This window comes from Halococcus hamelinensis 100A6 (assembly GCF_000336675.1).
Taxonomy (GTDB): domain Archaea; phylum Halobacteriota; class Halobacteria; order Halobacteriales; family Halococcaceae; genus Halococcus; species Halococcus hamelinensis.
In genome coordinates this window covers 1-55,776 of sequence record NZ_AOMB01000025.1, presented here as the reverse complement: position 1 = coordinate 55,776, position 55,776 = coordinate 1, and the positions used below count along the sequence as shown (strand labels likewise).

The 55,776-nt window shown below is 65.7% G+C and carries 55 protein-coding genes, 1 tRNA gene and 1 pseudogene (1 of these 57 only partly in view); 29 read left to right on the top strand and 28 right to left on the bottom strand.

Annotation, left to right across the window (positions count from 1 at the left end; all coding sequences use genetic code 11):
- The 3 genes from C447_RS08980 to C447_RS08970 all read right to left on the bottom strand — a co-directional run.
- A protein-coding gene (locus C447_RS08980) for a hypothetical protein (RefSeq protein WP_007693097.1) crosses the window boundary here: on the bottom strand, window positions 1-550 show its 5' portion. Its footprint begins 404 nt before the window's first position; 550 of the gene's 954 nt are visible here — the first part of the coding sequence; its start codon is at window positions 548-550; its stop codon lies off the left edge, out of view.
- Between the two features lie 9 nt (window positions 551-559).
- The gene (locus C447_RS08975) at window positions 560-1,315 is read right to left on the bottom strand and encodes a hypothetical protein (RefSeq protein WP_237713461.1); all 756 of its coding nucleotides are present in this window, start codon (window positions 1,313-1,315) and stop codon (window positions 560-562) included.
- A 208-nt stretch (window positions 1,316-1,523) separates the two neighbouring features.
- Complete coding sequence (locus C447_RS08970) at window positions 1,524-2,075, bottom strand: metal-dependent hydrolase (RefSeq protein WP_029601989.1); 552 nt, start codon at window positions 2,073-2,075, stop codon at window positions 1,524-1,526.
- Window positions 2,076-2,328: 253 nt separating this feature from the next.
- Here C447_RS08970 and C447_RS08965 point away from each other — a divergent pair, with 253 nt between their 5' ends.
- Window positions 2,329-3,612 (top strand): metallophosphoesterase, encoded by a 1,284-nt coding sequence (locus tag C447_RS08965; RefSeq protein WP_007693092.1) that lies wholly within the window; start codon window positions 2,329-2,331, stop codon window positions 3,610-3,612.
- 394 nt (window positions 3,613-4,006) lie between these two features.
- On the opposite strand, the gene C447_RS08960 is transcribed toward C447_RS08965, so the two are convergent.
- On the bottom strand, window positions 4,007-4,333 hold the full coding sequence (locus C447_RS08960; RefSeq protein WP_237713460.1) for a hypothetical protein: 327 nt from the start codon (window positions 4,331-4,333) through the stop codon (window positions 4,007-4,009).
- Window positions 4,334-4,513: 180 nt separating this feature from the next.
- Here C447_RS08960 and C447_RS08955 point away from each other — a divergent pair, with 180 nt between their 5' ends.
- From C447_RS08955 to C447_RS08945, 4 genes and pseudogenes are all read left to right on the top strand, one after another.
- Window positions 4,514-4,816, top strand: a complete 303-nt coding sequence (locus C447_RS08955) for a hypothetical protein (RefSeq protein WP_237713459.1) — start codon at window positions 4,514-4,516, stop codon at window positions 4,814-4,816.
- 132 nt (window positions 4,817-4,948) lie between these two features.
- Window positions 4,949-5,074, top strand: coding sequence for a hypothetical protein (locus tag C447_RS18775; RefSeq protein ID WP_275039441.1), 126 nt, complete (start codon window positions 4,949-4,951; stop codon window positions 5,072-5,074).
- Between the two features lie 364 nt (window positions 5,075-5,438).
- Complete coding sequence (locus C447_RS08950; protein ID WP_007693087.1) at window positions 5,439-5,678, top strand: hypothetical protein; 240 nt, start codon at window positions 5,439-5,441, stop codon at window positions 5,676-5,678.
- Window positions 5,679-5,748: 70 nt separating this feature from the next.
- Window positions 5,749-6,345, top strand: a pseudogene (locus C447_RS08945) (MFS transporter); the annotation flags it as partial.
- A gap of 47 nt (window positions 6,346-6,392) precedes the next feature.
- On the opposite strand, the gene C447_RS08940 reads toward C447_RS08945, so the two are convergent.
- The 3 genes from C447_RS08940 to C447_RS08930 form a co-directional block, all read right to left on the bottom strand.
- Window positions 6,393-6,722, bottom strand: a complete 330-nt coding sequence (locus C447_RS08940) for a 2Fe-2S iron-sulfur cluster-binding protein (protein WP_007693084.1) — start codon at window positions 6,720-6,722, stop codon at window positions 6,393-6,395.
- Window positions 6,709-8,103 (bottom strand): selenium-binding family protein, encoded by a 1,395-nt coding sequence (locus C447_RS08935; protein ID WP_007693083.1) that lies wholly within the window; start codon window positions 8,101-8,103, stop codon window positions 6,709-6,711. Before C447_RS08935 ends, C447_RS08940 begins: the two co-directional genes overlap by 14 nt.
- 224 nt (window positions 8,104-8,327) lie before the next feature.
- On the bottom strand, window positions 8,328-9,164 hold the full coding sequence (locus tag C447_RS08930; RefSeq protein WP_007693082.1) for an NAD-dependent epimerase/dehydratase family protein: 837 nt from the start codon (window positions 9,162-9,164) through the stop codon (window positions 8,328-8,330).
- A gap of 75 nt (window positions 9,165-9,239) precedes the next feature.
- Between C447_RS08930 and C447_RS08925 the strand changes: the two genes are divergently transcribed.
- From C447_RS08925 to C447_RS08915, 3 genes are read left to right on the top strand one after another with little or no spacing between them, the layout of a single operon-like run.
- Window positions 9,240-10,496, top strand: coding sequence for a four-carbon acid sugar kinase family protein (locus C447_RS08925; protein WP_007693081.1), 1,257 nt, complete (start codon window positions 9,240-9,242; stop codon window positions 10,494-10,496).
- Window positions 10,489-11,517: a 4-hydroxythreonine-4-phosphate dehydrogenase PdxA gene (gene pdxA, locus C447_RS08920; protein WP_029601988.1), complete on the top strand. Its 1,029-nt coding sequence runs from the start codon at window positions 10,489-10,491 to the stop codon at window positions 11,515-11,517. Before C447_RS08925 ends, pdxA begins: the two co-directional genes overlap by 8 nt.
- On the top strand, window positions 11,514-12,809 hold the full coding sequence (locus tag C447_RS08915) for a hypothetical protein (protein WP_007693079.1): 1,296 nt from the start codon (window positions 11,514-11,516) through the stop codon (window positions 12,807-12,809). Before pdxA ends, C447_RS08915 begins: the two co-directional genes overlap by 4 nt.
- 210 nt (window positions 12,810-13,019) lie before the next feature.
- Here C447_RS08915 and C447_RS08910 read toward each other — a convergent pair whose 3' ends face one another.
- The 3 genes from C447_RS08910 to C447_RS08900 form a co-directional block, all read right to left on the bottom strand.
- Window positions 13,020-13,622 (bottom strand): arsenate reductase/protein-tyrosine-phosphatase family protein, encoded by a 603-nt coding sequence (locus C447_RS08910; RefSeq protein WP_007693072.1) that lies wholly within the window; start codon window positions 13,620-13,622, stop codon window positions 13,020-13,022.
- A gap of 57 nt (window positions 13,623-13,679) precedes the next feature.
- Entirely contained in the window at window positions 13,680-14,831 is a 1,152-nt protein-coding gene (locus tag C447_RS08905) for a carboxylate--amine ligase (RefSeq protein ID WP_237713458.1), read from the bottom strand.
- A 70-nt stretch (window positions 14,832-14,901) separates the two neighbouring features.
- Window positions 14,902-15,906 (bottom strand): ABC transporter substrate-binding protein, encoded by a 1,005-nt coding sequence (locus C447_RS08900; protein WP_007693069.1) that lies wholly within the window; start codon window positions 15,904-15,906, stop codon window positions 14,902-14,904.
- A 655-nt stretch (window positions 15,907-16,561) separates the two neighbouring features.
- On the opposite strand from C447_RS08900, the gene C447_RS08895 reads away from it, so the two are divergent.
- The gene (locus tag C447_RS08895) at window positions 16,562-17,413 is read left to right on the top strand and encodes a formate/nitrite transporter family protein (RefSeq protein WP_007693067.1); all 852 of its coding nucleotides are present in this window, start codon (window positions 16,562-16,564) and stop codon (window positions 17,411-17,413) included.
- Window positions 17,414-17,427: 14 nt separating this feature from the next.
- Here C447_RS08895 and C447_RS08890 read toward each other — a convergent pair whose 3' ends face one another.
- Together C447_RS08890 and C447_RS08885 are read right to left on the bottom strand one after the other, a co-directional pair.
- Window positions 17,428-17,937 carry an HPP family protein gene (locus C447_RS08890; RefSeq protein WP_007693065.1) on the bottom strand — a complete coding sequence of 170 codons (510 nt, stop codon included), beginning with the start codon at window positions 17,935-17,937 and terminating at the stop codon, window positions 17,428-17,430.
- A 19-nt stretch (window positions 17,938-17,956) separates the two neighbouring features.
- On the bottom strand, window positions 17,957-18,427 hold the full coding sequence (locus C447_RS08885) for a universal stress protein (protein WP_237713457.1): 471 nt from the start codon (window positions 18,425-18,427) through the stop codon (window positions 17,957-17,959).
- 491 nt (window positions 18,428-18,918) lie between these two features.
- Between C447_RS08885 and C447_RS08880 the strand changes: the two genes are divergently transcribed.
- The 4 genes from C447_RS08880 to hmgB all read left to right on the top strand — a co-directional run bounded on the left by C447_RS08880 (window position 18,919) and on the right by hmgB (window position 24,404).
- Entirely contained in the window at window positions 18,919-20,013 is a 1,095-nt protein-coding gene (locus C447_RS08880; protein WP_007693056.1) for an MFS transporter, read from the top strand.
- Between the two features lie 673 nt (window positions 20,014-20,686).
- Window positions 20,687-21,718: a glycoside hydrolase family 26 protein gene (locus C447_RS08870; RefSeq protein WP_007693052.1), complete on the top strand. Its 1,032-nt coding sequence runs from the start codon at window positions 20,687-20,689 to the stop codon at window positions 21,716-21,718.
- A 251-nt stretch (window positions 21,719-21,969) separates the two neighbouring features.
- Window positions 21,970-22,992, top strand: a complete 1,023-nt coding sequence (locus tag C447_RS08865; protein ID WP_007693051.1) for a formate/nitrite transporter family protein — start codon at window positions 21,970-21,972, stop codon at window positions 22,990-22,992.
- A gap of 74 nt (window positions 22,993-23,066) precedes the next feature.
- Window positions 23,067-24,404 carry a hydroxymethylglutaryl-CoA synthase gene (hmgB, locus tag C447_RS08860; RefSeq protein ID WP_007693049.1) on the top strand — a complete coding sequence of 446 codons (1,338 nt, stop codon included), beginning with the start codon at window positions 23,067-23,069 and terminating at the stop codon, window positions 24,402-24,404.
- 33 nt (window positions 24,405-24,437) lie between these two features.
- On the opposite strand, the gene C447_RS08855 is transcribed toward hmgB, so the two are convergent.
- The 4 genes from C447_RS08855 to C447_RS08840 form a co-directional block, all read right to left on the bottom strand.
- Complete coding sequence (locus C447_RS08855) at window positions 24,438-24,806, bottom strand: hypothetical protein (RefSeq protein WP_007693047.1); 369 nt, start codon at window positions 24,804-24,806, stop codon at window positions 24,438-24,440.
- A gap of 94 nt (window positions 24,807-24,900) precedes the next feature.
- On the bottom strand, window positions 24,901-25,644 hold the full coding sequence (locus C447_RS08850) for a proteasome assembly chaperone family protein (protein WP_007693045.1): 744 nt from the start codon (window positions 25,642-25,644) through the stop codon (window positions 24,901-24,903).
- 77 nt (window positions 25,645-25,721) lie between these two features.
- Window positions 25,722-26,432 (bottom strand): helix-turn-helix domain-containing protein, encoded by a 711-nt coding sequence (locus tag C447_RS08845; RefSeq protein WP_007693043.1) that lies wholly within the window; start codon window positions 26,430-26,432, stop codon window positions 25,722-25,724.
- Window positions 26,433-26,501: 69 nt separating this feature from the next.
- Window positions 26,502-26,912, bottom strand: a complete 411-nt coding sequence (locus C447_RS08840; RefSeq protein ID WP_007693041.1) for a hypothetical protein — start codon at window positions 26,910-26,912, stop codon at window positions 26,502-26,504.
- 79 nt (window positions 26,913-26,991) lie between these two features.
- Between C447_RS08840 and C447_RS08835 the strand changes: the two genes are divergently transcribed.
- From C447_RS08835 to C447_RS08825, 3 genes are all read left to right on the top strand, one after another.
- Window positions 26,992-27,486, top strand: coding sequence for a GNAT family N-acetyltransferase (locus C447_RS08835; protein ID WP_007693039.1), 495 nt, complete (start codon window positions 26,992-26,994; stop codon window positions 27,484-27,486).
- Window positions 27,487-28,262: 776 nt separating this feature from the next.
- Window positions 28,263-28,949 (top strand): PHP domain-containing protein, encoded by a 687-nt coding sequence (locus C447_RS08830; protein WP_007693038.1) that lies wholly within the window; start codon window positions 28,263-28,265, stop codon window positions 28,947-28,949.
- A 145-nt stretch (window positions 28,950-29,094) separates the two neighbouring features.
- The gene (locus C447_RS08825; RefSeq protein ID WP_007693036.1) at window positions 29,095-30,144 is read left to right on the top strand and encodes a phytoene/squalene synthase family protein; all 1,050 of its coding nucleotides are present in this window, start codon (window positions 29,095-29,097) and stop codon (window positions 30,142-30,144) included.
- Window positions 30,145-30,198: 54 nt separating this feature from the next.
- On the opposite strand, the gene C447_RS08820 is transcribed toward C447_RS08825, so the two are convergent.
- The 6 genes from C447_RS08820 to C447_RS08795 all read right to left on the bottom strand — a co-directional run bounded on the left by C447_RS08820 (window position 30,199) and on the right by C447_RS08795 (window position 37,192).
- A complete protein-coding gene (locus C447_RS08820) occupies window positions 30,199-30,702 on the bottom strand; it encodes an NUDIX hydrolase (protein WP_007693031.1) in 504 nt (167 codons plus the stop codon).
- A gap of 85 nt (window positions 30,703-30,787) precedes the next feature.
- The gene (locus C447_RS08815) at window positions 30,788-32,101 is read right to left on the bottom strand and encodes an ABC transporter ATP-binding protein (protein ID WP_007693030.1); all 1,314 of its coding nucleotides are present in this window, start codon (window positions 32,099-32,101) and stop codon (window positions 30,788-30,790) included.
- Window positions 32,098-33,150 carry an ABC transporter ATP-binding protein gene (locus C447_RS08810; protein ID WP_007693029.1) on the bottom strand — a complete coding sequence of 351 codons (1,053 nt, stop codon included), beginning with the start codon at window positions 33,148-33,150 and terminating at the stop codon, window positions 32,098-32,100. Before C447_RS08810 ends, C447_RS08815 begins: the two co-directional genes overlap by 4 nt.
- Window positions 33,147-34,328 (bottom strand): ABC transporter permease, encoded by a 1,182-nt coding sequence (locus C447_RS08805; protein WP_007693028.1) that lies wholly within the window; start codon window positions 34,326-34,328, stop codon window positions 33,147-33,149. The genes C447_RS08810 and C447_RS08805 overlap by 4 nt, the downstream gene beginning before the upstream one ends.
- Complete coding sequence (locus C447_RS08800; RefSeq protein ID WP_007693027.1) at window positions 34,328-35,296, bottom strand: ABC transporter permease; 969 nt, start codon at window positions 35,294-35,296, stop codon at window positions 34,328-34,330. The genes C447_RS08805 and C447_RS08800 overlap by 1 nt, the downstream gene beginning before the upstream one ends.
- A gap of 57 nt (window positions 35,297-35,353) precedes the next feature.
- On the bottom strand, window positions 35,354-37,192 hold the full coding sequence (locus C447_RS08795) for an ABC transporter substrate-binding protein (protein ID WP_007693026.1): 1,839 nt from the start codon (window positions 37,190-37,192) through the stop codon (window positions 35,354-35,356).
- A 343-nt stretch (window positions 37,193-37,535) separates the two neighbouring features.
- Between C447_RS08795 and gatC the strand changes: the two genes are divergently transcribed.
- The 5 genes from gatC to C447_RS08770 all read left to right on the top strand — a co-directional run bounded on the left by gatC (window position 37,536) and on the right by C447_RS08770 (window position 40,950).
- A complete protein-coding gene (gene gatC / locus C447_RS08790) occupies window positions 37,536-37,814 on the top strand; it encodes an Asp-tRNA(Asn)/Glu-tRNA(Gln) amidotransferase subunit GatC (protein WP_007693024.1) in 279 nt (92 codons plus the stop codon).
- On the top strand, window positions 37,811-39,094 hold the full coding sequence (gene gatA / locus C447_RS08785; protein ID WP_007693022.1) for an Asp-tRNA(Asn)/Glu-tRNA(Gln) amidotransferase subunit GatA: 1,284 nt from the start codon (window positions 37,811-37,813) through the stop codon (window positions 39,092-39,094). Before gatC ends, gatA begins: the two co-directional genes overlap by 4 nt.
- 100 nt (window positions 39,095-39,194) lie before the next feature.
- Window positions 39,195-39,482: a hypothetical protein gene (locus C447_RS08780; protein WP_007693021.1), complete on the top strand. Its 288-nt coding sequence runs from the start codon at window positions 39,195-39,197 to the stop codon at window positions 39,480-39,482.
- 326 nt (window positions 39,483-39,808) lie between these two features.
- Window positions 39,809-40,216, top strand: a complete 408-nt coding sequence (locus C447_RS08775) for a nascent polypeptide-associated complex protein (RefSeq protein WP_079254989.1) — start codon at window positions 39,809-39,811, stop codon at window positions 40,214-40,216.
- On the top strand, window positions 40,213-40,950 hold the full coding sequence (locus tag C447_RS08770) for a 50S ribosomal protein L11 methyltransferase (protein WP_007693017.1): 738 nt from the start codon (window positions 40,213-40,215) through the stop codon (window positions 40,948-40,950). The genes C447_RS08775 and C447_RS08770 overlap by 4 nt, the downstream gene beginning before the upstream one ends.
- A 2-nt stretch (window positions 40,951-40,952) precedes the next feature.
- Here C447_RS08770 and C447_RS08765 read toward each other — a convergent pair whose 3' ends face one another.
- A complete protein-coding gene (locus C447_RS08765; RefSeq protein WP_007693014.1) occupies window positions 40,953-41,570 on the bottom strand; it encodes a hypothetical protein in 618 nt (205 codons plus the stop codon).
- A gap of 81 nt (window positions 41,571-41,651) precedes the next feature.
- On the bottom strand, window positions 41,652-42,713 hold the full coding sequence (locus C447_RS08760) for a zinc-dependent alcohol dehydrogenase family protein (RefSeq protein ID WP_007693012.1): 1,062 nt from the start codon (window positions 42,711-42,713) through the stop codon (window positions 41,652-41,654).
- 133 nt (window positions 42,714-42,846) lie between these two features.
- Here C447_RS08760 and C447_RS08755 point away from each other — a divergent pair, with 133 nt between their 5' ends.
- Genes C447_RS08755 through C447_RS08740 form a run of 4 tightly spaced genes read left to right on the top strand, consistent with a single transcriptional unit; the run spans window position 42,847 to window position 47,102 of the window.
- Window positions 42,847-43,983, top strand: a complete 1,137-nt coding sequence (locus tag C447_RS08755; RefSeq protein ID WP_007693010.1) for an acyl-CoA dehydrogenase family protein — start codon at window positions 42,847-42,849, stop codon at window positions 43,981-43,983.
- Window positions 43,980-44,825, top strand: a complete 846-nt coding sequence (locus C447_RS08750; protein WP_007693008.1) for an alpha/beta fold hydrolase — start codon at window positions 43,980-43,982, stop codon at window positions 44,823-44,825. The genes C447_RS08755 and C447_RS08750 overlap by 4 nt, the downstream gene beginning before the upstream one ends.
- A gap of 3 nt (window positions 44,826-44,828) precedes the next feature.
- Entirely contained in the window at window positions 44,829-45,338 is a 510-nt protein-coding gene (locus C447_RS08745) for an Lrp/AsnC family transcriptional regulator (RefSeq protein ID WP_007693002.1), read from the top strand.
- 51 nt (window positions 45,339-45,389) lie between these two features.
- On the top strand, window positions 45,390-47,102 hold the full coding sequence (locus C447_RS08740) for a YcaO-like family protein (protein WP_007693001.1): 1,713 nt from the start codon (window positions 45,390-45,392) through the stop codon (window positions 47,100-47,102).
- Between the two features lie 540 nt (window positions 47,103-47,642).
- Here C447_RS08740 and C447_RS08735 read toward each other — a convergent pair.
- Together C447_RS08735 and C447_RS08730 are read right to left on the bottom strand one after the other, a co-directional pair.
- Window positions 47,643-48,785, bottom strand: coding sequence for a DUF63 family protein (locus tag C447_RS08735; protein ID WP_007693000.1), 1,143 nt, complete (start codon window positions 48,783-48,785; stop codon window positions 47,643-47,645).
- Window positions 48,786-48,940: 155 nt separating this feature from the next.
- Window positions 48,941-49,024 (bottom strand) — tRNA-Leu (locus C447_RS08730).
- A 113-nt stretch (window positions 49,025-49,137) separates the two neighbouring features.
- Between C447_RS08730 and C447_RS08725 the strand changes: the two genes are divergently transcribed.
- The gene (locus C447_RS08725; protein WP_007692999.1) at window positions 49,138-49,962 is read left to right on the top strand and encodes a M14 family metallopeptidase; all 825 of its coding nucleotides are present in this window, start codon (window positions 49,138-49,140) and stop codon (window positions 49,960-49,962) included.
- Between the two features lie 18 nt (window positions 49,963-49,980).
- Here the strand turns inward: C447_RS08725 and C447_RS08720 are convergent, their stop codons facing one another.
- Both C447_RS08720 and C447_RS08715 read right to left on the bottom strand, forming a co-directional pair.
- The gene (locus tag C447_RS08720; protein WP_007692998.1) at window positions 49,981-50,430 is read right to left on the bottom strand and encodes a UPF0179 family protein; all 450 of its coding nucleotides are present in this window, start codon (window positions 50,428-50,430) and stop codon (window positions 49,981-49,983) included.
- Between the two features lie 49 nt (window positions 50,431-50,479).
- Window positions 50,480-50,869 (bottom strand): DUF5820 family protein, encoded by a 390-nt coding sequence (locus tag C447_RS08715; protein WP_007692996.1) that lies wholly within the window; start codon window positions 50,867-50,869, stop codon window positions 50,480-50,482.
- A gap of 329 nt (window positions 50,870-51,198) precedes the next feature.
- Between C447_RS08715 and C447_RS08710 the strand changes: the two genes are divergently transcribed.
- The 3 genes from C447_RS08710 to C447_RS08700 all read left to right on the top strand — a co-directional run.
- Complete coding sequence (locus C447_RS08710) at window positions 51,199-53,271, top strand: PrkA family serine protein kinase (protein WP_007692995.1); 2,073 nt, start codon at window positions 51,199-51,201, stop codon at window positions 53,269-53,271.
- Window positions 53,271-55,565, top strand: a complete 2,295-nt coding sequence (locus C447_RS08705) for a PrkA family serine protein kinase (protein ID WP_007692994.1) — start codon at window positions 53,271-53,273, stop codon at window positions 55,563-55,565. The genes C447_RS08710 and C447_RS08705 overlap by 1 nt, the downstream gene beginning before the upstream one ends.
- Window positions 55,556-55,776, top strand: a 221-nt coding sequence (locus C447_RS08700; RefSeq protein ID WP_007692993.1) for a DUF444 family protein, incomplete at its 3' end; no start/stop codon positions are given. The genes C447_RS08705 and C447_RS08700, both read left to right, overlap by 10 nt.

Genomic DNA, 55,776 nt, shown 5'->3' with positions numbered 1-55,776 from the left:
CGACGAGGTCGTACTTCAGTGCGGTCATCGGGTAGGAAGCGCCCTCGAAAGCGGGGGACCGAGGGATGGCCGTTTCAGGTGACGAACGACGTTCGCCAGCGGTGTCGTGAGTCAGCCGCCGTCGGAGCGCTCGCCAGAGGACGTCCGCCGTGAGTACGTCCTGGTCGCGATACAGTCCGAAGAGGACCAGGAAGTAGACGCTGAAGAACAGCGCCGTCGTCCCGCCCGAGGTGTTCACCGTATAGCGGACCGCACCGAGGTGGCCGACGAGCAACGCGCTCAGAAACGTCGTGAGGCCGAGTCGATAGCCGACGAGGACCAGGACCAGGAGACCGATCAGCACCCACTTTTCGACGACGAGGACCGCCGGCGAGGCGGGAACGAGAAACGTGTAGGTGTCCGCGACGGTGAAGGGCGTCGCGAGCAGCCGAGGCCAATCGTACCAGACCGTCTTCCAGACCAGGTAGCTGGCGAGGATCATCCGAGCCGCCGCGAGGTTCAGCGGCGTCGAACGGGTCTCGTCGCGGACGTAGTTGATGAAGAGCGCCATCGGCCGCGATCAGGCTCCCGCTCCGTCGGTCGTCGGCGGCGGTGTCGAGGTGGGGGCGGAAGGAGTCGAGGGAGCGAAAGATGTGGAGATAACGAAAGAAGCCGAAGTGGTAGAAGAAGTCGAAGGAGTGGAAGCGTCGAACGCACACGGGGCGGTGGAGAAGTGAGCGGCCGCCTGGGTGCCCTCACAGCCGGGATAGAACCCCTTGAGGAGGGTCTCGGAGCGCGAGCGGACCTCGGTCCCGTCGGGAGAGGTGGTCAGGTTCGTTCGATACAATCGGAGCCCGACGAGGGGGACGTCCGATCGGATCGTCGCTTCGTCCCACGAGCCGAGAAAGCCGTGTGGGGGAAAGCGGAGGTACTGCAATGCCGAGCGATGGCGCGCCGCTTGGCGATGGTCGCGCGCCCGAACGAGGAGGTATCGGGTCAAGCGACGGTTCTGCGCCGGCGAGTACTCCGTTCGCATCTTCCGTGTGACCGCGGAGAAGGAGATGGAATCGGCCGAAAGCGTCGCCTCGGTCGGATACGACAGCTCCTCGCCCTCGGCGGTGACGAGACGGACCGAATGGTGTGTCTGTGATTCCGGGCGCGGCTCGGAGAACTTGTGCCAGTGCATCATCGGGAGCACGGCCAGTCCCGTGAGATTGACGACCAGAAACACGACCAGAAAGCCCGCGATGTAACTCCGCTTGACGTATCGGTGCCGGTGAAACGCGAGTGCGAACGCCGTCCCGACGAAGAACGCGACGAAACATATCTGGAGCAAGGACGAGAGGGACGGCAGCGAGGTAGAAAGAATATCTCCGCTCGATTGGAAGAGAGCGAGTGGCACTGTCCGTACTGGCACCCTTCCGGGATAAATAATCTACTATCGAATCGAGAACGCCACTGCCGTCGAAAGCGGCATCTCCCCTCTACGAAACGAGTCGACAGCAAGCGAATCGAGCGGGGAAAGGGGTCGTTCGGATACCGTCTCAGGACGAGGATCGGATCCGTTCGAGAACCGCGCCGAAAGCCGCCCGTCCGGGAGCTCCGTCCTCGATCCAGACCACGTACACGACCACCGCCATGACGAGTTGGAGGGCGAATCCGGGCGAGAGGGTGATGTTCTGTAAGTGGGTGAGGAAGGTGCCCTCGTCGCCGAACGGTGGCGGCGGCAGGAGTGGCCAGCCGAGATACGAGAGGTAGACGTACTCACCCGTGAAGAGGTAGGTGTAGCCGTCGGCGACGAGGTGGGAGACGTAGCCGATCGCGAACGCCGCTCCGAGGTCGGAGCGACCTCGCCTTCGACAGTATGCCCAGACGACCACACTCGCGAGAACGGCGGCGAACACCGAGTGTGCGAGCGAGCGACCGCTCGGCAACACGTGGAAGGTCCACGCGAGCGGTTTGTCGACGAGGTCGGGGAGCTGGGTGCCGAGGACGATGGCGAGAACCGCGATCCCATCCGGAGGTTTCCGATAGACGAGTCGGGAATACATCGAACAGAGAACATAACCGAACGCGAGATGTCCCCATGGCCACATACGGATCGATCGACACCGAGACTCCGCATAGGTCTTTTCGTCCAAGTCCGAACCGTGTCATGGTCTCGGACGACGAACTCCCACGGACGACTACGCCCGCTAATTTCGCCAACGGCAAGCCCCATCGCTATGCCGAAGGTCCCAGAGGGAAGGAAATTTGGTTCACGGACACGTAGTCCGTTCCTCGACGCGAAGTCGTCCTTAGGAAACGACTTTTACTGCTTGTCCCCTCCTTCCGACGTGAACAGGGAGGATGACCACTGCTTACTACTTCATCAGCGACCTCCACATCGGTGGGGACGAACAGCTTCAGGACGTCGAGTTCGAGGACGAACTCCTCGGCTTCCTCCGGGAACTCGAAACGGGCGACGAGGACGCGGAACTCATCGTCAACGGTGACGCGTTCGGGCTGTGGGAGTTCACCGAACTCGACGGGATGGAGAAGTTCGACGCGCTTCTCGACCGGTATCCAGCGCTCTTCGAACAGCTCCGGGCGACCGGCGAGCGAATACCGATAACGTTCATCCCCGGAAACCACGACTACGAACTCGCCTGCTACCCGGAGTACGTCGACCGGCTGGCCGAGTACAACGTCGTCCTCGAACAGGAAGTCGCCATCACGCGCGACGTCGGCGACCGCGTCGTCTGGATCGAACACGGCCAACAGCGCGACCCGAACAATCGAAGCCCCGACTTCGGCAACCCGTACGCCAACCCGCCCGGCTACTTCGTGAACCGACATATCACGAGCAAGGCCGGGAAGCTCTCCGGCCGCGGCAGGTTCAACTGGCTGAAGGACATTCAGTCGCTGACACCGATGGAGGAGATCCCCAACTGGATGGTCTCCAAGTACTTCTATCGGGAGATGAGCCCGTTCCTTCGATACGCGGTGCTCCCGTTTCTCCTGTTGTTCAACCTCAGTCTCCTCTATGCCGCCCTGGTCTTCCTCGATGGGGTGGGACTCTGGTCGGCACCGCTGGACGTCGTGACCACGCTGCTCCGCCGGTTCGGTGTCGTCGGTGAACTCCTCGACGTCGTGTTGGTGGTCAACCTCGTCGTCATCGCGATCTCGGCCCTAGTATCGATCCCGCTGTTCTTCCTCGCGAGGGACGTTCGGAAGACGCTCGATCGATTCGGGTTGATACGGCTCGACGAACCGCGAACGGCCGGAAACGCCTACATGGAAGGCGCACGGGGGATATTCGAAACCCACCCGGAGGTCGCCGTTTTCGTCTACGGCCACACCCACCGTGCCTCGGTCACCGAGGTCGACGACCGCGTCGTCGTGAACACGGGGACGTGGCTGAAACGGCTCCACCGCCGATCCGTCGTACTCGGCGTGCTCCCGTGGGTCTTCTACCCCTCGTTCCGGCTGAACTACGTTCGGATCTCAGAGGAGGACGGTGCCGTAGTCGTCGAGTATCGAGTCATCGAGAAGAAGAACCCGAAGGACTTGACGAGACTCGAAACCCTTCTGACGCGTGACCCTCTACCGGACGAATCGATCCCGGAACGAACGGTCGTCGATTCTCCGTGACCGTGGAGCCCTTCGATCCTCGATCCGGACATCGATGGACGCTCCCGCACTACCACCTGTCGTCTCATCTGCTGGAGCAAGTTGCTTCGAGTTCGACCCAGGGGTTTTCCAGTGCGTTGAAACAGGGGGAGGAAGGGTAGGATCGTCGGGACGTGTTACAGGTGATGCCAGGCAACGGAGTCCCCTTCGATCCTACACCGATCTCCATGCCGTTTCGTAATAAGTTTTGTGTGGGTTCCAATGGAGTGGGCGAAGAAGCAGGACCGCGACCTCTATCATCAAAAATCATATAGATTGTAACATACAAAAGTGTTATATTGTGGTTATCGGCTTATACAGGTGGGAGGGGTCGAGTGGCATATCGACCTCCCATCTACCCAACCGGCGAGTCGAATCACTCGGCGTCGGCGATCCGACGACGGTAGACGTGAACCAGGTCGTCGGTCGTTGCCTCCCTGTGTTCATCGTCGATGTCGGCGTCGACGAGCGCCGCTTCCATCTCGTCGGCAGAGATGGAGGTTCCGTGTTCGGTCCCGTCGATTAGACGATCCACCAGCTCACTCTCTTCCTCGCTCAGGGTAACGTTCGCCGTGTCGATGAGCGGAACGTGGCGGTCCGCCGGTTGGTCGGTATCCTCGTCCGTCATAACTAGTCCCGTAGGGTGCTGCCCGGTACCAATCTTACGGCCGTTCACTGGCTCGAAGAAGATGACGTTCCACACCGATACCCCATGGACCAGTGCAGAACCGTCCCTCAGACCGAATTATTTCAGCCCTCCCGCACTACTGACGACTACGGACAGCCGGTGACGCCCGCTCCGAGACCGTGTGTTCAACGCGCTGTTCGTCCTCGAACTGCTCGGTGGCGTGTGCGGTCGACGCATCCGGGAGCGGCGAGCATCGTGACCCCGAACGCCACAGCGCCGCTCTCGTTTCCGGTCCCCCGAGAGTACGTCTTCGCCGCCTCGGTCGTCGTGATCGGTGGAGCGCGATCCTTGAACGGTGTGCCGTCGATTCTGGCCGGTGGTGCTACTGGTTTGCTCTGGGCGGAAACCCTCGGCGGCGGTCTGCTCGCCCTCGCCGGCATTTATATCGGCTTGAACGATTCCCGTGGAACAGATGAACCGAACCTCGGGGCCGTCTGGATACTGCTCGTTGTAGCGGTTTTCACACTGGCGGCTGGTCTGTTCGAGTTCTTCGCCTGAGCGCGCGTCTCGGTCGGGAGCGAGCGGGGCTCGGGGTATCGACCGGAGTGCGCAATGCTTTCGTATGGAATTTGGCCCCGAGAGCGTCTTTACAGTCACCTGATGAGCGACCGGCTGTGAAGGTAAGCGAACATGAGCGCAAGTACGAGCCCGGAGAAGACCGTCGGGATATCGACCGCCTCGGCCCGACTCAACCCGAGTAGCTGTCCCACGAGCCCCGAGACGCCTATCCACGTGACGAACGTGAGCGCCCCGTAGAACCACGGACTCTCGATCTCGGTCCACTCTCTCAGCGAGGCCGTATCCTTCCCTACGGGTAGTTCCCGACCGAGTTGTAATCTTCGTCTCGGGCCGAAACTCCGGAACGTCCCCGCTCACTTCTGCGCTGCAGGCGAGTACGCCTACTTCCCCGATTTCGGTCGTTCTCGGTCGGCGCTCAGCACCGAGGAGCAAATTGTTAGTAATGAAACCAAATAACTCATAGGCCGACTGCACGTACTAGGCGACGCGTTTCTGGGCTCGGGCGGTCGGGACCACTATCCCGGCCGCCTTTCAGTTCGTCCCGAGAACGGCAGGTGCCGGCAGTACCTACTGGTGGGTGCCCTCCCTACGGGCGGGTGGTATGGTAACCATTGATGAAAGCACCGAAGGCAAGACCGTCGTAACCGCCGATGGCACGACCGTCGGAACCGTCGTCGACGCCGATAACTCGACCGCGCACGTCGAACCCGATCCCGGACTCGCCGACGAGATCGCCGCAGAGCTCGGCTGGGGTGACGCCGACGAGGAGACCTATCAGCTGGACAACGACGCCGTCGAAACCGTCACGGACGACGAGATCCGGCTCGAAGAGTACAACTGAGAAGAGGCCGACGACGACTGCGATCCCGCCCCGTCTTGTACAGCGTGAGCGGGATTGTAGAGTTTGATGAATCAACGCGATCCGCTACTTCGCGCCGACGATCCTGAGCAACATCGGCTTCGGCGACATCGCGTCCCTCGTCGGAACGGTCGGCGTCGGGGTCGTCAACGTGGTGCTGACGGGGGTCGCGATACTGCTCGTCGACCGCGTCGGCCGGCGGCCGCTGTTGCTCGTCGGGACCGCCGGAATGGCGGTGATGCTCGGGGTCCTTGGCCTCGGGTTCTTCCTCCCGGGACTCTCCGGCGTGATCGGGTACATCACCCTCGGAAGCATGCTCCTCTACGTCGCCTTCTTCGCGATCAGCCTCGGTCCGGTGTTCTGGCTCATGATATCCGAGATCTATCCGCTCCGTATCCGCGGTACGGCCGAGGGGACGGCGAGCGTCTTCAACTGGGGTTCGAACTTCGTCGTGGGGCTGACCTTCCTGCCGCTCATCGACCTGATCGGGGAGGCGTTCTCGTTCTGGATACTCGGGGTCTTCTCGGTTCTCGCGTTCGTCTTCGTCTACGCCCGAGTCCCGGAGACGATGGACCGTTCCCTAGAGGAGATCGAGGCGGACCTGCGGGAGAACACGGTCGTCGGTGCCGACACGAAGTCGACCGAGTGACGCGGACTCCTCGTCCGCCGGGTTCCGTGTGGCGTTCGACCGGTCGCTTACTTCCACGGGTTCGACACTAGCTCGGTCTGGACGTCCGAACCCACCTCGATCCGGCAGTCGGACCGCGGCTCGGCGATACACAGTAGCACGTAGCCCGCTGCCAGATGGCGGTCCTTCAGGGCGCGTGGCGGGCGCGAATGCTCGATCCGCCCATCGACGACCCGTCCGGTGCAGGTGGCACACGCGCCGGTTCGACAGCCGAAGGGAAGCGCCAGGTCCGCGCGTTCGGCCGCGCTCAGGACGGACTCGTCCGCACGGGCCCCGATCACCCTTTCGTGACCCGCCGACCACGACAGGACGGTCTCGTGGACGCTACTGCCAGACATCGCTCGTACAGTCGCCGTCCGGCCAGCGGATCTCGTGAGCACGGGCCGGGCCGGTGGGAAGCTCCCCGAAGTCCACGAGGAACTCCTCGTCGAGCTGCATGGTTCCCCGGCGCGGGTTCACGTCGGCCTTCAGCATCACCGAGCCGCGCTCGGCCTCCTCGGGGTAGAACTGGTTATCCCAGCTCGAGAACAACGAAGTGGTCCAGTAGAGGCGCTCCCCATCGAGGCTGAGTTGGAGCATCTGTGGACCACCGGCGAGTTCACGGTTCTGAACTGGCGCTGGGTCACCGAAGTGCCCGCCCGCCCAGATGCGGTCCGCGAGTCGTGGGTTCGATGGGTCCGAGATGTCGTACATTCGGACGTCGCCGTGGAGCCAGTTCGAGAAGAACAGGTACCGGTCGTCCATCGAGACGAGGAGGTCGGTCACGAGACCCGGAACCGGCATCTCCCAGCCCTCGTGCTCCCGTGCGTCGACGTCGATGACGCTCTCCGCGCGCCACTCGTCCCCGGCGTCGTAGAAGTGGAACACGTTCGAGGAGAGCGCCGCCCCGACGTACCCGTGGGTGGCCTCGGGGCTGTGGAGGAAGCGGACTTCGAGGGGTATCAGTCCCTCCTCACCGAGGTCGAGCGTCTGTTCGACGGTTCTGTCCTCCCAGTCCCAGACGTGGATCCGCTGGCCGTAGTTGCCCGCCTCGACGTCGTCGAGGTCGAATCCCGGATAGTAGGTCTTGGGCGCGGCCCATTCACTGGAGACCATCACGTCGTGTCGTGGCTGGTACCAGTAGTCGTAGTTCATCTCGATCTCGCCGGGCGGCTCCCACCGCCCCTCGACCTCGAAGTCCTCGTCGAGCGCGAGGAACCCGCCGGGGAGGTCGCCGTCCCGGTCGCCGAGCATCGAGATGAGGATGTTTCCATCCGGGATACAGTGGACGGTGTGTGGGGCTGAGAGGTCGTGTTCGAACACCTCCTCGGGTTCGATGACCTTCGTGAGTTCGGGGTTTCGTCGGTCGTTCGTGTCCACGATGTGGATCCGCGAGGAGCGCTGGCCGGGGATGACGAGATGGCGGCGTTCGAGGCCCTCCGTGTGACAGGACGACGAACAGGCGTTCCAGCCGAAGTGGTGGAGTTCGTCGCCGCGGTTCGGCATCTCGACGCGGTCGATGACCTCGGTGTAGGTGTCCGAATCCGGGTCGACGTCCACCACGCCGAGGAAATCCGGCGCGTCGACGTCCGTGCCGACGTAGAGGCCCATCACATAGGCGACCTTTTCGGGTGTGGATTCCTCGATAGCGGCCTGTGGGGTCGTATAGCCCGGTCCCTCCGAACCGCCCGGCTGTGCACCGTCCGTCGACGTCTCGTTCGGTCCTCGTGCGTCACTCATGCGCATACTCTGTCGGCGGACATCGATATCAGGTGGCTGAAAGCGGCAACATAATCCTCTTTCGTGAAGGGCAGGCGCGAGATCCATCCTCCAGAATAAGGAGAACTTCAACGGCCGCACCCACGAGGTTCGAAACCGGAAGCGAGCGTGGCGTGACCGACCCCGACGGATGACCTCGATCGGGTCAGAGCCTGGGTTACTTCTGAGCTTTCGAGAGGCCGGCGCTATTCGGGCGGGGAACTCCACTCCTCGCCGTCGTCCTGCGGTTCGTAGCCGACCGTCTCACGGGCGTGGTCGAGGTCGTCGAGCCACCGGCGGTCGTTCGCGCTCACGCCGTAGAAGTGGTCCCACTCGACCGTGTCGTCCCGGAGGCAGCACTCGACGAGATGCGCGAGGTCACGCCGGGAGTGCCAGAGGCCCTTCATCCGGGCGACCTGCTCGTCGTACTCGTCGCTCCCCCGTTCGACGGTTCCATCGTCGACGCCGCGTTCGGCATCGCCGTACGGGTGGTCGTACTCGGGCCCGCGACACGCACCGATGCGGAGCCCATAGAAGCGAACGTCGTGTGCCTCCGCGGCGAGGCGACCCAGGTCCTCCCCGTACGACTTCGTGAGTCCGTACGCGGAGTCCGGTCGATGTGGCTCGGTTTCGTCGGCCGTCACGCCGGCGTCCGAGGTGTAGATCTCGGGTGCGTTCCGTACCTCGACCATCCCGACCGCGTGATTCGACGAGGCGAAGACGATACTATCGAGGTCGGCCTCGACGGCTGCCTCGTAGACGTTGTTGATCCCACGGAGATTCGCTGCAAGGGGGTCAGACCACCCAAGCCCGCGATCGCTGGCTCCACCGGTTCCCGGGACCAGGGCGAGGTGAACCACCGCGTCGTGGCCCTCGAAGGCGGGTCGGATCGCTTCGTAGTCGGTCACGTCGGCGACGACCGTCTCACGGTCGGGCAGCGGGTCCGTGTCGAGACACGTGAACGAGTACGCCGGATCCTCGCCCAGGTGCTCGAGGATCGCACCGCCGACGACACCGCCCGCACCCGTGATGAGGACGTCCATACTACGCGAACCCCGGCTCGTGTCATGAATGTTTGCTCCCTCCGAATACTTTAGCTTCCATTACGAAACGGGGCTATGCCACGCGTCACGGTCGTCGCCGACGACCTCACCGGGGCGACCGACACCGGTCACAGCTTCGCGGTCCGCGGTGCGGCGACCCGCGTGGCGGTCCGACCCGAGTCCGCCGCCGACTCGACCGTCCGCGTGGTCAACACCGACTCGCGGTACGCCGACCCGCGGACCGCCGCCGAACGAGTCACGGAGGCGGTCGACGGCTTCGATGGAGTGGTCTACGACAAGGTCGATTCGACGCTCCGCGGAAACGTCGTCGCCGAGGCGGACGCCATCATGGACGCGACGGACGCACGGTTCGGGATCGTCGCGCCTGCAGCGCCCGAACTCGGACGCGTCACTGCCGGTGGCCAGCACCTCGTCGACGGCCGACTCCTCACCGACACCGAGTACGCGGACGACGCCAACGGCCCGACGACGACACACCTTCCCACGCTGTTTTCGGGTTCGGCGTATCCGGTGGTCCACCTCGACATCGGGACGGTCGCGAGCGGCACGGAAGCGGTCGCCGAGGCGTTTGCGGCGGTCGAACCCGACCGGGCGTTCGTGGTCTGTGACGTGACCCATCAGCGCCATCTCGCGACCATCGCTCGCGCGGGCGCGTCGCTCGACGAGCGCGTCGTCTACGTCGGGAGCGCGGGGCTCGCGGAGGCGGTCGTGGTGCCGGATGGCCCGGGCGAGTTAGTCCACGAATCACCAGCGACCGAACCACCAACCGGCGGCGCACTCGGGATCGTCGGCAGCGTCAGCGAGACGACCCTCCGGCAGTTGGCCGCGCTGCCCGACGACCAAGTGCTTTCGTTCGACCCCGAAACGCTGCTCGCCGACCCCGACCAAGCAGGTTTTCGGATTGGCGAGCGCGCTGTGGAGCGACTCGCGAACGGCGAGTCGACGGTCGTCACCGCCGCCCGCGATCGCTCGGCGGTCGAGCAAACGCTCGCGCTCGGCCATGAGGCCGACCTCACCGAGTCCGAGGTCCGTGATAGGGTTACGTGTGCGCTCGCCGGGAGCGCCCGCCGAGCCATCGAGTGCGCGAGCGGGCTGTTCGTCACCGGCGGCGACGTGGCGATGGCAGTGCTCGACGCGCTCGATGCGGCGGCACTCGTGCTCTCGGGTGAGGCAGTCGAGACCGGGATCCCGCGGAGCCGGATCGCGGGCGGCCCCGCCGACGGGCTGCCGGTCGTCACGAAGGCCGGTGGGTTCGGCTCCCCGTCGACAGTGATTAACTGTCTGGAATCCCTCCGTGGCGACGATGACTGACCGACCCACGGTCGGGGTCACGATGGGTGACCCGGCCGGAATCGGCCCGGAGATACTCGTCACGGGCTATCGCGCGCTGCGGGAGGTGGCGGACCCCCTCGTGATCGGCGACGCGAGCGTGCTCGAAGCGGCGTGTCGCGTCTGTGAGTCGGACCTCGGCATCGAACGCGTCGACACGCCGGGGGATGCCGCCTTCACCGCCGACCGGATCCCCGTCATCGACCTCGACAACGTCGCGGATCTCGATCGGGGCGTGGTCCGGGAGTCCTACGGGCGAGCCAGCCTCGCGTACGTCGAACGCGCGATCGAACTCGCGCTGGATGACTCGATCGACGCGATGACGACGGCACCGATCAACAAACAGGCGACCGCGCTCGCGGGGAGCGAGCACGCCGGCCACACCGGGTTGCTCGCCGACGCCACCGACACCGAGAACTACTCGATGATGCTGATCGAAGCGGACCTCCGGGTGAGCCACGTCAGCACTCACGTCCCGCTCTCCGAGGCCTGCGACCTCGTCACCGAGACCGCGGTGCTGGAGACGATCCGGGTGACCGACGCGGCGCTCTCGGACCTCGGGGTCGACGACCCCACCGTCGCGGTGGCGGGGCTCAACCCCCACGCCAGCGACGGCGGATTGCTCGGCGAGACTGAAGAACTCGAGATCGAACCCGCCGTCTCCCGCGCCCGCGAGGAAGGAATCGACGTGTTCGGCCCGGAGTCGCCGGATACGGTCTACGTTCGGGCCGCCCGTGGTGCCGCCGACTGTGTCGTCTCGATGTATCACGACCAGGGGCACATCCCGATCAAGATGCTCGGCTTTCAGGGGGATGGCGCGGTGAGCGGGGTCAACGTCACCATCGGCCTCCCCATCGTGCGCACCAGCGTCGACCACGGCACCGCGTTCGATATCGCGGGCGACGGGGTCGCGAGCGAGGCGAGCCTGGTCGATGCGGTGGGGGTGGCCGCCGAGATGGCGAGTGGACGAGGTCGTGCCGAACGTCGAGGTGAACCCGCGTGAACCTCGACTTTCCCGACGCCGAAACGCTGCGGGCGGCCAACGACGTGACGCGCGATGACCTCCCCCGCTTCGCCCGCGTTCGGCGCGAACGCGACCTCGATTCGATCGACGACGTCGAAGCCGCGGGCCGGGAGGCGGTGGGAGACCTCGCCCTCGATTCGCTGGCACCGGGTGCGGAGATCGCGGTCACGGCGGGGAGTCGTGGGGTCCACGACATGCCCGCCCTGCTCTCGGGGATCGTCGACGGGCTCGGTCGCCGGGAGTTCGAGCCGTTCGTGATGCCGGCGATGGGGTCACACGGCGGCGCGACCGCCGACGGCCAGCGCGAGACGCTCGAAACGCTCGGGGTCACCGAGGACCGCCTCGGCTGTCCGATCCGGTCGTCGATGGAGGTCTCCGAAATCGGCGAGGACTCCCTTGGCCGTCCGGTCTACGTCGCCGACGACGCGCTGGCTGCCGACGGGGTCGTGCTCGCGAACCGCGTCAAACCCCACACCGACTTCCACGGGCCCGTCGAGAGCGGGCTCTGTAAGATGGCGGTAATCGGGCTCGGGAAGCGACGCGGCGCGGAGTCGCTCCACAACGCGGGTCTCGCCGCGGACTTCAGCGACGTCATCGAGGAGCGCGCCCGGGCGATCGTCGACGAGTGCGTCGTCGGCGGGGTCGCGCTGGTCGAGAACGCCGCCGACCGGGCGACGGTCGTCGAGGGCGTGCCTCCGGACCGGATCCCCAACCGCGAGCCCGAACTGCTCGAGCGCGCTCGCGAGGAACTCCCGATGCTTCCGGTCGACGACCTCGACCTGTTGGTCCTCGACGAGATCGGGAAGGACGTCTCGGGGACCGGGATGGACACCAACGTGGTCGGTCGGGTGCGCTTTCACGGCGAGAGCGAACCCGAAACCCCGAGTATCACCCGGATCTACGTTCGCACGATCACGCCGGCCTCACACGGCAACGGGCTCGGGATCGGGCTCGCCGACTTCGCCCACCGGGACGCCGTCGAGGCGCTCGACCTCGAGGACCTGTACACCAACATCGTGACCAGCGGCGAACCCACCCGGGCACGACTTCCGTTCGTGGTTCCGGACGACCTGACGGCCCTGACCCTCGCCTGTTCGACCACGGGGGTTGCCGACCCGGGCGACCTCCGGGTGGCTCGGATCGAGAACACCATGGAGCCGGACACGCTCGTCGTCTCGGAACCGGTCGCGGACGAGCTGGCCGAGCGGGAACGGCTCTCCGTCGGCCCACTCGAACCGCTCACCTTCGAAGCCGGGACGTTCACCGAGTGACGTGCTCAGGGGTAGGTCACCGCTCGCTCCGTCGGGACCGTTCTCCGTGGTCGCTCCGGATGCCATGTCCTCCGTCTGCCATCGGCCGGTACTGACCTGATTCGAACGGGGACTACAGTGCGCGAACGGAGTGAGTACGACCCTCTCGCTCGGTCTGAATCGCCATCGGGAAGCGGAGCAAACGACCACAGTGTGAACGACGGGCGCGTCTCACCGCGATTCGACCAGTCGATCGATCGCGTCGGCGATGGTTCCGTAGACGGTTTCGAACCGCTTGACGCCGCTGTGGTGTGGGTCGCGGATCTCGAACCCACCGCCGTTCTCGTCGGCGGGCTTGAGGAAGTAGACGCGGTCCATCGCGTCCGCGAACGCGTCTTTCATGTCGTAGTAGTTCCACATGTCCATGACGAAGACGACGTCGCTGTCTTCGACCATCTCCCGCGTCACGCGTTTCGCGCCGTGTTCGGCGAGGTTCACGTCGTATTCGCGCGCGACGGTGACCGCCGGGTCCGGGCTGGACCGGCCGTCCTGTTCGACGAACCCCGCCGAACGCACCGTACCCCCCTCGCGGCCGATCTCCGTCAATCGGTTCCTGAGAAACCGCTCGGCCATCGGACTCCGGCAGATGTTCCCGAAACAGAGAAAGAGGACCGTCGGCTCGGGCGGCAACGAGGCGAGCGTGGGTGGGTTCGTGGGCCGAGCATCGTTCTTTCGCTGTAGCCACAGCCGCCAGACCTCGATCGTTAGCCGACGTTTGCCCTGTCGGAGGTACGTCGTCAGCTGGGAGAGGTTCGTCGGAATCGGGAGCGTCATAGGTGGGTGGTCGACGCCGCGCGAACGGGAGTCACGGACGTAGCTGGTCCCGTGGTCTCACAAGGGTTTCGGGAGGCGGCGCTTCACGAAGTTGTAGCCCTCGCCCAGCAGACTCCCGCCCATCGCCAGCGGGTCGCTCGCCGACGCGATATCGTAGTTTCGGTTCGTGGCTGCCGCCCGGACGACCCCGCGTCCGGCTTCGAGCGCGTTCTCGCTCGCCAGTACGTGTGCGAGTTCCCCGATGAGCCACTGGCTCCGTACGCCCACCTGGTACCCCTCGACCGTCTCGCACTCCCCCTCGACCGCTAGCTGGTACAGCAAGTACGGGAAGTCGACGCCGGAGGCGATGGCGTGGGGAAGGCTGTGCCAGAAGTGGGGGTTGATCTCGATGAGTTTCGGCTCGCCGTTCCGCGGGTCGATGCGGAACTCGACGTGTGCCACACCCGTCCAGTCGAGCGCCGAGAGGAAGTCGTCCGCGAGCGAGACCAGTTCGGGGCTCTCGAACGTTTCGCGATAGGTGCTCAGTCCACCCTCCGGGGGAACGGTCCGTAGACGTCGTTGGACGACGTGTGCCCTGCGCTCCGAATCACCGTCATAGAGTACGTACACACCGCATTCGCCGCCGTTCGGGATGAACTCCTGTACGAGTAGCGGCCCGTGCTGGCGGCGGGTCCGTTCGTAGACGCGTTCGAGTTCAGCGGCGGAGTCACAGACCGACACCCCTTGCCGGCCGGCGGCCGTCCGTGGCTTGACCACGACCGGATAGTCGAGCGCCGACTCGACCGCGTCCAGGTCCAGTTCGTCCGGGGTCAGCGTCGTCGGGTGGGGGATACCCGCCTCGCGCGCGGCCATCATCGTCCGTCCCTTGTCCAGTCCACGCATCAACGTCGCGTACTCGGGGTGGGGAACGGTTACGTACGGTTCCAGTCGGTCACGGGACTCTACGACGGGCACTACCGTCTGATTGTTCCCCGCAAGGAGTAGGTCGTACTCCCGCCGCTGGAGCTCGTCGAGGAGGACGTCGAGGAAGGCCGCTTCGTGGTCGCGGGGGTTCGGGTAGCGTATCGAACGCTCGGTGTACTTCGAGAGACCGCCGGCGGTGAACCGCTGTTCGGCCATCGCCGTGACGGCGATCCCCTGCCGGCCGAGACTACGTATCGCCGCCAACGCCTGCCGACGTTCGGCGTTCAGCACTAAGGCACGTCTCATCGGTTCGTGGGCAGTGGAACGACGCCATTCGGATAAGGGTGTGTTTTCCGGGGCGATCGGAAACCCGTCGCTAGAGGTCCCCGTTGATGACGTCCACCATGCGCTGGCGGTCGAAGAGCTGTTCGTCCTCCGGAAACTCCGGATACGGGCCACCGTCGTAGGCTGGCCACTCGCCGAACTGCTCCGGGAACAGCTGTTTGGCGATCGTTTCGAGTTGGAAGACGTTCATCACCGGGCCGCCGTATCGGACACCGATCGGATAGACCTGGTCGTTTTCCACAGCCGTGATGCTCTGGGCGGCCGGTTCGTCCGTGAGCTGCTGTTTGGTCGACGTCCACTCCGGGCCCAACCCACCGTCGACGAGGACGACCTCCGGGTCGGCTTCGGCAAGCCCCTCGATGTCGATCTGGCTCGCGTTCGGCACGTCGGCAAGCGCATCCTCGACGTCGAACACGCGAGTATGCGCTCGAACGGTGCCCGGCCCGTTCATCTGATAGACCCAGATCCCCTTTCGCAGGAGCACTCGTGCCGTACGCGGCCGGTCGTCGGACTGTGGAAGACCGGATTCGATAGTCGAGAGGAGGTTCGTGTGGATCTCGGAGAGAGCCTCGTACCGTGTCCCTTCCTGGAAGACCTCCGCGACCTTACCGAAGATCTCCCAGAGGGTGTAGTACCGATACCGGTCGGCCCATCCCTTCGGTGGCTCGCTGTGATTACGGCTGAGCGAGTTACCGAACCACGGTGAGACGTTCGTCCGGATCTCCTCGACGTCTTCGGTCTCCCACGCGTCCATCAGGACCATGTTCGCGGGGTCTTCGAGGTGGATGTCGCTATCGAGTTCGTAGAGGAGTTCCTTGTCGGGATTGTACGTATCGACGAGGTCCGACCAGTCGACCGAGACCCCATCGAGCCGTTCGAGAAGCGTGTTGTAGCTCTCCTCGAACCCCTCCGGGTTGTACATCCCGGTGAGCGAGTCGCCGTAGCCGAGTGCGAGCGCCATGTCCGCGTGGTGAAGGAGGACCGTAAACACGCTCTCCGGCGGGCTTTGGAATTCGACCGTTCCCATCGGGGCCATCTCGACGCTGTACGAATTTCGTCCATCACCTGCTTGCGCACCCGAATCGTCGGATGCGTTCGAACCGCTCGTCCCGGAGTTGTTCGCAGTGGCGTCCGACCCGTTCGCCCCGCCGCTACTGGCATTCGAAGCGTTCCCATCGGTCCCACCGCCAGTACAACCCGCGAGCACGCCACCGCCGAGTATCGCGCCACTATATCGGAGGTAATCGCGTCGTGCCGGTTCCGTTCGCCGAGCGGACTCGTGGCCCATGATTATTAGGCTCGCCTAAAACGTTATAGTGGTTCTGGTTCGTTTACAGCTACGCGAACACGGAGTGGGCTTCTCGCCACACCTCGAAAACGAGGACCCGGATTCGGCACGCTAACGACGAATTCACTCGGTTCCCAACTCGCTCGGCTCCCTGACCGTGCTCAATACGTTCGTATTTGGGACGTCACATGCTAGTGAGGGCGACGGAGCACACCGTTCTCGAACGGGGTTCGGTCGCCTTGCTGCAGCGATGCCACCGGACACTCGTTCTCGTGACATCCTACCTCGTGTTCTGGCTCACGGCCGGATTCGACCGGGGAATTGCCCGGAGGTGGTCCCCAGCAAGCCCAACCGACTTACCGTCGGGACCGGTATCGTCGCCAAACCGTGTTGGTGTCGTTGAATGAGTACTGAGACGGGAAGCGACGAGCCCTCCGGTGGGTCCCTCTCGTATCAGAACATCCTCGAACGGGAGATGGAAGAAGCGCTCCAGGAGATCGCTCGCCCAGTGACGGGAGTCTTCCTGTCCGGGCTCGCGGCGGGGTTGAATCTGAGTTTCGGTGCGCTGTTCATGGGGATGGCACTGACGTTTTCCGGTGGGTTCGAATCCCAGTTGGTCCAGCAGATCGCGCTGGGAAGCCTCTCCTCGATAGCGTTCCTGTTCGTGGTTCTCGGGCAAACGGAGTTGTTCACCGCCCACTCCACGATGGCTGTGCTCCCGGTTCTCGACCGCCGGGCATCGCTCGGCGACCTCGGCGGGCTCTGGGGTGCAACGTACGTTTCGAACCTGCTTGGATGCGTGATATTTGCCGGTCTCATCGCCACTCTCGGACCGTCGATGGGGATCGTGTCGCCATCGGCGTTCGGAACGCTCGCGGATGCGTTAGTGCCACTGCCGTGGTGGACGATCCTCCTGAGCGGCGTCGTGGCCGGTTGGCTCATGGGGATGACCACCTGGCTCGTCGCGGCGAGCCGTGATACGGTCGGACGGATCGTGTTCACACTACTCGTCACCGGGGCGATCGGCTTCGGCCCGTTCCATCACGCCATCCTCGGAACGACCGAGGTGGTCTCCGCGATCTTCCTGGGCCAGGGAGTGACCATCGGGGACTTCGTGCACTTCCTCCTCTGGACGACGGTCGGGAATATCATCGGGGGAGCCGTCTTCGTCGGGTTGCTCAACTACGGCCATATCGAACTCGCCGGCGAACAACAGGACGTGGACTTCGAGGCCGAGACGACCGGCGACTCCTGACAGTTCGTTCCGGCCTACGAGAGGCTCGTGTTCGTGACGTCTCCGAGGAACTCGTCGATACGAAGCAGGAGCAACTGAACGGCGACGATGACGACGACGGCAACGACGATGACCACCCCGTCGGAAACGGTCGGGAGCAACCCGAGTGCGACGATGAGCGTCGTCGCACAGGCTGGCGGATGACGGATCCCGAAGTGGAGCATACCGGTCACGGTCAAGACGATCGCGACGACGCTGCTCACGGCCAATCGAAGTCCAACGAGCGAAAACGGGGGAATGGGGCCCGTCACGACGATTCCCGGGGCAAACAGATGGTACGCGAGAAAGCCAGCGACCACCCCGAGGACGTGGCTTCCTATCACCCGCTTCGGGTTGCTCGCTTCGCTCTCGGGGAACATCGCGAGAACGAACGCCGACGGGCCCAAACTCGGGAACAACGTCGGCAACCCGCTCGCCCACGTGAGCATCCCCAGAATCGCGATCAGGAGTCCCGTGTGAAGGCTCGTCGCTATCCGGTCGTTCATCGCTCCGGCCAACGGGGACTCACGGTACGACGGTGACCGGCACCGAAGCGTTCTCTACGACGGTTCCGGCGACGCTTCCGAGGAGGACGCGGGAAACGCCGGACCGCCCGCGACTTCCCATTACGATCGCATCGAAGGAGTGGTCCTCCGAGTGGTCGACGATCGCCGCTGCGGGGCGACCCTCTATGAGGGTCGTGGTGAGTTCCCTCCCGGATTCGTTCGCCAGGTCGGTCGCCGCCGTGAACAACTCCGCTGCTTGATCCTCCGGAGTCCCTCGTTCGTTTTCGTCGCCGGACGAACGTTCTCCATAGCCCGCTCCCGCCGGGTCGACGACGTTTATCACCGTGACGTCCGCCTCCGGATACAGTTCGAGTGCGTACTCGAGCCCCGGCCATGCGTGATTCGAGTCCGTGAGCGGGACGAGTACCCGTTCCGTCATAGATACGAGTACACGATCCTCAGGGATTCCCCTCGTCGATCTCGGCCCCACAGTCGGGGCACTCCGTCTCCGCGATGGACACCCGGAGGTCACAGCGGGGACAGATGGCCAGGTAACACGCACGCTCACCCATAGCCTCGCTTGGCGCTCGTCGCATAAAAGGTCTCGACGACAAGCGGGTATCCGAGTGTCGTACCGCTCTCGCGCCGTCCAGCTATCGAGTCGGTCGGCAGCCGGAATTCGAGAGGGTCCTGAGCACCGCTCGTCAGCAGTCACGTGACGACTGGTCCCGCACGCTCGGCCATATCCGCGACCAACCACGGTGCTACCACCCTTCGAAATCCCATCATTCTGTCTCAGTAACCGGATTTTCGTGCTGGCACTGCAAGCGTTATTGACCCGACTAGGGTAGAAGCGAGCAACTGGGGTCGTCAAACACGCTGATCTCTCTCCGACAGGAAATAGGAAGACTGTGGGCCGGCGGAAAAGGGAAGCAACTAATCGCGATAGCGCTCGGATGGGGCCTCCTGAACGGGACGCGGATGATCTATCCGGTGTTGTTGCCCTCGTTGAGCGAGAGCTTCGACCTCACGCTCACCACTGCCGGCTTGTTGGTCACCCTCATCTGGATCACCTACGCGATCGGGCAGGTTCCGGGCGGCGTGCTGGCCGATCGGTACGGTGAGCGGACGATACTGACGGCGGGACTGGTGACCGTCGCCGGTGCTGTGTCGTTGGTCGTTCTCGCCCCGACGACGTGGAGTCTGTTCGCGGCAACCGGGCTGATCGGTGCCGGACTCTCCCTCTACCCCGTTGCCCGGATCACCGTTCTCTCGGACCTCTATCCCGACCGGATCGGTCGTGTGCTGGGGATAACGATGGCAGCAGGTGATACCGGTCAGACGGTCCTCCCGTTGGTCGCTGGCGTTCTCATCGGTCTCGCGTGGCAGGCCGGCCTCGTCTTCGTCGTCCCCCTCCTCGTGGTGGTTGCGGTCGCCGTCTGGCGGTCGCTCCCGTCGACCGCTCCGTCCGACACGGCGGACACGGAGTTGACCCTCCAGCGGGCGACGGACGTTCTCCGAGAACTCTATCACCCGACGTTGGTGATAATGGTCGTCATCCTGACCCTGTACATCGGGGTTTTGCAGACGTTCTCGGCGTTCTACCCGACGTATCTGATCGACGAGAAGGGGTTCTCCTCGACGACGGCGAGCGCGCTGTTCAGCCTGTTCTTCGCGTTCGGTATCGTCGCGAAACCGCTCGCCGGGGTCGCGTACGACGTGATCGGGATCCGGCGTTCGCTCCCGGCCATACTCGGCGGGGCGATCGCCGGTTTCGCCCTCCTCCCCTTCCTCGATGGGTTCTGGTTGCTCGCCGCGGACACGGTTCTCATCAGTTCGATGTTGGGGTCGGGTGCGATCACCCAGTCGTACCTCTCCGAGACGATCCCACCGGAGATAGAGGGCACCGGGTTGGGGGCCGTCAGATCGAGCGCGTCCTTGCTGGCGTCGATGGGGCCGGTGCTCTTCGGCGCTGTAGCCGAACGCGGCTTCTTCGACGAGGGCTATCTCTCGTTGGCACTCCTCATGGCCGTCGTCACGTTGCTCACGTTTCGACTTCCGGCCGAAACCGGCTAGCCGTGTCAGTATCCACCACCGAGATCGGTAGGACTACACCGCACGGCAGTTATCGCTCTCGGATCGGTGATGACTTCGTGTTTTCAGGGGCTGCCGGTCGGTTCGTACAGCCGCTTCGGTCGGCGATGGATACGTTCGATCGAACAAGCCGAACACTTAATGGAACCTGCTGGCTGACTTTTATACGATGACTACACTCGGGCCGAATAGCCGAGGAGCGGCGTTTTCGCGTCGAGGACTGCTGAAATGTATGGGGGCGGGGACGCTCGTGATGAGTGCTGGCTGTTCGTCGGACGACGGTGGGACCCCACCGACCGAGACTCGGCCGGAGACGGGTGTCGTGACCGAGGTCACGACCGACCCGCGCCAGCAATCCGTCATCACTACCGACGCCGTCGGACCGACGACCGTCCCACAGCGAGCCGGTACGCCGTCGAGCCGGTCCTCCGGAACCGACGCGACGGTCCGAAACGGGGCCCGTCGAACGAGCGGTCCGTGTTCTCCGTCGACGGCCGAAACATCGTCTCCGACGGGGACGCGCTCCGGATCTGCGGCGTGTCCCACCGGGACCGGGATTCGCGCTTCCTCTACGACATCCGTCTCCACTTCGACGGCCGGGTCGACGACCACCTCGGAGGCCACGTCGACACCGACGGCGACATCGACAGCGGACGTGGCCTCGTCTCCCTCGGACCCGCTCCTCACGGGGGCCTACATCGGTGGGTCGGGGTCGTACACCGACGACCTCGAACTCTTCGAGAGCTGGCTCGGCCATCCACCCGCACTCACGATGGAGTTCGTCGAAGGACTGCGGTCGGAGGACGTCGTGAGCCGATTCGTTCCCAATCGAATGACGCCCATCTGGGAGGCCGGCTCCGTCCCCGTCATCACGTGGCTTCCGTCGACCGGCAGCACCACCGACACCGCCGACGACATCGCACGCGAGATCGCCGACGGGGACCACGACGCGCTCCTCGAGACGTGGGCAGCACGACTCAACGACTGGACCACCGACGACGGCACCCAGCGGCGGTTCTACTTCCGGCCCGGCCACGAGATGAACGGCAACTGGTTCCCCTGGAGCGCCGACTCGTCGTCGACGACGAACGATTACGTCGAGATGTGGCGGCAGATCCACGCGGTCTTCACGGAGAGCGGGCTGGACGAGACGACGATACAGTGGATGTGGTCGCCGAACGCCGACGAGATCGGGGGTGTGCGGGCCGAAGCCTACTATCCGGGCGACGACTACGTCGACTGGGTCGGCCTCGATGGCTTCAACTTCGGGGATTCGCAGTCGTACTCGGAGTGGCGGACGCCCGAGGAGATATTCGGCCCCATGCTCGAACGGATGCGGGAGTTGACCGGGAAACCGGTCGCGCTCCCCGAGGTCGCCTCGTCGTCGTTCAAGGGTGACGACTTCACGCCCTCGGCGAAGGCACGGTGGGTGAGGCGGTTGTTCTCGTTCGCCGACGACCGCGATATCCGGATGGTGAACTGGTTCAACACCGAGAAATCCGGCCAGGACGAATCCGATTGGGCGGTGTTCGGCGGCGAGCGAGGGACGGATACCCACGAGATCGACGGTGACTCCTACGCCACCTACGACGCGTATCGAGCGACGGTGAACTCGCCGTCGGTCGTTCGTGGCGACGCCGACGCGGGGGCTCGCCTGACGGACCGCGAGTTCAGTGGCGACCTGTGAGGTGACTCTCCACGCTCCGAGCGTGGTCGTCGCCGTTGTAACACCGCTTCACCCGGAGTGGAGTTCTCGAACGCCCGGTATCCGGGGTCGCTGAGAGACGAGCCGAGGAGAAAGCGAATATCCTTGATTGTAGTGCCTGCATTTGCCGCGTCCGGTCAGACCCGGATCGCCCGGAAACCCAACGCTTAGATGCGCTGATCACGAGATCCGCACACGATGTTCTGGACACGGACCGGCGGGGAAGACGGCGAATGAACGACCGCGAGCGCCCGCCGAACACGACCGACGATTCCGAACCGGCACTCGACGACGAGGAAGACCGGAACGGAGGCGAAGACACCACTGAAGACGCGCTCCGGAGCACGATCGACAGGTCGGAGCAGGGGGCACCGGCCGCGGGGTCGGCGGTTCGCGACCGGTTCTCCGCCGACGAGATCTTCCAACGCATTCTCGCGACCGCCGACGAGGAGTTCAACCGGAGCTTTCGGTTGCTCTTTTTGAGCGGGCTCGCGGCGGGGTTCGCGATGAGCCTCTCGTTCATCGGCGTCGCCGCGCTCTCGGGGCTGATACCCGGCGAGAACGGCGCTTCCTCGGCCGCGGGTTACCTGCTCTACCCGGTCGGATTCATGTTCGTGGTGCTCGGGAGCTATCAACTGTTCACCGAGAACACGCTGACGCCGGTGACGTTGGTGATGACCCGGGTCGCGTCGATCCCCGCCATGCTCCGCGTGTGGGTCGTCGTCTTTACGGCGAACATCCTCGGGGTGGCGGCGAGCGCGTACGTCCTCGCCAACACCCACGTCCTCGAACCGCAAGCCGCCGCAATGGCCAGCCAGATCGGCCACCACTTCTTCGAACTCTCGTGGGGGGCGATCTTCTGGAAGGGGGTCTTCGCCGGCGTGCTCATCGCCGGGATGGTCTGGCTGATCCACGCCGCGCGCGACACCGCCGCCCGGGTGCTGGTCATCTTCGCGCTCACGTACGCCGTGGGGGCCGCCGAACTCGCTCACTGCATCGTCGGCGCGGGGGAGACGCTCTACGTGGTCTTCTCCGGCGGCGAGTCGCTGCTCGCCTTCTTCACCCAGTTCCTCGTGCCGGCGACGCTCGGCAACACCGTCGGCGGCGTGGTGCTGGTCGCGCTGTTGAACTACAGCCACACCCACGAGAGCCGCGCCTACAACCGGAGCAACCTCGACTGGAACGAGTGGCTGTTCGGGAACTACATCGGCAAACCGACGACCACCACCTCGGGCGAGGGCTCGACCTCCGACTGACCCGACCCGCTACTTCGACGATCGACGATATTCGAATCGACAGAGGCATATGACCGCTCGTCCCACCGGGGTCCATGAACAGCGTCGGCATCGATGCGGTCGCGATCCACGCCGGGAAGCTCAAGCTCGACCTCGTGGAGACGTTCGCACCAGCGATGGACGAAGCGCCGGAGAAGTACACCAAAGGCCTCGGGCTGCACGCGAGTTCGTTCCCCGACGTCGACGAGGACATCGTGACGATGGGGGCGAACGCCGCCCATCGGCTGATGGACCGAAAGGGGCTCGAACCCGACGACATCGGCCGGATCGACGTCGCGACCGAGAGCGCGTTCGACAACTCGAAACCCGTCTCGACCTACATCGCGGGCTGTCTCGAACAGGTCTACGAGGGGGACTTCCACCACGCGAACAAGGGCGAGCGCAAGTTCGCGTGCATCTCGGGTACCCAGAGCCTCGACGACGCCTACAACTGGATCCGGGCGGGCCGTCACCGTGGCCGCGCGGCGCTCGTGATCGCGACCGACACCGCGCTCTATGCCCGCGGCGACGCCGGCGAGGCGACCCAGGGCGCGGGCGCGGTGGCGATGCTCGTGACCGAGGACCCGAATCTCGTCGAACTCAGCCCCGAACAGGGCTTCGGGAGCGCCGACGAGACCGACTTCCTCAAGCCCAACCAGCAGTTCCCGAGCGTGGACGGCAAACGCTCGGTCCAGGTCTACCTCGCCCGGATGCGGGAGGCGCTGGAGGACTACGAGTCGGTCGCCGAACCCACGCACCCCGACCAGTTTCGGTACATTCCGTTCCACACGCCGTTCCCGGGCATGGTGCGCAAGGCCGCGATGCTCGGCTACCGCCACATGATCCGCGACTCCTCGATCGAGGACGACCTCGCGAGCGAGATCGGTCGACAGCCCCGGATCGAGGAGTTCGACGACGAGGAGCAGTTCATGGACGCGGTTCGCGACTACATGGACGACCTGAAGGAGACCGAGGCGTACCGCGGGTGGTACGAGGGGGCCATCGAGCCGACCCTCGACATCGCGCGCCACGTCGGCAACTGGTACACCGGCTCCGTGCACGTCGCCCGCGCGAGCGCGCTCAAACGCGCCCTCGAAGACGATATCGACATGACGAACGAGAAACTCCTCGTGGGCTCCTACGGCAGCGGCGCGCAGGCCGAGATCCACACCGAGACCGTCCGCGAGGGCTGGACCGAGGAGATCGGTGCCCTCGACATCGACGACCAGCTCGCGGCGCGCTACGACATCTCCTACGAGGAGTACGAGCAGGTCCACGACGTCCACAACCACGACAAGGAGACCGACTTCGAGGCGTTCACGACGCCCGAATCGGAGTTCGTCCTGAGCGGGCGCGGCCCGATGGACGAACGGGTCTACGAGTACGTCGAGTAGTCGACGCGTCGTTCGAGAAGTCCGACCGACCTCTCACTCCTCGCCGTCGGGAACGGGACCGAGAACGCCGTAGCGGAGTCGGTAGACGACGCGGCCCAGCCGCGCTCCCAGCGAGAAACTCCAGCGCGCCGCCGACCGGCCCTGCGGCAGTCGGCGGGCGAACGCGTTCACGGCCCACTTGACGCCGGCTCGCCGCACTCGCGACGTCCGGAGGCCACCACGGTCGGTGTCGTAGGCCCGCGAGTACGCGACCCGGTAGACGAAGCCGACGCCCACCCAGCGTGGGTCCGGAAAGCTCGATTCCTCCTCGTCCGTCACGAGGTTCCCCCACGCTACCAGCACGGGGATCGAACAGAGGCTGACGAGGAACTCGAATCGGGCGCGCGTTCGGCGGCTGATCATACTTCCGGTCGGCGGAGCGAAAGGATAGTTCTGTCGCCGCTAGCATGGGCGACAATGCGACTCGACCGTCGGACCGAACCGATCTCGCGCCGGTTCAGCCGAACATCCAGTCGGGCGAGTCGTCCGTCTCGGGGGCGAGCTGCTCGGCGAGCCCGGCGTAGTACTGCTGGAGGTTCGCGGCGTACGCCCGGAGCGGGTCGGTGTCGACCGTGAGGTCGTAGACCGACTCGACCGCCTCCAGCAGTCGGATCGCGGCCTCGATGTCGGGGACCTGAGCGTGGACCGGCGTGACGAACACGCCCGTCCGGAGCGGTGACTCCATGCCGCGGGCGACGAGCTTGGCGTTGAGGCCGTTGAAGAAACCGCCCGGCATCGGCGGGATCTCGGTGTCGGTCAACCGATGGTCGCGGTAGTCATCGGTGGCGACGTAGAACGTCCGGTGTTCCTCGGGGCCGTGCTGGTAGGGGACGCCCGAGAGCACCGCGACCTCGTCGACGTCGTTCGCCTCGGTCCAGTCGAGGACGGACTCCGCGACGGCGTCGGTGGCCCACGGCGGCACGAAGAGTTCGTTCATGAACACCGTGATGTCGAGGTCGGGTCGCGAGAACAGCCGCGAGGCGTGGCGCGGAGCCCCGTTCTCGAACGGCGTCACGGCCGGCAGCCCCTCGGTGGTGACGTGGCCGATCTCCTCGAGTTCGAGGTGGTCGACGAGGTAATCGGCGGCGGTGAGCCCCGCGAGCCCGAACTCCGCGAAGCCCACGACGAGCGTCTCGGAGTCGGGCGCTTCCGTGTGGCTGATATCGAAAACGGACCGGCCTTCGCGCTGGTGTGCGGCCATGCCCCGCGTTCGTGGGAACCCGGTTTAACGATTCGCCATGCGGGGCCCGGGCCCAGGGTCGGAGTCGGGTCGTGGACTCAGGTCATCCCGCCGAGGGCGTCGAGCATCGTTTCGAGGTCGCCGTCGGCCACCGCGAGCGAGAAGCCGTCGGCGCGTGCGAGCGCCGGGGCGTGCTCCCAGAGGTCCTCGGTGTCGATACCGTGGAGCACCACCGCGGTCGGGGTCGGGGTGACGACCCGAAGGGCGACCAGCGCCCCCTCGCCGTTCGAGACCCCGGTGAAGACGAGCGCCCGGTTCGTGCTCTGGCCGTAGAGCCGATAGAACTCCTCGGTGGAGAGCCGGACGATCGCCTCGATCGAGTTGATGACCGTGTGGCCCGCGACGGTGTCGTGCGAGCCCGCGACGACCTCCGTCGCGTCGATGGCGTCGTAGAAGCCGTTGAGCCGCACCGGGGTCGGGTACTCCCGGAGGTCGCGGACGACCTCGCGGTCGAACCCCGCCGAGAGGAGGCGGGCGTACTGACGGAGGTGTTCACCGCCGCGCGCCTCGTCGATGTCGAGCAGGCCGGTCACGATGCGCCTGACGACGCCGATACCGGGGCTCTGTCGCCGACCGCTCTCGTAATCGGAGACCACCGAGGCCGAGATGTCGAGTTCCTCCGCGAGCGCGGTCTGGGGGACGTCGAAGTCGGTGCGCCACTTCCGGATCGTCGCGCCGGGGTCGTCGCTCAGCACCACGTCGCCGGCGATCTTGCTCGCGAGCTCCCGGCGCGGGCCGCGGTCGGTCATACCCACCACACCTACGGCCCGAATAAAACCCTACTGGCCTCGACGAACCGACTGGGTCGGTGGACGAAGCTACGCGAATCGAGTCTTCAGTCGGGCGTAGCCGCCACGGTAGACGAGGTGGAAGGCGAGGAGATAGGCGGCGGACACCAGGAGAGCACCTTCGATCGTCTGGACGAGGCCGGACGATGAAACCGAGACGGGGAGTGCGGTTCGGAGGAGAAAGAGCACGCCCGCACCAATGAACGCAACGGGGATCACCAGTACGTTTGCAGCGAGCAGGTAGCCGTAGAGCCGTTCGAGCGAGTGCGACCGACGGACGAACACGACCGCAGCCGGCACCGCGCCGACCGCACCGACGCCCAGCGCGATGATCTGAGTGAACGGATCCGGCGGGGTGAGCAACCCCGCGAACGGAGCCGACAGCCAGAGAAACGCCACCAGGGCGAGGACGAACCGGACGAGCTCGGTCAGTCGAGACACGACGGACGCTCGAACGAGGCTCGCATAATCGTTTCGTCGGTCTCGGAACGCGTAACTACACCCTCGACCACGGGTCGGCATGGATGTCAGACGATACGACCCGTCGCGGGACGAGGGGTCGTTGTGGGGGCTGAAGGAGGACTTCGAGCGGGAACTCGGTGGGCTCGGCGGTGGAGGGAAAGCCGAGACCTACGACGGCAAGCTCACCGAGGGCTATCGCGAGCGCTACCTCGACTGGGTGGAGTGGTGTATCGAACACGACCCCGACTGCATCGCGGTGGCCGACCCGGCGGAGCGGGGGAACGAACTCGCGGGCTACGTCTTCGTCCTCCCGGGGGAGCTCTCGATGATCTGGGACGCGGCCGTGGTGAACGAACTCTACGTCGACGAGGCCCATCGGGGGACTGGACTGGTCGACGACCTGCTCGACGCGGCGTTCGCGTGCGTCGAGGGCCAAGACCTCCCGCTCGATCGGGTCGCGCTCGACGTCGACCCCGACAACGGACCCGCGAACGGGGTCTACCGGCGACACGGCTTCGAGCCGTGGGGCGACCTCCTGATGCGCGAGCACTGAATTCCGACGACGAGGAGACCACGTCGACGGAGGAGAAAAGCGCGCCGCGGTCGAAACGCCGAGTGATCTTGTATCGAACGGCGACAGGGACAGCTACCGGATCCCGACGCAAACGAGAGACCGCCCCGCTACCGCACCCGCCCCGCGACGGCCACACACCTCCCGCACCCACTTTTTTCCTCGTCGGGTTCGCCTTCGGCGAACCACTCTCTGCTCACGGGCGCGAAGCGCCCGTTCGCACGTCGAAGGAAATCTCCGATTTCCTGACCGTTGGAAAGCCTCGCTTTCCAAGAGCACGAGGGACCGAAGGTCCCTCGCTGNGGCGCGAAGCGCCCGTTCGCACGTCGAAGGAAATCTCCGATTTCCTGACCGTTGGAAAGCCTCGCTTTCCAAGAGCACGAGGGACCGAAGGTCCCTCGCTGGTCGCAAAAACCTGTTCTGTCGAGCGAAGCGAGACAGAGCTTGGAAGAGCTCCGCTCTTCCAGCGGACTAAAAAGGCTGCTCGCTCACTTCGTTCGCTCACAGTACAACCACTACCACCGCCCCGCGACGGCCACACACCTCCCCAGCCGACTCCTTCGCTCGCGACGCTCGCTCAGTCATCCCTCGCACGCCGATTCGCGCTCGGCGCTCACCATCGTTCGCGCCGACCGCTGCCGCGCGCCGCAGCATCCGGCAACCGAAGCCAAGAGCCGATCCGCCGAAAACGTCCCTGTGCGTCCAGCGGAGCGGTCGAACACCGAGTCCTTTTTGCTCCGTCGCGCGAACCGCTACCCGTGCTGTCGGTCGAGTTACACTGTCACTCCGAGCTGTCGTTCGACGGTCGCGACCCCGTCGACCTCCTGTTGGCCCAGGCCGAAGCGGTCGGGCTGGACGCGCTCGCGATCACCGACCACGACGAGATCGACGCCAGCCTCGCGGCCGCCGAGCGGGCCGCCGACTACGGGCTGGTCGGGATCCCCGGCTCGGAAGTCACCTCCGCCGCGGGCCACATCCTCGCACTCGGGATCAGCGAGCGCGTCCCGGCGGGGCTCTCCTTCGGCGAGACCCTCGCCGCGATCCGCGACCAGGGCGGCATCGCGGTGGTGCCCCATCCCTTCCAGCGCTCGCGCTCGGGGGTCGCCCCCCACATCACGCGCGCCGAGCTCGCCACCGCCGACGCCATCGAGATCTACAACTCGCGACTCCTGACCGGACGCTCGAACCGTCACGCCGAGCGGTTCGCCCGCGCGAACGACCTCCCGATGACCGCGGGGAGCGACGCCCACATCGCGGAGATGGTCGGCCAGGCCGAGACGAGGGTCGACGCCGCCGAACGAACCGTCTCCGGCGTGCTCGATGGGGTCAAGGCCGGCCGAACCGAGGTCATCGGCAAACGAACCCCGTGGCGGATCAGCCTCCGGCAGGCGAGCGGCGGCGTCAAACGCCGGATCCGCAACCGGGTCGCGGGTCTCTTCGAGTAACGAACGCCGTCGACCACCGACCGATACCCGAACGAACCGAACGGCGGGAACGAGCTTCGGTCCCGGGGTTGGGGGGCGGGCTCGGGAGGCGAACTGACCGATCGCTTTGTGAGGGCTTTTCCGATAGAACCCCGAACGGGGAGACATGACTGCCGCCGGTAAGCCGACCGACGCCGACGACCGACGGTGGTGCCACGACGCGCTCCAAGGTACGTCCCGAACGTTCGCCCTGACCGTGTCCGCGCTCGACGAACCGATGGCGACCGAGGTCTGCGTGAGCTACCTCCTCTGTCGGGTCGCCGACACCGTCGAGGACGCCGGCCACATCCCGGACGAGGATCAGGCCGAACTGCTCACGACTTACAGCCGCGCGCTCGACCCCGAGGACGCCACCGACATCGAAGCGTTCGTGGCGGCTGTCGAACCGTGGCTTCCGGCCGACCTCGACGACGACTGGACGGTGGTCGCCCGGGCCGACCGCGTCGTCAGGACCTTCGACGGGCTCGACGCGACGGCGAAGGCGGCGGTCCGCGACCCGATCCGTGAACTCGTCGACGGGATGGCGATGTTCGTCGAGCGCCACACCGAGACGGGCGGCATCCGTATCGAGAGCCTCGACGAACTCGAGGAGTACTGCTGGTACGTCGCGGGCACCGTCGGCACCCTCGTGACGAACCTCCTCGCGCGCGACGCCCCACCCGAGCGGGTCCGCCACCTCCGCGAACACGACCGCGCGTTCGGCCTCCTCCTCCAGTTGGTCAACGTCGCGAAGGACGTCACCGACGACTACCACGAGGAGAACAACGTCTACCTCCCGGCGGCGTGGCTCCGCGAGCACGGCGTCGACCAGGAACGAGTCTGTGCCGACGAGAACGTCACGGCCGTCGCGTCCGTCGTTCGTCGCGTCGCCGAGCACGCCACGGGCTACCTCGACGGCGCGCGCACCTACCTCGAAGCCACACCCGAGACCGGCGGCAACACCCTCGCGGCGTGGGCGGTGCCCTACCTCCTCGCGGTCGGCACGCTTCGGGAACTCACCGATCGGCCCGAGGACGTGATCCGCGAGGGCGGCGTGAAGGTCTCCCAAGCCGAGGTGTTCGCGATCGTCGAGCAGTTCGCCGAGGGCGTCGACCGTGAAGCCCTCTCGGCGCTCTCCGCGAAGGTGGCCAGACAGCCCTTCCACCGCACCGGATAGCGCGTTTCGAGGACCGGAGAGAGAGAGAGACCTGAATCGGTAGTCTAATCGCCGTTACTTTCTCCGGCGTGTTCGATCGGCGCGCTCGGCCGCCGCGACCGCTTCCTTCGCGATCCGAATCGTATCACGTCCCAGCGAGTCGCTTTCCGCTTCGGCGTCGAGGTCCGTGGGGGCGTACCAATCCCACGCCTCGGGACCCGGTTCGTCGTCACCGGCGGGGGCGATCTCGCGGTGAGGAACCCGCGCGAAGTAGACTTGGTCGATGTGCTGATGGTAGACGCCCTCGGGACCCACGTCGATGTCGTAGCATAGCTGGTAGCGCGGCGTCGGGAGCGCGCGACCGTCCGGCGCGTCGACCGCAGGGGCGTCGCCGAGCAGTTCGACCTCGTAGCCCGTCTCCTCGTAGACCTCCCGGATCGCGGTCTCGTGCGGGAGTTCGTCGCGGTCGACGTGTCCACCCGGTGGGATTCGGATCCCGAGTTTTGGGTGGTGGTGGAGCGCGGCCGCGCCGTCGTTGACGAGGTACACGGTGGCGGTGAAATGCCGGGTCGTCTCCATGGTTCGGGGACGACTGGTGGGGGTTTCGGTGTTGTGACCGCCGGCACTGGAAACCAGCTGGACGGGTTCGGACGGTGGAGGGTGGTCAGTCCTCAGTGGACGATACGGCTGTGTGGGTCGTGCTCACATCGGTGTCGTGACGGAGACACGCCGCACGCTGGGTGCCGTTGGAGTCTCGGAGGTCGGGGTGGCGATGCTCGCAGACCGTCTCGAACGCCGTGGCGAGGGTGTTCTCCGCGGCGTCGGGGTCGCCGGCGGTGATATCCCCGATCGCATCGGCGACCACCGATTCGGCCTCCGGGTCCGAGAGCGGTGTCGGTATCGAGAACTCCTCCCGGATGAACGCCGCCACTCGGTCGTCGGGGATGGCGTCGACGTCGGTCGCGTCACCCTCGGCGACGAGGACCTCCCGCATCGAGTCGGCATCCACCTGACGGTTCGCGAGCCGGATCCGGAACGTCATCACGCTTCGCCAGTGTTCCTGTTCGAACTCGTACTCCGCCGGCTGGATCACTGCCGGACACCGGGTGTGGAACCGACAGCCGGATGGGGGGTTCGACGGATTCGGGACGTCACCGGCGAGTTCGGTTCCCCGGCCACGCTTGCGCGGGTCGGGGTTCGGGATCGATGCGAGCAACGCCTGCGTGTAGGGATGCTGTGGATCCGAAAACACCGCGTCCGTCGAGCCGATCTCGACGATCTCGCCGAGATACATCACTGCGACTCGGTTGCAGACCTGCTGTATGACACTCATGTCGTGGCTAATGAAGAGGATACCGAGACCGAACTCCTGCTGGATGTCATCGATCAGGGTCAGGATCTCGGCCTGGAGACTCACGTCGAGTGCGCTCACGGGTTCGTCAGCCACGATGAGATCGGGGTTGAGAACCAGCGCGCGTGCGAGCGCGATACGCTGCTTCTGCCCGCCAGAGAACTCATGTGGATACCGGTCCGCGGCGGTCGCGTCCAGCCCAACCCGTTCGAGGGTGTTGCGGACGACCGCCCGACGGCGTTCTCGCGGTAGCCCGTGAACCCGAAGCGGTTCGGCCACCGACTCGCCGATCGTCATCCGGGGGTCGAAGCTCGAGTTCGGGTCCTGGAAGACCATCTGTGCCCGGCGACGGAACCGCTTCAGCTCGTCTTTGTCGCACGCCAACAGGTCGGTTCCGTCGAACTCGATCTCACCCTCGGTCGGCTCCTCGAACCGAAGCAGGGTCGTCGCGGCCGTCGATTTCCCGCAGCCTGATTCGCCAACCAACCCGAGAGTCTCACCGCGGTCGAGGTCGAAATCGATGCCGTCGACCGCACGTACCCGACCGACCTCCCGACGCAGGATTCCCTCGGTGATCGGATAGTGTTTCTTCAGCCCGCGAACCGAGAGGAGGTGGTCGGTCGTCATAGCTGGCCCCCGTCGGCGTAGCTCGGCCCGCGTGGACCGTCGTCCGCATCGCCATCGACGATCGCCGAAGCGTCGTATCCCGGCTGGTAGTAGATACACGAGACGACGTGGCCGTCGCGTTCGGTCGGCGTCAGCGGCAGCTGATCACCGCCCTTGCAGTCGTCGATGGCGTGCGGACACCGGGGATGGAACCGACAGCCGTCGGGTGGATTGGTCGCGCTCGGCAACGAGCCGCCGATGGTTCGTATCGATCCTCCCCGACCCGGAAGACAGCCGAACAGCGCGCGAGTGTAAGGATGGGATGGATGCTCGAAGACGTCGTACACGTCGCCTTGTTCCATTACCTTCCCGGCGTACATCACGATCACGCGGTCCGCGATCTCGGCGACGACGCTCAGGTCGTGCGTGATGAGCAGTATCGACATCCCGAAGTCCGCCTGGAGTTCGCGGAGCAGCCACAGGATCTGAGCCTGGATCGTGACGTCGAGCGCGGTCGTGGGCTCGTCGGCGATCAAGAGGTCCGGGTCCGACGCCAGTGCCATCGCGATCACGACGCGCTGTTTCATCCCGCCGGAGAACTGGTGGGGGTAGTCGTCGAACCGGGCGGGCGCGTCCGGGATCCCGACCCGGTCGAGGAGTTCGACCGCCCGCTCACGGGCGGCACGCTTCCCGAGGTCTCGGTGGAGCTGGATCGCCTCTACGATCTGCCAGCCGGCGGTGTAGACCGGATTCAGCGCATCCTGTGGGTTCTGGAAGACGTGTCCGATCCGGCCACCTCGGACCGACCTGAGCTGTGTATCGCTCATCCCGACGATGCTCTCGCCATCGAACCGGACGTCCCCGTCGGCTATCTCGCCCGGTGGAGACTGGATGAGTTTCGTTATCGACTCACTGGTGACGGTTTTTCCGGAGCCGCTTTCGCCGACGATACAGACCGTTTCCCCCCGTCCGACCTCGAAGCTCACGCCGTCGACAGCGTGAACGATGCCCTCGTCGGTGTGAAAGCGGGTCGTGAGGTTCTCGACGGTGAGGAGCGGTTCGTCGGTCATTCGGCGTTCTCCTGTCGGGGGTCAAGCGCGTCCCGAAGCGCGTCGCCAAGGAAGTTGAACGCCATGATCGTCGCGAAGAGGAAGAATCCGGGGATCGTCGAGATCCACCACGCGGTCGAGAGGTCACCCCGGCCCGCCGCGATGACCTGTCCCCACGAGGGGACCGTCGGGTCCGTCAGTCCGAGGAAGGAGTAGGCCGCCTCGGCGAGGATCAGTATCGGGATCCCGATCGTCGCCGCCGTGATGACGGTGTTCGAGACGTTGGGGACGAGGTGCCGGCGGATAGTGTAGACCGTACTCGCGCCAGCCCCCTCGGCCGCCCGGAAGTACTCCTCCTCGCGGCGCTGGAGCGCCTCGCTTCTGACGAGCCGTGCGATACCACCCCAGCCGAAAAAGCCGAAGATCCCGATGAGCAACAGAAGACTGCCGCCGAAGATATAGAGCAAGAGCAAGAACAGGATGAACTCGGGAAAGGAGATCTGGATGTCAACGTAGCGCATGAGGACCTCGTCGACGGTTCCGCCGAAGTACGCCGCGGTGGTGCCAACAATGGTTCCAGTGACGACGCGTATCAACATCCCGACCAGTCCGACCTCCATGCTGACGCGCATCCCGAAGACGATCATCTTGAAGATGTCCTTGCCCTCACCGGTCGTCCCCAGCGGGTGGGCCCACGTGCCCTGACACTGACCGCCCGAGACGCTCCCGACACAGCCCACTGGCACGTCCTGGGCGACGCTGAGGCCCATCGGCGGCTGGTAGGCGGCGATGACGTCGACTTCGGGTGGGCTGAGAACTATCGGACCGACGATACCGACCGCGAGCACGCACAGGAGGAAGACGAGGCTTACGACTGCCGCGGTGTTCTTCTTGAACTCCCGCCAGTAGTACCGCGTCATCCGGCGGTTGACCGCGAGCGGAACCACGGCGTAGAACAGGAGAACGATGAGCGTGAGGATGAACAGCCAGTCGGCACCGCCGACATCCCAGTCGAGAACCGGCAGCGGCTGGTCGCCAGCCATCGGATAGACGAGGTTGTACGCCACCAGCGCCAGATAGACGAGGAGCGTCGCCCCGAACGCGATCGTCCGGCGCGGCAGTGACCGCCGCTGGCCCTCGATAGCTTCCCAGTCGATGGTCTCGAATCGGTCGTCTGTTGGGGATGAGTCGGTTGCCATTATCGGTCACTGAAATCTATCCGCGGGTCGAGAACGGTGTACGCGAGGTCCTGTAGCAGGTTTCCGATCACACCTATCGCCACGAAGATGAAGGTCGTCCCGAGCACCAGGGCGGTGTCCTGCTGCTCGATCGCGTCGAAGACCAGCCGACCGAGTCCGGGGATACCGAACACCACTTCGACTAGCACCGACGAACTGACGAGCAGGGCGAGAACGTCCCCGACGAGGATCGTCGACAACGGGACGAGTGCCGCGCGAAAGATGTGTCGGTACGTGATCCGCCGTGAACTCGCGCCCTTCGCGCGGGCGGTCTTGACGAACGTCGCACCGACGTATTCGAGCGACTCCGCACGACCGTACCGCATCTGTGTCGCTATCGCGCCCGTCGTGAGGACCACCACTGGGAGAACGAGCTGTCTAATGTTGGCTATCGAGAACGTCGACAGGTTCGGATCGAACAGGATCGGGAACCAGCCGAGCGTGACGCTGAAGACCAACAACAGAACGATCCCGAACCAGAAGTTCGGGATGCTGATGCCGAAGAACGCGAAGAGCGTCGCGGCGTAGTCGGATTTGGTGTACTGGTGGGTCGCCGAATACAACCCGATAGCCATTCCGAGGACGGTCGAGAGTATCACGGAAGGGACGCTGTACATCAGCGTATAGGGATACGCATCGAGCAGCGCCGCCGTGACCGGTTGTGACCTCGTATCGGACCACCCCCAGTGACCGGTGGCGACGTTGCCGACGTAGTTGGCGTAACGTTGCCAAACGGGTTGGTCAAGACCGCGGCGCTGTCTATACGCCGCGGCGGCCGACTGGGCGTCCCCACCCGACTGGGTCGCCTGAAACTTCGCCTGTGCGAGACCAGGGTCCGGCGAGACCTGTAGCAGCGCGAACGTCACGCTCACGATGATGAACGCGACCACGAATGCCCAGCCGACCCGCCGGGCGACGTACCACGCCATGCTCACCACTGACCACCTCGCACCGATGTTGGGTGTTGAGAGTTCAAGCGTGCTCCGTCATTGCTGCGGCTTGAAGTCCCACGTCCAGCTGTCCCAGTTGGCGAGGTAGGGGCTCTCGCCGTTCTTTGGCCCCTGCACCTTACTCTGATAGCCGTAGATGTCGGACCCCATGCTCACGAAGTTGTAGGGCTGTTCCTTGCTGAGCTCCCCGAAGATCTCCGCGTAGGTCCGCTGGCGTTTTTTCTCGTTCGTGGCCGTCGAAGCTTCGTTATACAGCGATTCGAAGTCGGCCTCCGGATAGTAGCCAACGTAGTTCGCGGTTCCCTTCTTCTCGAAGAACGCGCTCGTGTTCGATGGCGTGAGCGGGTACGTGTTGAGGATGACACCGACGGACATATCCCAGGACTCGGGACTGACGGATTCGTCGCGGCCGCCGCCGTTGGAGCCGCTCACGTTCCACTTCGGCTCGCCGTTCCCCTGATAACTGTTGGAGAGATATTTGTTTATCAACGTGTTGAACTTCACCGGGTTGATGCTGACGTCGATCCCGATCTCGCCGTAGGCCTGCCCGAGATACTGCGCGAACGTCTTCACCGTGTCGCTCGATGTGGTGATCACAAGCGAGAGCGAGACCTCGCCGTCCGGCCCGGTGAGGGTGTCGCCGTCGTAGCCGTACTCGGTCCCCGAAAGCGCATTTTCGAGCTTGGTACGGGCTTTCTCCGGACTGTAGCGCTTTCCGACACCGGTTTCGAGGACCTGTGAATCGTCGTACCACTCCGACCACTGGGGTTGGAATGTGTGCGCCACCTCCGAGTAGCCACGGAAGATGTTCTCCACGACGCTCTTCTTGTCGACCGCGTACGACAGCGCCCGCCGAACCGACTGCTTTCGGAAGGGCTTCCAGCCGTTCTTGCGTTGATTGTAGAATATCATCGTCAGATACGGCTGTTTTATCTGCTGGACGGTGATGCCGTCCATGTTCTGGAACTGCTCGACCTTCGCTGCCGCGATACCCGATTCGGTGACTCCGCCCGATTTGAGCGCCGAAAGACGGGTGCTCTGCTCGGGGATGACCTTGTACGTGTACTTGTCGAAATACGGTACGTTCTTCCACGCTTCGGGAACGTCGCTGGCGTCGCGGAGGTAGTAGTTCTCGTTCCGGGTGGCGACGAACTCCGATTCCCGGTTGAGGTGGTCGAACGTATACGGTCCGAGGTTGCCGGAGTAGCCGACCTGTTGGACATCGGTGTCCTTTTTCAGACCCTCTGTGTCCTGATTCGGGACGTACTGGTTCAGGAGTTTCTTCGGCATACACCACGCGCCCTGGAGGTTCGGTCGGAGGAGGTACGACGGGTCCGGATCCTGGAGCTTGATGTCGAATTTGAGCTTCCCTCGTTTCTCGACCGGGATCGGGTTTCCGTCGGCGGTCAGCCAGTAGCTCTGATTCGTATAGCCCGACCAGTTCGAATTCGCCTGAAAGACGTTCTTGATCTGGTAGATCCAGTCCTCGGCGGTCATCTGTCCGTAGTTGCCGCCCCATTCGAGATTGTCCCGGAGCGTGACGGTGTAGGTCTGGTCGTCCTGGGTCGAGATATCCTTCGCCAGCAGCGGGAACACCTCCTTGTCCTGGGTGACGGTGTAGAGAAAATCGAGCATCAGCCGGATCCGATTGGCGGTCGGCTGGTCGTCGACCTGAAGCCAGTTCAGGGTCGTGATCCCGGTCTGGTCCCCGACGATGTAATTGCCGCCGACGGACCGCTTGCCGGAACGGGTGTCCTCGTTCGATCCGGCGGACGTCCCCCCGGCTGAACCGTTCGACGACCCACCGCTGCCGTTACCGCCGCTGTTGTTTCCGCCGCCACTACTCCCGCTCGAACAGCCAGCGAGACCGACCATACCACCGAGACCAAGGGCTTTCAGAAGATGTCGGCGGCGGGGTGAAGTAACAGAGGACGGTACGTCAGTATCGCGCTCTTTGCGACCCGATGGCATGTTTTAGAGACAACAACCAAATCTATATATAATTTATGGGTTCGTTGGTGTATTTTGAAATCGATATCTTTGTCTACAATAGACCACAAGTATATCTGAGATCTAGCTCTATTCACCCAATATTTCAAGACAAATCGAATTCATAATGCTAGATAGGGCTGTTCCCACACGACCCGGATCGAACTAGAATTCCGTGCTCGAAAACACCATTCGAAACGCTTAGTGGTCGCGCTCGCCGTCGTCGGGTATGAGCGAAACGGCGGTCGACCCCGAGGCGGTCGAGCACGTCGCCGAGCTCGCACGGGTGGACCTCACGCCCGACGAGCGCGAGCGGTTCGCGGCGCAGTTCGCCGAGATCCTCGACTCCTTCGAGGCGCTCGACGAGGTGCCCGCGGTCGAGGGCGAGCCCGACCTCGTGAACGTCCTCCGGACCGACGAGGTGAGCGAGGGACTCACCCAGGAGGAAGCCCTCAGCAACGCGCCGGCGACCGAGGACGGCTACTTCGAGGGGCCGCCGGTCGGATGAGCCACGACGCGTTCATCACCAAAGAGACGATCGAGTCCGAGGAATCTGGAGTACTCGACGGTCGGCAAGTTGCAGTGAAGGACAACATCAGCACTCGGGGAGTGAAGACGACGTGCGGGTCGGCGATGCTCGCCGACTACGTGCCGCCCTACGACGCCACCGTCGTCGAGTGGCTGAAGGGAGCGGGAGCGACCGTCGTCGGCAAGACCAACATGGACGAGTTCGGGATGGGGACCACCACGGAGACCTCCCACTTCGGGCCGACGACGAACCCCGTGGACGAGGAACGGGTTCCCGGTGGCTCCTCGGGCGGGAGCGCCGCGGCGGTGGCGGCAGGCGAGGCCGACCTCGCGCTCGGCTCCGACACGGGTGGGTCGGTCCGGTGTCCCGCCGCGTTCTGCGGGGTGGTCGGGATCAAGCCGACCTACGGGCTGGTCTCGCGCTACGGGCTAGTCGCCTACGCCAACAGTCTCGAACAGATCGGGCCGCTCGCGCCCACGGTCGAGGAAGCCGCCGAACTCCTCGACGTGATCGCGGGTCCGGACCCGCACGACGCGACGACCCGAGAAGAGGGCGAAGGCACCGACTACGCGGCGGCCGCCGACGGCGACGTCGACGGGATGACGATCGGCGTGCTCTCGGAGCTCGTCTCGGGAGCCGACGAGGGCGTGGCCGCGGCCTTCGAGGAGACCATCGCGGACCTCGAAGCTCAGGGGGCGGAGGTCCGCGAGGTGAGCCTCGACTCGCTCGCCCACGCCGTCCAGGCCTACTACGTCATCGCGATGTCGGAGGCCTCCTCGAACCTCGCGCGGTTCGACGGGGTTCGGTACGGGGTTTCGGGCGCGTCGGACGAGGGTGGCTACGACGGTAACTGGAACGACGCGTTCGCACGCTCGCGCGAGGCGGGCTTCGGGCCCGAGGTCAAACGCCGGGTCCTCCTGGGAACCTACGCGCTCTCGGCGGGCTACCACGACAAGTACTACAAGAAGGCCCAGGACGCCCGCGCGTGGATCAAGCGGGACTTCGACGACGCGCTCACCGAGGCCGACGTGTTGGCCTCGCCGACGATGCCCGTTCTCCCGCCGAAACTCGGCGAAAGCCTCGACGACCCGCTCCAGCTCTACCTGATGGACGCGAACACCGTTCCCGTCAACCTCGCCGACCTCCCCGCGATATCGGTCCCCGCGGGCACGGCCGAGGGCCTGCCGGTCGGGGCGCAGTTCGTCGGTCCGGCGTTCGGCGAGGAAACGGTCATCCGGGCGGCGAGCGCGGTCGAATAGCTGACCGAGGCGTTCTGTGTAGACAGTAGCGGGGATTCGTGTGCTACTGTGGTGGCAGGAAACGGTTATTTACACGTGAGTGATGAGTGGTGGATGAAAGATGGATCCGAAGGAGAAGCGCGAGGTGTACGAGGTAGCGCGTCGGGCGGTGCGTGACGAGGTGCGCGCGATGATCGCTGACTTCGTGGCGATAGCGATCGGGAGCGCACTGTTGGTCGTGGGCCTGTTGGGGATCCTCGACACGGCGATCCAGGGATCGCTGCTCAGCCTCCAGGGTGGTGTCAGTCTGTTCCTCGCGCTGTTGGGTCTCGGGATGGTCGCCGTCACCTGGCGCTGGGACCGCTGGCTCCGAGGGCATCTCCCGACCGGAAACACGACCCAGCGATAGGGGTTCGCGGATGCTCGGCGGCGGCCGAGCGGTCGCGGTGCGGCTGCGGCGGTACGGTCGCGGTGCGATCGGCGGTTGCGGTCCTGGCGGATGAAGGGCGAGCGAGTGAAACGAGCGAGGGCTTCGGCGGCGTGGTTGCGGTGCGGATGCGGGAAGTCAGGGATTGTACCGCGAGTGAGGCCAAGCCGAACGAGCGGGCGCGAGGGTGACCAACGGGAACCCGACGCGCTTTTGATCCACATTTTGCCAGGGAGCGAACGAAGTGAGCGACCGCAGCAAAAGGTGGGTCCGGAAGGAACAAGTCGCTGGCTTCGTTCTGTCGAACCATGTTTGGAGGAGGCGGCGGCATGAACCCGCGGAAGCTCCAGCAGATGATGAAACAGATGGGGATCGACATCGAGGAGATCGATGCCGAGGAGATCGTGATCCGGACCCCCGACGAGGAACTCGTCTTCACGGACGCCGAGGTCCAGCGGATGGACGCCCAGGGCCAGGCGACCTACACCATCACCGGCGAGCCCGAGTCCAGGGACGCGGGGGCCGGTGCCGGTTCGGACGAGGCGATCCCGGTCGGCGACGGCACCGAGTCGAGCGGTGCGGACGACACCGGCGGCATCCCGGACGCCGACGTCGAGATCGTCGCCCAGCGCACCGGCGCGACCGAGGAGACCGCGCGCGAAGCCCTCGAGGCCGAGGACGGCGACCTCGCGGCGGCGGTCTCGCGGCTGGAGTGACCGCCGTCCTGTTGGTCGGCGAGGGTCGTGAGTACCTTCGCGAACCGGGCGAGCGCCTCGAAACCGACCTCGGCTATCTCGACGTTCCCGAGGACATCGGGACGGGGGACACCGTCGAGACCCACCTCGGAACCGAGTTCCGGGTGCGTGGACTCCGGGGCCCCGACCTCTTCGAGCACTTCGAGCGCACCGGCGCGCCGATGCTCCCACGCGATATCGGGCTCTTGATGGGTCATACCGGCGTTTCGGCGGGCGATCGGGTGCTGGATATCGGGACCGGCACCGGCGTGCTCGCGGCCTGTCTCGGGCGGGCGGGTGCCTCGGTCGTGAGCTACGAGCGCGACCCCGGGTTCGCCGACGTCGCGCGCGAGAACATGGCGCTCGCGGGCGTCGATGGGGTGGAGAACGAGTACGGCACCGTCGAGGTCAGGACCGGCGACGGCCTCGACGACCTCGATGCACACTCGGGGTTCGACCTCGTGACGCTCGACACCGGCGACGCGTCGGCGATCGTCGAGCACGTCCCCGACCTGCTGGTTCGGGGCGGCTTCCTCGCGGTCTACTCGCCGTTCATCGAGAGCGTTCGCGAGACCGTCGAGACGGCGCGCGAGGTCGGACTCGACCCCGAGACCTACGAGACGATCCAACGCGAGATGGACGTCGGCGAGCGCGGGACGCGCCCCTCGACTGCCGGCGTCGGCCACACCGGCTACCTCGTCTTCGCACGGGCGTAGCGCTACTCGACCGCCCTCACGAGGTCGAGGAGGTCGCCGCGATACTCGCGGGGGTCGGTGGGGGCTTCTTCGTCGACCGCCGCGAGCAGCTCGTCGAAGCCCCGTGTCGGATACGCGCCGCCGGCGAGGCGAAAGGTCCCTCTTCGAACCCAGACCCCGATCCAGCCCTCGATATCGAGGTCGTAACGCTCCTTCCACTCGACCGCGTAGCGTGCGGTGTACTTCGTGAGGCGGAGGCGCTCGCCCGACCGTGTTCGAGTCCGCTGCGTTCGGCCACGGTCCACGTTCCGAAACCCGCGGTCCCGGAGGTCGCTCGTGAACGTACGCCGTGCCTCCATCGTGACCGTGGGCAGGATGGCTGCGGGACCGATGCCGGGCGCGAGCGGCGGTCGGAAGTCGAGCTGGGTGGCGAAGAAGAACCGCCAGGGCGCATCGAGGTCGCCGTCGGTCGCCTCGCGAAGCCGCGCCCGAAGCTCTCCGTCCTCGTAGAGTACGGTCGTGCCGACCACGCGTATCGTCGAGAGACCGAACAGCGTCTCGGTGGTCGTCTCGGCGTGCGCCCAGCCGCCAGCCTCGAGACGTTCGGTCGGGAGGTCCGGCGTTTCGTCGGGGTCAACCATAGTCGCAGTCGGCTCCCGGTAGTGATGAGTCATCGCCCTCCGCGACCGAATCGCTGGTATGGCGACACGCCGCGAGAGACCTCAGAAGCTATCGATGACCGGGATGCCCATCGTGCCGAAGTCGCTCATCGCCTCTAGCTGGTCGGAGACGTCGTCGAGCGAGACGGTCCCGGAGACCACGGCGCTGGGGTCGAGCTTGCCGTCGCCGACCATCCTGAAGATCTCGTCGTAGTCCGTCGGCGGCATCCCGAGCGAGCCGATGAACTCGATCTCCTGCATCACCATCAGGTCCGTCGGGAGTTCGACCATGCCCCCCTCGTCCTGGGTCGAGAGCCCCACCTGGATGTGCTGGCCGTGGGTCGCGAGGCTCAGCACGGAGTTCCGACAGGTGGTGGCGATCCCGAGCGCGTCGACGGAGACCGCCGCACCGCCGTTCGTGATGGCTTTGACCTCGCCCGGAACGTCTTCGACTTCGCTCGCGTTCACCGTCTCGCTCGCGCCGAGTTCGGTCGCTTTGTCGAGTTTCTCGTCCTCGAGGTCGACGGCGACCACGTTGCCGCCGAGCGCGCTCGCGATGTGGACCGCCGAGAGCCCGACGCCACCGCAGCCGTGGACCGCGACCCAGTCGCCGCCGCCGACGTCGGCCCGATGGGCGAGCGCGTGGAACGAGGTCATGAACCGGCAGCCGAGACCCGCCATATCGACTGGCGAGACGCCGTCCGGAAGCTGAACGGCGTTCTGGTCCGCGGTCGGTACCCGGAGCTGTTCGGCGAACGCGCCCGGTACGGACTCGACGAAGCCCAGTGGCCGAACGTTCTCACAGACGTTGCCGTGGCCGGTGCGACACTGCGGGCAGGTGCCATCGCCCAGGTTGAACGGCACCGTCACCTGGTCGCCCTCGGCGACGTTCTCGACCTCGTCGCCGACCGCGACGACCGTGCCCGCGGGTTCGTGGCCGAGGATCTGGCCCGGCTGGGGCTGGATGCCGAGCCAGTCCCAGTCGCCCTGCCAGCCGTGCCAGTCGCTCCGGCAGATCCCACAGGCGTCGAGCTCCACTACCGCACCCTCCGGACCCGGATCCGGCGCGTCCACGTCACGAATATCGAGCGGTTCACCGTACTCTTCGAGGACAGCTGCTCGCATAGTGCATCCCTTCACGGGCTACGTCCATAATCGTTCCGTACAGATGGGGGCTCGCGGACGGTCCTCCCGAGTGTAGTTACCGTCGTTCACGTTCGGCAGGAAGATACTTTTCGCTGGAAACCCACTCCCGTGTATGGCGTTCCAGCTATCGGGCGAGCACGAGGCGATCCGGAAGGCGGTCCGGGAGTTCGCCGCAGAGGAGATCGTTCCCGTCGCGCGCGAACACGACGAGTCCGGCGAGTACCCCGAGGAGCTCCGGCGCGAGGCCGCGAAGTACGACTTCGTCGCACCGAACATCCCCGAGGAGTACGGCGGCGCGGGGATGGACAAGCTCTCGACCACCCTCGTCACGGAGGAGCTCTGGCGCGCCGACCCCGGCATCGGGAGTGCGGTGGGGTCGGCGGGCTTCGGGAGCGATATGGTCATCGAGTACGGCGACGAGTGGATGAAGGAGGAGTGGCTCCCGCGGATCGCGGGCGGTGACTCGGCCTCCGCGAGCGCGATCTCCGAACCCGCCCACGGCTCGGACGTCGCGGGGATGGAGACGACCGCCGAGAAGGAGGGCGACGAGTGGGTCATCGACGGCAACAAGATGTGGATCACCAACGGCTCGGTGGCCGACGTCGCCGTCGTGATGGCGAAGACCGACCCCGGTGCGGGCCATCGGGGGATCACGGCGTTCCTCGTCCCCACCGAGACGGACGGGTTCGTCCCCGAGAAGATAACCAACAAGCTCGGCATTCGAGCCTCGGACCTCGCGGAGGTCCGGCTCGAAGGGGTTCGGGTCCCCGAGGAGAACGTCATCGGCGAGGTCAACCAGGGCTTCTACCAGCTGATGGACTTCTTCGCCTCCGGGCGCACCAGCGTCGCGGCCCAGGCGGTCGGCGCGGGGCAGGGCGCGCTCGACGCCGCCCGCGAGTACGCGACCGAGCGCGAGCAGTTCGACCAACCCATCTCGGAGTTCCAGGCCATCCAGCACAAACTCGCCGAGATGGCGACGAACGTCGAGGCCGCGCGGTCGCTGACCTACCGCGCCGCGAGCGCGGTCGGGGACGGTTCGGACGACGCGGTGCGTTTCGCGAGCATGGCCAAGCTCTTCGCGAGCGAGCACGCCGTCGACGTCGCCGACGAGGCGCTCCAGGTCTTCGGCGGCGCGGGCTACGTCTCCGACCACCCCGCCGAACGCTACTACCGCGACGCCCGGATCACCAAGATCTACGAGGGCACCTCCGAGATCCAGAAGAACATCATCGCCGACCGGATACTATGAACCACGAGGACTGGGCGGCCGAACAGGAGACGACGACCGTGACGGTCGACGACCACGACCTCCCGGTGGCGTATCGCGACGACGGCCCGGAATCGGGTGCCGCCGACGAACCCCCAGTCGTCTTCCTACACGGGATTCCCACCTGGTCGTTCCTCTGGCGCGATATCGCGCCCGCGGTCGCCGAGGATCGTCGGGTGATCGTCCCCGACCTGCTCGGCTACGGCAACTCCGCGATGGCCGACGGGTTCGACCGGTCGATCCGCGCCCAGGAGGCGATGCTCGACGAGCTGTTCGCTGACCTCGGTCTCGATAGGGTCTCGCTGGTCTCCCACGACATCGGCGGCGGGGTCGCGCTCCGGTACGCCGCCCACCACCCCGACCGAGTGGACGAGCTCGTTTGCTCGAACGCGGTCTGTTATGACTCCTGGCCCGTCGAGTTCATCTCGAACCTGGGGTTGCCGAAGACCACCGACACGAGCTTCGACGACCTCGAAGAACACGTCGGGGGCGTGTTCTCGCAGGGAACCCACGACGATGCGGACCCCGAGTTCGTCGAGGGAATGCTCGCGCCGTGGCTCACCGAGGCGGGACGGACCTCGCTCGCGCGGTGTGCGGTGGCGACCAACACGAACCACACCACCGAGATCGACTACGATGCGATCACGGCGGACGTGCTCTGTCTCTGGGGTGCGGACGACGTCCTGCAGTCGCTGGCGTACGCCGAACGGCTCGCCGCCGACACGGGTGGGGAGGTGGTCGCGCTCGACGAGGCCTATCACTGGGTGATGGAGGACCGGACCGATGGCTATATGACGGCGCTCCGGGAGTTCCTCGATAGGTAATCGATGAGCGACGACACCCCGGAATGGGAGTTCTCCGAGCGCGACGTCACGATCCTGCGCGAGCTCGCCCGGGACCCGCAGGTCTCCTCGCGCCAGCTCACCGGCGTGCTCGCCGAGAAGTACGACATCGACGTCTCGCACGTCACCGTGAGCGAGTCGATCCGCCGGATGCGCGAGGCGGGCGTCTTCCGCGAGGCGATCATCCCGAACGAGGAGTTCTTCATCTTCGGACTGTTCGAGTTCAAGTTCAACGGCGAGCGGTTCGCCGAGGGCTGGCGGCCCGCGATGGAGTACATCCGCGACTCGCCGAACACCCTGTTTTACTTCCTCTCGGACGGCGAGTACCAGTGGAAGACGGTGATGATGTTCCCGACCCGCGAGGCCGAATCCCGCTGGATCCACGAGTTCTACAAGGCGCACGGCGGCGTGGTCTCGAACATCCGGAACTCGGTGGTGACGAACGTCCTGAAGTTCGGGACCGACCCCGAGCTCCTCGAAAGCCTCGGGGAGTGAAGGCCGGACGCGAATAGCGGGGACTTTTGCGGGGGAGGACGTGGTTCGGGTATGAACGTCGGAATCGTCGGCTCGGGCCCCGCCACGGACGCGGTCCGGGCGGCGCTCGGCGACGCGGCGACCGTGGCGGAAACCGAAGCGAGCGACGTCGGCGAGGTCGACCTCGCCCTCGTCGCGGACACCGCGGGCGCGGCGGCCTTCAGCGAGACGAACGCGGTCGCGCTGGCGAGCGAAACCCCGTGGCTCGCGGTCGAGCTGGGTGGGCTCGCCGGCCGCGGGGTGTGTACGGCCGCGGTCTCCGGGTTCGCCCCCGGTACGGCCTGCTATACCTGCCTGTGTACCCGCGTCGAGGCGAACATCGAGGGGACCGCGGGCGACCCCGACGAGGTCGACGACGCGACCGCGTGGCTCGCGGGTGCGCGAGCGGGCTACGAGGCGCGCCGGCTCGTCGAGGGCGAGGAGTCGGCGGTGCTCGGCGGCGTGGTCGAGATCCCCCACGCCGAACGTCGGCTGCTGGCGGTGCCGAACTGCGAGTGTGAGGGGGAGGGAAGTAGGGGAGGTGCTCTCGACCGTAACTACGAGGAACGAGACCTCGACGCGGCGCTCGGGCGTGCCGAGCGGGCGCTCGACCGGCGGACGGGGATCGTTCGCGAGGTCGGGGAGGTCGCCTCGTTCCCCGCACCGTACTACCTCGCGCGGGCCGGCGAGACTGCGGGGTTCAGCGAGGCCAGCGCCGCGAGCGAGGCCGCCGGGGTCGCCGTCGGCTGGGACGAGGCGCTGATGAAGGCGCTCGGGGAGGCGCTCGAACGCTACAGCGCCGGGGTCTACCGCGACTCGTCGTTCGTTCGGGGCACACCGGACGAGGTCGAGAACTCGGTGCCGCCGTCGTCGTTCGTGCTCCCCGAGGAGGTCGACGCCGATCCAGACGACTCGATCCCGTGGGTCGAAGGCGAGCGGCTCTCGACGGGCGAGACGGTGCGCCTGCCGGCGGAGTTCGTGACCTTCCCGCCGCCCGAGCGCCGTCACGGGCCGTCGATCACGACGGGATTGGGGCTCGGGAGTTCCGGTGCGGAAGCGCTGTGTTCGGGGCTCTACGAGGTCATCGAGCGCGACGCCGCGATGGTGTCGTGGTACTCGTCGTTCGAGCCGCTCGGGGTGGCCGTCGACGCCGAACCGTTCGCGACGCTGGCCGCGCGGGCGCGCTCCGAGGACCTGACGGTGCGTGCGGCGCTGATCACCCAGGACGTCGACGTGCCGGTGGTGGCGGTCGGCGTGGGACGTGGGGAGTGGCCCCAGCTCGCGGTCGGGTCGGCGGCGGACTTCGACCCCGAGGCGGCGGCGGGGGCGGCGCTCGCGGAGGCGCTCCAGAACTGGATGGAGCTCCGCGCGATGGGGCCCGAGGAGGCCGACGCGGCGGGCGGTGCGGTGGGGCGCTACGCCGCCGAACCCGGCGATGCGGCGGCCTTCTTCGACGTCGACGGTCGGATCCCGGCGGCGAGCGCCGGCCCCGAGACGGTACCCGCGGGCGAGGACGAACTCGAAATGCTGCTCGAACGAATCGAGGACGCTGGCCTCGACGCCTACGCTGCACGGCTCACCCCGAGGGACGTCGAATCGCTTGGTTTCGAGGCGGTGCGGGTGCTGGTGCCCGAGGCACAACCGCTGTTCACCGACGAGCCGTACTTCGGCGAGCGCGCCCGCGAGGTTCCCGAGGAGATGGGCTTCGAAGCGGATCTCGACCACGAGTTCCACCCGTATCCGTAGCATTCAGCCGCACGACGGCTGCGGTGCGGCCAGCGGTCGCGGTGCGGCTGCGGCGCTGGCGCTGCGGCCGCGGGACGGTTGCGGTGCGGCCGCAGTGTGGCTGACGGTTGTGGTGCTCTCCTGGTGGATGAAGGGCGAGCCGCGCGAGCGAGGCCGCAAGCCGAGCGAGAAGCGAACGAAGTGAGCGCGCGGCGAGGGCTTCGGCTGTGCTGTGCGGTTGCGGAAGTCGTCAGTGGTTGTACCGCGAGCGACCAGCGGGAGCGAGCGGGCCGACGACTGACCGCAGTTCTCGCGAGCCGGAGGCGAGCGAGAGCACGGAAGAGCGGAGCTCTTCCGGTGGGAAGGAGGAGGCTTTTGATCCACATTTTGCCAGCGTCATCAGAACTGCTTCGCAGTTCTGATTGGCACACAAAATCGCGNTTTTGATCCACATTTTGCCAGCGTCATCAGAACTGCTTCGCAGTTCTGATTGGCACACAAAATCGCGGAGCGATTTTGGGACGAGTGAGCGAAGCGAACGAGCGCAGCAAAAGGTGGGTTCTAGATCCCGAAGGTCGCCCGGAGCATATCCCGCGTACCGGGGCCGAGCCCGACGACGATGATGGCGAGCATCAGGAGGTAGGCGTAGCGCGGGCTGTCCTCGAAGATCGCCTCCTCGAACAGCCAGATCACGCCGACCGAGAGTGCGATCTTCACCACGAGGAACGGCCAGGAGTCGCCGATGACCAGGATGACGGAGTGGGGAACGACGAGTTCGGTGAAGCCCACGATAAGCGCGTTCACGGGGTGTTTCGCGGTGTACTCGAACGGGAGGCCGATGGCGTTCCACCAGTCGGAGGCGATGACGTTCGCGACGCCGTCGATGCCCTGGGCCCAGAGGATCGCGAGGCCGATGGTGCCCGTCCCGGCGTTGAGCGCGGGCGCGAGGCGGTCGATGGCGAGGTAGACCCCGACGGCGATGGCCGAGGCGATCCCGAGGGTCGCGACCAGCATCTGGGGGTAGAAGTCCAGGTACTCGGTCGTCGCCGCGAGGTAGCCGAGATAGCCGACGGTGACCGCGAGCGCGAGGCTCCCGAAGCCCGCGAGCGCGTCCTCGTACCGCCCGACGATGCCACGGCGTGCGAGCCGCAGACTGACGAGCAACGCCGCGAGGGTGACGACGAAGACGGTGACGTAGATCACCGGGCTGATGATCAGGGCGCTGGCGGGGTAGTCGATCCCGACCGCCACGCTCGCGGGCATGACGTCGGCGGCATCCTCGACGGTCCGGAGCGCGCCGCCGAAGAGGACGAACGGGATCAGCGCGAACACGACGCGCCGGTCGGTGCCGATACCGAGCCGGCGCACGAGCAGGAGGATCCCGGCGAGCATGAACAGGAGGACGAGCGCGTAGCCCGCCTCCGAGACGAAGGTGTAGCCGGGTTCGGCGACGGTGAACCCCCGGCTGGCCGCGACTTGGCAGGCGTCCGCGGTCCCGAGCCGCTCGACCATCCCGTTCGCCCGGATCGCACAGACCGCGTTGTGGGCGTCGGCGTCGATCGGCCCCCAGAAATACTGCCAGACGAAGTTCGTGTAGACGGCTTTCGGGAACGCGAGCGACGCGCCCGCGATGGCCACAACGCCGACGACCGCCGCCGCGAGCCACGTTCTGACGGGATCCGTTCGGTCAGCGATGGCGGCCATGAACGTCCGTAGCTCACGAACGCCGCGTCTTTAGTCCGTCGAATCCCCGCCACGCGCTCGGGTTTCGAGCCGGTCGCGCCGCTCGGGTTCGGTTCGAAGTTTGCGAGGGCAAGACGCTCCATCTTGCCCGCACTTTCGTGCCGGATGGCACGCAGTGCGAGGGACAGGATTTGAACCCGTGGACCTCTACAGGAGCGGAGCTTGAATCCGCCGCCGTTTCCAGACTTGGCTACCCTCGCACGCAGTGTCGAATCGGCCGGGATCGGGGTAAAACGTTGCGATCACTCGGCTCGGTCGGTGGTTCGTATCCGTATCGCGTCACTCAATAAGGTGGGACGAGTAGAGCGGGTAGATGCGAATCGAGCAGCTGGGCGACGGCGAGCCCGAGATCGCCGTCGTCGGCGGGATACACGGCGACGAGCCATGCGGCGTGCGCGCGGTCGAACACCTCCTCGAAGCCGACCCCGAGGTGAAACGACCGGTCAAGTGTATCGTCGCGAACGAGGAGGCGCTCGCGGCGGGGACCCGCTATCTCGACGCCGACCTCAACCGGGTCTTCCCTGGGGACCCCGACAGCGACGCCCACGAGAAACGCCTCGCGGCGGAGCTCCTGACCGAACTCAAGGGCTGTGTCAGCCTCTCGATGCACTCGACGCAGTCCTACACCGAGCCGTTTGCGGTGATCGACGAGAACGCGACGTTCGCGAAATCCGTCTGTCCGTCGCTCTCGCTCGACGCGGTGGTCGACGCCAGCGACTTCATCGACGGCCGGCTCATCAGACACGCCGAGGTCCTCGAAGTCGAGTGCGGCTATCAGGGCTCGGAGCGGGCCGCGAAGAACGCCGTCACGCTCACCGAGGAGTTCCTCACCGCCGTGGGGGCGCTCGACGGGGAGCGGTCGCCGCCGCGCGAGCTCCCGCTCTATCGACTCACGCGTCTGGTCCCGAAGGAAGCCGCCGACGACTACGGGGTGCCCGCGACCAACTTCGAGCGGGTCGCAGCGGGCGAGACCTACGCCAGCATCGACGGCGAGGAGCTCGTCGCCAACGAACCCTTCTATCCCGTGTTGATGTCGCCGTACGGCTACGAGAACGAGTTCGGCTACGCCGCGGAGCTGGTGGGAAAGCTCGGCGGGAACGTCGAATCGAGCCCCGGCCAGTCGACCAACGCCGACTGAGTCACGACGGCCGGCGGCTCACCCCGTCGGTGGGGCGAACTCCACCAGCGTGAGCTCGCGGTCGAGGTGACAGTAGTCGTGGGGCGGGTCGCCGATGACCTCCTGGATGCGGTACTCGGTCTCGAAGTCGGCACCCGCGGGTTCGCAGTACGGGTGGCTCGGACAGCCGGTGTGCGGGCACGGCCCTTCGAGGTGGGCCTTGCTCCCGGCGTAGGCGCTCTTGGGCGAGACGTTCGCCATCACGGAGGCGGGCTCGACCTCGACCGCGCGCACGCCGGTGTCGTGAACGCCGCATTCGAGGGTCTGGGCGTTCTCGCGAACGCTCGTGACGCGGTACTTCGTCCCCGTCGAGAGGTTGAGACACTGCTCGCGATAGGGACAGCCCTCGCACGCGCTGGCCTCGCCGCGATAGACGAACTCGGTGCCGGGTTCCGCGAGACGGGTGCCGATGAGGGTGATCTGTGACATACCGGCGGTATGTACCGGGTCCGAATAAGAACACGGCTTGTCGGAGCGGCTACCCGCCGCCGGTGAGGGCGTCGAGTTCGTCGAGATACGCCTCGCGCGGGACCTGGTAGAGGCCGCGATAGTCGACCTCGCCGGCGGCGAAGCGCTCGGCGAGCGCTACCGCACCCGCAACAGCCTCGGGGCGGGTGTCGTAGGTCTCGGCCTCGCGTTCGACCTCGGGTTCGAGGAAGAGCGTGACGTACCACGTGTTCGCGGTCCCGGGGGCGCGCTGGCGACCCGGGCGGCGCGACCGCCGACCGCGCGTGAGGTAGATCGTCGGGAGACACGCCGCGTCGAACGCGTTCGTGTCGAACACGTCGGGCCGATAGACCAGCACACACCGGTCGTCGGCCTCGTTCCAGACCGCCCAGTCCTCGGGAAGCGTCTCGAAGTCACCCATGCTGTCGTTCGGTGACGACCCGGCAAGTCGTTCCCGGTCGTGGATGCACCGCGCCCTGAACTTTCGGCGGGTTTTCTCGGAGGAGAGCCGCTCGTCGCCGAAATTGGGACAACAGTTATATGCTCCAAACCACTCCCTCTTAGTAGTATTGGTGGGTCCCTCTACCATGCTACGTCGTCCCGAGGCGCTCCGCGGTGGTCCCCGAAACCAGTCAAGGGGTGCGTCGTCGGCCGTGCTGAATGACACGTGTGAGCACATAACGCTGGATCGGCCGCCCTCGGAAGCGACCGGTGGGCGTCGTCCGATCCCTCGATCGAACGGATAAGACAATGTCAGGCGAAACCAACACGCTCGAAGCACTCAGCGAGGAGTACCGGGCATCGATACCGACCGACCTCCGGACGACCCAGACCTTCCAGTGGTATCTCGACACGGTCCGCGAGGAGCCGCCGATCGCGCGCAACGCCCATCAACGCGTCGCGGATATGTTCGATTTCTACGGCACGGAGTACGACGAGGACACCGGGATCGTCGAGTACCACCTCGCAACCGAGGATCCGCTGAGCGGTGGCGAGAACACCTTCTTCGGTCGCGAGATCCACGAGTCGATCCACGAGTTCGTCAACAAGGCGAAATCCGGGGCCCGCGGGCTGGGCCCCGAACGCCGGATCAAGCTCCTGCTCGGCCCCGTCGGGTCGGGTAAATCCGACTTCGACCGGCAGGTCCGGCGCTACTTCGAGGATTACACCCTCCGCGAGGAGGGCCGGATGTACACCTTCCGGTGGACCAACCTGTGTGACGTGATCGCCGACCAGGACCCCGCCGACGACGTGGTCCGGAGCCCGATGAACCAGGATCCCCTCGTCCTCTTGCCGCTCGACCAGCGAAACCGGGTGGTAGCCGAGCTGAACGAGCGGATCGACGCACCCTACACGATCGAGAACGAGCAGGCGCTCGACCCCGCCAGCGAGTTCTACATGGACCGGTTGTTGGCCTACTACGACGACGACCTCCAGCAGGTGCTCGAAAACCACATCGAGGTGGTCCGGCTGACCGCCGACGAGAACAAACGTCAGGCGGTCGAGACCTTCGAGCCGAAGGACAAGAAGAACCAGGACGAGACCGAACTGACCGGTGACGTCAACTACTCGAAGATCGCCGTCTACGGCGAGTCGGACCCCCGCGCCTTCGACTACTCGGGCGCGTTCTGTAATGCGAATCGTGGTATCTTCTCCGGTGAGGAACTCCTCAAACTCCAGCGCGAGTTCCTCTACGACTTCCTGCACGCGACCCAGGAGATGACCATCAAGCCGAAGAACAACCCCCGGATGGACATCGACCAGGTGATCGTGGGGCGGACCAACATGCCCGAGTACAAGGAGAAGAAGGGCGACGAGAAGATGGAGGCGTTCAACGACCGTACGAAGCGGATCGACTTCCCCTACGTGCTCCAGTACGAGGAGGAGGCCAACATCTACCGGAAGATGCTCCAGAACGCCGACGTGCCCGACGTCCACGTCGAACCACACACCCTCGAGATGGCGGGGCTGTTCGGGGTGCTCACCAGAATAGAGGAGCCCGACTCCGGTACCGTGGACGTCCTCCAGAAGGCGAAGGCCTACAACGGCGAGATCGACGAGGTTGACGACGTCGACGTCAAGAAGCTCCGTGAGGAGGCCGCGGGGACCGCCGAGATCGGCGAGGGGATGGAGGGGGTCTCGCCACGGTTCATCGGCGACGAGATCGCCGAGGCCATCATGGACTCGATGCACAGAAGCCGGGGGTTCCTCTCGGCGCTGACGACGTTCAACCACCTGGAGGGCAACCTCGAGAACCACGGCTCGATCGCCGAGGACCTCTTCGAGACCTACTACCGCTACCTCGAACGCGTTCGCGAGGAGTACCGCGAGCGAGCGATCGAGGACGTCCGGCACGCGCTGGCCTACGACCTCGACGAGATCCAGCGCCAGGGCGAGAAGTACATGGACCACGTCATGGCCTACATCGACGACGACACCGTGGAGGACGAACTCACCGGGCGTGAACAGGGCCCCGACGAGACGTTCCTCCGTTCGGTGGAGGAGAAACTCGACCTGCCCGAGGATCGGAAGGACGACTTCCGTCAGGAGGTCTCGAACTGGGTGTCGCGGCGAGCGCGCGAGGGCGACACGTTCAACCCGCAGGACAACGACCGCCTCCGGCGGGCCCTGGAGCGAAAACTCTGGGAGGACAAGAAGCACAACATCAACTTCTCGGCGCTGGTGTCGTCGGGCGAGATGGACGACGAGGAGCGGAGCGCGTGGATCGACGCCCTCCGCGAACAGGGCTACTCCGAGGGTGGCGCGAAGGAGGTGCTCGAGTTCGCCGGGGCCGAGGTCGCGAAAGCAGAGATGGAGGGCTGATGAGCGACCGCCAGCCGGCCGGCGAGTCGTTCGTCGGGGCCGCCGACCGGGCGCTCAGGGCGACCTACGAGGAGCCGATGAGCCTCGCGGAGTACGTCGACGCGGCGCTCGCCGACCCCGCGATCGCCGCCCACGCCTCGAAGTACCTCGTGACGGCGATCGAATCGATGGGCACGCGAACCGTGATCGAGGAGGGCGAGGAGCGCGAGCGCTATCGCTTCTTCGACGACCCGCACAACGACGGCGAGCACGCCATTCTGGGCAATACGCGAGTCCTCAACGCGTTCGTCGACGACCTCCGGTCGATCGCGGCCCGCCGCGGCAAGGACGAGAAGATAATCTGGCTCGCGGGGCCCACGGCCACCGGAAAGTCCGAACTCAAGCGGTGTCTGATCAACGGCCTCCGTGAGTTCTCGAAGACCGACGCGGGCCGGCGCTACACCGTCGAGTGGAACGTCGCGGGCGTCGGCGGCGGTGGCGGGCTGACCTACGGCAACGAGTACCGCGACGACGAGGACGACTGGTATCAGAGCCCCGTGCAGTCGAGCCCTCTCACGGTGTTCCCGGCGGCGGTCCGAGCGGAAGTCGTCGAGGCGCTCAACGCACGGCTCGACGACCACATCCCGGTCGTGGCCGAGGGTCGTCTCGACCCGTTCTGCCGGGAGGCCTACGACTACCTCGAAGAGCAGTACCGCCGCGAAGGGGCCCGTGACCTGTTCTCGGCCGTGACCGACCGCCGCCACCTCCGGGTGAAGAACTACGTGGTGGACGTGGGCCAGGGCATCGGCGTGCTCCACTCGGAGGACGACGGCAGCCCCAAGGAACGGCTGGTCGGCTCGTGGATGGCGGGGATGGTGCGCGAGCTCGACTCGCGCGGCCGGAAGAACCCCCAGGCGTTCTCCTACGACGGCGTCCTCAGCCAGGGCAACGGCCTGCTCACGATCGTCGAGGACGCCGCCCAGCACGCCGACCTCCTCCGGAAACTCCTCAACGTGCCGGACGAGGGCTCCGTAAAGTTGGACAAGGGGATCGGGATGGACATCGATACCCAGTTGGTCATCATCTCGAACCCCGACCTCGAAGCCCAGTTGAATCAGCACGCAGAACGCAACGCGGGCGACCCGCTGAAGGCGCTGAAGCGCCGGCTCGATAGGAGAGAATTCGACTACCTCACCAACGTCTCGCTCGAAGCCGAGCTCATCCGGCGCGAGCTCACGAACGAGACGGCGGTCTGGGACTTCGACGAACGGGAGCTCGACGAGACGATCCGCGAGGCGGTGACGATGTCGGTCGGCGAGGGTGCCGGGGGAGCCGCGACGGAGATCGAACTCGCGCCCCACACCGTCGCGGCGGCGGCGCTCTACAGCGTGGTCACCCGCCTCGACGCCGAGACCCTCCCGGGCGGTCTCGACCTCGTGGACAAGGCGCTGCTGTTCGACCAGGGCTACCTCCAGCGTGGCGACGAGCGGGTCGAGCGCGAGGCGTTCTCGTTCCCCGACGAGAGCACCGACGGGGACAGCGGGATCCCCGTGACCTTCACCCGGGACACCATCGCGGACCTGCTCTACGCCGACCGCGACCGCAAGCATCCCGACCTGCCCGTGGAGAACGTCGTAATGCCACAGGACGTGCTCGACGCGATGGCCGAGGGGCTCGCGGAGGCCCCCGTCTTCTCGACCACCGAGCGCGGCGAGTTCGAGGGCCGGGTGGTGGCCGTGAAGAACCAGGTGTTCGACCGCCAGGAGGACGACGTGCTCGGCGCGATGATGTACGACAAGCAGGTCGACGAGGCCACCGTCGCGGAGTACGTCGAGCACGTCTACGCCTGGGCCACCGACGACACCGTGGAGAACGACCGCGGCGAGGTCGTCGGGCCGGACCCGCTGGTGATGAAGGTCTTCGAGACCGAGCACCTCGGCCGGTTCGGCCCCGAGAGCTACGACGGCAACCACCCCTCGCCCGCGGTCCGGGAGTTCCGCACCGAGAAGATCATCACCGCGATGAACAGACACGCCTGGCACAGCCGCGACGACGAGTTCCGGGCGAGCGACGTCGCGCTCACCGAGATCCCCGTGGTCGACGCGGTGCTCGGGAGCTACGACTGGTCTGACGTCCGGCGGACCTACGAGGACTTCGACCCGCGGCAGTGGCAGGACCCGCCGACGGGCACCGAAACGGCGAGCCTGAAAGCGGAGACCATCGCGACGATGGTCGCGGAGTTCGGCTACACCGAGGCGTCGGCCGAGCTCACGAGCCGGCACGTCATGGGCCAGGTGAGCTACCGATGGGACTGAGGGACGACCTCGATAGATATCGTGAGGTCGGCGAGGAGCGCCGCCAGGACCTCGCGGAGTTCATCCAGTACGGCGACCTCGGCGGGAGCCGTCCGGATTCGGTGCGGGTCCCGGTGAAGATCATCGACCTGCCGGGGTTCGAGTACGACCGGCGCGACGCGGGCGGGGTGGGCCAGGGCGACGGCGACACCCCACCTGTCTCTTATACACA

What these genes read in the sequence shown, in the direction of transcription:
- C447_RS08970 (WP_029601989.1), bottom strand. Translation starts at nt 2,075, where the DNA reads ATGTGGCCATGGGGACATCTCGCGTTCGGTTATGTTCTCTGTTCGATG.
- C447_RS08965 (WP_007693092.1), top strand. Translation starts at nt 2,329, where the DNA reads ATGACCACTGCTTACTACTTCATCAGCGACCTCCACATCGGTGGGGAC.
- C447_RS18775 (WP_275039441.1), top strand. Translation starts at nt 4,949, where the DNA reads ATGAGCGCAAGTACGAGCCCGGAGAAGACCGTCGGGATATCGACCGCC.
- C447_RS08950 (WP_007693087.1), top strand. Translation starts at nt 5,439, where the DNA reads ATGGTAACCATTGATGAAAGCACCGAAGGCAAGACCGTCGTAACCGCC.
- C447_RS08940 (WP_007693084.1), bottom strand. Translation starts at nt 6,722, where the DNA reads ATGTCTGGCAGTAGCGTCCACGAGACCGTCCTGTCGTGGTCGGCGGGT.
- C447_RS08935 (WP_007693083.1), bottom strand. Translation starts at nt 8,103, where the DNA reads ATGAGTGACGCACGAGGACCGAACGAGACGTCGACGGACGGTGCACAG.
- C447_RS08930 (WP_007693082.1), bottom strand. Translation starts at nt 9,164, where the DNA reads ATGGACGTCCTCATCACGGGTGCGGGCGGTGTCGTCGGCGGTGCGATC.
- C447_RS08925 (WP_007693081.1), top strand. Translation starts at nt 9,240, where the DNA reads ATGCCACGCGTCACGGTCGTCGCCGACGACCTCACCGGGGCGACCGAC.
- pdxA (WP_029601988.1), top strand. Translation starts at nt 10,489, where the DNA reads ATGACTGACCGACCCACGGTCGGGGTCACGATGGGTGACCCGGCCGGA.
- C447_RS08910 (WP_007693072.1), bottom strand. Translation starts at nt 13,622, where the DNA reads ATGACGCTCCCGATTCCGACGAACCTCTCCCAGCTGACGACGTACCTC.
- C447_RS08905 (WP_237713458.1), bottom strand. Translation starts at nt 14,831, where the DNA reads ATGAGACGTGCCTTAGTGCTGAACGCCGAACGTCGGCAGGCGTTGGCG.
- C447_RS08900 (WP_007693069.1), bottom strand. Translation starts at nt 15,906, where the DNA reads ATGGCCCCGATGGGAACGGTCGAATTCCAAAGCCCGCCGGAGAGCGTG.
- C447_RS08895 (WP_007693067.1), top strand. Translation starts at nt 16,562, where the DNA reads ATGAGTACTGAGACGGGAAGCGACGAGCCCTCCGGTGGGTCCCTCTCG.
- C447_RS08890 (WP_007693065.1), bottom strand. Translation starts at nt 17,937, where the DNA reads ATGAACGACCGGATAGCGACGAGCCTTCACACGGGACTCCTGATCGCG.
- C447_RS08880 (WP_007693056.1), top strand. Translation starts at nt 18,919, where the DNA reads ATGATCTATCCGGTGTTGTTGCCCTCGTTGAGCGAGAGCTTCGACCTC.
- C447_RS08865 (WP_007693051.1), top strand. Translation starts at nt 21,970, where the DNA reads ATGAACGACCGCGAGCGCCCGCCGAACACGACCGACGATTCCGAACCG.
- hmgB (WP_007693049.1), top strand. Translation starts at nt 23,067, where the DNA reads ATGAACAGCGTCGGCATCGATGCGGTCGCGATCCACGCCGGGAAGCTC.
- C447_RS08855 (WP_007693047.1), bottom strand. Translation starts at nt 24,806, where the DNA reads ATGATCAGCCGCCGAACGCGCGCCCGATTCGAGTTCCTCGTCAGCCTC.
- C447_RS08850 (WP_007693045.1), bottom strand. Translation starts at nt 25,644, where the DNA reads ATGGCCGCACACCAGCGCGAAGGCCGGTCCGTTTTCGATATCAGCCAC.
- C447_RS08845 (WP_007693043.1), bottom strand. Translation starts at nt 26,432, where the DNA reads ATGACCGACCGCGGCCCGCGCCGGGAGCTCGCGAGCAAGATCGCCGGC.
- C447_RS08835 (WP_007693039.1), top strand. Translation starts at nt 26,992, where the DNA reads ATGGATGTCAGACGATACGACCCGTCGCGGGACGAGGGGTCGTTGTGG.
- C447_RS08825 (WP_007693036.1), top strand. Translation starts at nt 29,095, where the DNA reads ATGACTGCCGCCGGTAAGCCGACCGACGCCGACGACCGACGGTGGTGC.
- C447_RS08820 (WP_007693031.1), bottom strand. Translation starts at nt 30,702, where the DNA reads ATGGAGACGACCCGGCATTTCACCGCCACCGTGTACCTCGTCAACGAC.
- C447_RS08815 (WP_007693030.1), bottom strand. Translation starts at nt 32,101, where the DNA reads ATGACGACCGACCACCTCCTCTCGGTTCGCGGGCTGAAGAAACACTAT.
- C447_RS08810 (WP_007693029.1), bottom strand. Translation starts at nt 33,150, where the DNA reads ATGACCGACGAACCGCTCCTCACCGTCGAGAACCTCACGACCCGCTTT.
- C447_RS08805 (WP_007693028.1), bottom strand. Translation starts at nt 34,328, where the DNA reads ATGGCAACCGACTCATCCCCAACAGACGACCGATTCGAGACCATCGAC.
- C447_RS08800 (WP_007693027.1), bottom strand. Translation starts at nt 35,296, where the DNA reads ATGGCGTGGTACGTCGCCCGGCGGGTCGGCTGGGCATTCGTGGTCGCG.
- C447_RS08795 (WP_007693026.1), bottom strand. Translation starts at nt 37,192, where the DNA reads ATGGTCGGTCTCGCTGGCTGTTCGAGCGGGAGTAGTGGCGGCGGAAAC.
- gatC (WP_007693024.1), top strand. Translation starts at nt 37,536, where the DNA reads ATGAGCGAAACGGCGGTCGACCCCGAGGCGGTCGAGCACGTCGCCGAG.
- gatA (WP_007693022.1), top strand. Translation starts at nt 37,811, where the DNA reads ATGAGCCACGACGCGTTCATCACCAAAGAGACGATCGAGTCCGAGGAA.
- C447_RS08780 (WP_007693021.1), top strand. Translation starts at nt 39,195, where the DNA reads ATGGATCCGAAGGAGAAGCGCGAGGTGTACGAGGTAGCGCGTCGGGCG.
- C447_RS08775 (WP_079254989.1), top strand. Translation starts at nt 39,809, where the DNA reads ATGTTTGGAGGAGGCGGCGGCATGAACCCGCGGAAGCTCCAGCAGATG.
- C447_RS08765 (WP_007693014.1), bottom strand. Translation starts at nt 41,570, where the DNA reads ATGGTTGACCCCGACGAAACGCCGGACCTCCCGACCGAACGTCTCGAG.
- C447_RS08760 (WP_007693012.1), bottom strand. Translation starts at nt 42,713, where the DNA reads ATGCGAGCAGCTGTCCTCGAAGAGTACGGTGAACCGCTCGATATTCGT.
- C447_RS08755 (WP_007693010.1), top strand. Translation starts at nt 42,847, where the DNA reads ATGGCGTTCCAGCTATCGGGCGAGCACGAGGCGATCCGGAAGGCGGTC.
- C447_RS08750 (WP_007693008.1), top strand. Translation starts at nt 43,980, where the DNA reads ATGAACCACGAGGACTGGGCGGCCGAACAGGAGACGACGACCGTGACG.
- C447_RS08745 (WP_007693002.1), top strand. Translation starts at nt 44,829, where the DNA reads ATGAGCGACGACACCCCGGAATGGGAGTTCTCCGAGCGCGACGTCACG.
- C447_RS08740 (WP_007693001.1), top strand. Translation starts at nt 45,390, where the DNA reads ATGAACGTCGGAATCGTCGGCTCGGGCCCCGCCACGGACGCGGTCCGG.
- C447_RS08735 (WP_007693000.1), bottom strand. Translation starts at nt 48,785, where the DNA reads ATGGCCGCCATCGCTGACCGAACGGATCCCGTCAGAACGTGGCTCGCG.
- C447_RS08725 (WP_007692999.1), top strand. Translation starts at nt 49,138, where the DNA reads ATGCGAATCGAGCAGCTGGGCGACGGCGAGCCCGAGATCGCCGTCGTC.
- C447_RS08720 (WP_007692998.1), bottom strand. Translation starts at nt 50,430, where the DNA reads ATGTCACAGATCACCCTCATCGGCACCCGTCTCGCGGAACCCGGCACC.
- C447_RS08715 (WP_007692996.1), bottom strand. Translation starts at nt 50,869, where the DNA reads ATGGGTGACTTCGAGACGCTTCCCGAGGACTGGGCGGTCTGGAACGAG.
- C447_RS08710 (WP_007692995.1), top strand. Translation starts at nt 51,199, where the DNA reads ATGTCAGGCGAAACCAACACGCTCGAAGCACTCAGCGAGGAGTACCGG.
- C447_RS08705 (WP_007692994.1), top strand. Translation starts at nt 53,271, where the DNA reads ATGAGCGACCGCCAGCCGGCCGGCGAGTCGTTCGTCGGGGCCGCCGAC.